The organism is Paracoccus sp. BR5-17 (assembly GCF_055693925.1).
In genome coordinates this window covers 57,672-112,694 of the sequence record NZ_JBVFUV010000004.1, presented here as the reverse complement: position 1 = coordinate 112,694, position 55,023 = coordinate 57,672, and the positions used below count along the sequence as shown (strand labels likewise).

53 protein-coding genes and 3 pseudogenes (2 of these 56 running past the window's edge) are annotated in these 55,023 nt (G+C 69.2%); 31 read left to right on the top strand and 25 right to left on the bottom strand.

Going from position 1 to position 55,023, the window contains the following annotated elements; translation table 11 throughout:
- The 3 genes in view from ACZ1HC_RS15995 to ACZ1HC_RS15985 are tightly spaced (at most 49 nt apart) and all read right to left on the bottom strand, a layout consistent with a single transcriptional unit that may run on beyond the window.
- On the bottom strand, positions 1–133 hold the start of the coding sequence (locus ACZ1HC_RS15995; protein WP_472700961.1) for an ABC transporter permease. 605 nt of this gene lie to the left of the window's left edge; only the first 133 of its 738 coding nucleotides appear in the window; the start codon lies at positions 131–133; the stop codon falls past the left edge of the window.
- A complete protein-coding gene (locus tag ACZ1HC_RS15990; protein ID WP_472700960.1) occupies positions 130–819 on the bottom strand; it encodes an ABC transporter permease in 690 nt (229 codons plus the stop codon). The genes ACZ1HC_RS15995 and ACZ1HC_RS15990 overlap by 4 nt, the downstream gene beginning before the upstream one ends.
- Before the next feature lie 49 nt (positions 820–868).
- The gene (locus ACZ1HC_RS15985; protein ID WP_472700959.1) at positions 869–1,642 is read right to left on the bottom strand and encodes a transporter substrate-binding domain-containing protein; all 774 of its coding nucleotides are present in this window, start codon (positions 1,640–1,642) and stop codon (positions 869–871) included.
- A gap of 59 nt (positions 1,643–1,701) precedes the next feature.
- On the opposite strand from ACZ1HC_RS15985, the gene ACZ1HC_RS15980 reads away from it, so the two are divergent.
- The 3 genes from ACZ1HC_RS15980 to ACZ1HC_RS15970 all read left to right on the top strand — a co-directional run bounded on the left by ACZ1HC_RS15980 (position 1,702) and on the right by ACZ1HC_RS15970 (position 7,505).
- Positions 1,702–2,619, top strand: a complete 918-nt coding sequence (locus tag ACZ1HC_RS15980) for a MurR/RpiR family transcriptional regulator (protein WP_472700958.1) — start codon at positions 1,702–1,704, stop codon at positions 2,617–2,619.
- Positions 2,620–2,871: 252 nt separating this feature from the next.
- The gene (locus ACZ1HC_RS15975; RefSeq protein WP_472700957.1) at positions 2,872–4,275 is read left to right on the top strand and encodes a DUF2254 domain-containing protein; all 1,404 of its coding nucleotides are present in this window, start codon (positions 2,872–2,874) and stop codon (positions 4,273–4,275) included.
- Positions 4,276–4,325: 50 nt separating this feature from the next.
- A complete protein-coding gene (locus ACZ1HC_RS15970; RefSeq protein WP_472700956.1) occupies positions 4,326–7,505 on the top strand; it encodes a DEAD/DEAH box helicase in 3,180 nt (1,059 codons plus the stop codon).
- A gap of 25 nt (positions 7,506–7,530) precedes the next feature.
- On the opposite strand, the gene ACZ1HC_RS15965 is transcribed toward ACZ1HC_RS15970, so the two are convergent.
- Together ACZ1HC_RS15965 and ACZ1HC_RS15960 are read right to left on the bottom strand one after the other, a co-directional pair.
- Positions 7,531–7,938 carry a type II toxin-antitoxin system VapC family toxin gene (locus ACZ1HC_RS15965; protein ID WP_472700955.1) on the bottom strand — a complete coding sequence of 136 codons (408 nt, stop codon included), beginning with the start codon at positions 7,936–7,938 and terminating at the stop codon, positions 7,531–7,533.
- The gene (locus ACZ1HC_RS15960) at positions 7,935–8,174 is read right to left on the bottom strand and encodes an AbrB/MazE/SpoVT family DNA-binding domain-containing protein (protein ID WP_472700954.1); all 240 of its coding nucleotides are present in this window, start codon (positions 8,172–8,174) and stop codon (positions 7,935–7,937) included. Before ACZ1HC_RS15960 ends, ACZ1HC_RS15965 begins: the two co-directional genes overlap by 4 nt.
- Positions 8,175–8,369: 195 nt before the next feature.
- Here ACZ1HC_RS15960 and repA point away from each other — a divergent pair.
- The 3 genes and pseudogenes from repA to repC form a co-directional block, all read left to right on the top strand.
- Positions 8,370–9,542: pseudogene (gene repA, locus ACZ1HC_RS15955) on the top strand (plasmid partitioning protein RepA); the annotation flags it as partial.
- 108 nt (positions 9,543–9,650) lie between these two features.
- Positions 9,651–10,457 (top strand): plasmid partitioning protein RepB, encoded by an 807-nt coding sequence (gene repB, locus ACZ1HC_RS15950; protein WP_472700985.1) that lies wholly within the window; start codon positions 9,651–9,653, stop codon positions 10,455–10,457.
- A 177-nt stretch (positions 10,458–10,634) separates the two neighbouring features.
- Entirely contained in the window at positions 10,635–11,738 is a 1,104-nt protein-coding gene (gene repC, locus ACZ1HC_RS15945; protein ID WP_472700953.1) for a plasmid replication protein RepC, read from the top strand.
- A 41-nt stretch (positions 11,739–11,779) separates the two neighbouring features.
- Here repC and ACZ1HC_RS15940 read toward each other — a convergent pair whose 3' ends face one another.
- Together ACZ1HC_RS15940 and gfa are read right to left on the bottom strand one after the other, a co-directional pair.
- Positions 11,780–12,028: a hypothetical protein gene (locus ACZ1HC_RS15940; protein ID WP_472700952.1), complete on the bottom strand. Its 249-nt coding sequence runs from the start codon at positions 12,026–12,028 to the stop codon at positions 11,780–11,782.
- Between the two features lie 282 nt (positions 12,029–12,310).
- A pseudogene (gene gfa, locus ACZ1HC_RS15935) lies at positions 12,311–12,892 on the bottom strand (S-(hydroxymethyl)glutathione synthase); the annotation flags it as partial.
- A gap of 297 nt (positions 12,893–13,189) precedes the next feature.
- Here gfa and ACZ1HC_RS15930 point away from each other — a divergent pair.
- From ACZ1HC_RS15930 to ACZ1HC_RS15910, 5 genes are read left to right on the top strand one after another with little or no spacing between them, the layout of a single operon-like run.
- Positions 13,190–14,332 (top strand): TRAP transporter substrate-binding protein, encoded by a 1,143-nt coding sequence (locus tag ACZ1HC_RS15930; RefSeq protein ID WP_472700951.1) that lies wholly within the window; start codon positions 13,190–13,192, stop codon positions 14,330–14,332.
- 50 nt (positions 14,333–14,382) lie between these two features.
- The gene (locus tag ACZ1HC_RS15925) at positions 14,383–15,000 is read left to right on the top strand and encodes a TRAP transporter small permease subunit (protein WP_472700950.1); all 618 of its coding nucleotides are present in this window, start codon (positions 14,383–14,385) and stop codon (positions 14,998–15,000) included.
- Positions 15,001–15,015: 15 nt separating this feature from the next.
- Positions 15,016–16,434: a TRAP transporter large permease gene (locus ACZ1HC_RS15920; protein ID WP_472700949.1), complete on the top strand. Its 1,419-nt coding sequence runs from the start codon at positions 15,016–15,018 to the stop codon at positions 16,432–16,434.
- A complete protein-coding gene (locus ACZ1HC_RS15915; protein ID WP_472700948.1) occupies positions 16,424–17,797 on the top strand; it encodes an amidase in 1,374 nt (457 codons plus the stop codon). The genes ACZ1HC_RS15920 and ACZ1HC_RS15915 overlap by 11 nt, the downstream gene beginning before the upstream one ends.
- On the top strand, positions 17,790–17,948 hold the full coding sequence (locus ACZ1HC_RS15910) for a hypothetical protein (RefSeq protein WP_472700947.1): 159 nt from the start codon (positions 17,790–17,792) through the stop codon (positions 17,946–17,948). The genes ACZ1HC_RS15915 and ACZ1HC_RS15910 overlap by 8 nt, the downstream gene beginning before the upstream one ends.
- 95 nt (positions 17,949–18,043) lie before the next feature.
- Here ACZ1HC_RS15910 and ACZ1HC_RS15905 read toward each other — a convergent pair whose 3' ends face one another.
- Both ACZ1HC_RS15905 and ACZ1HC_RS15900 read right to left on the bottom strand, forming a co-directional pair.
- Positions 18,044–18,376 (bottom strand): c-type cytochrome, encoded by a 333-nt coding sequence (locus ACZ1HC_RS15905; protein WP_472700946.1) that lies wholly within the window; start codon positions 18,374–18,376, stop codon positions 18,044–18,046.
- Positions 18,377–18,430: 54 nt separating this feature from the next.
- Positions 18,431–19,783: a PQQ-dependent sugar dehydrogenase gene (locus tag ACZ1HC_RS15900; protein ID WP_472700945.1), complete on the bottom strand. Its 1,353-nt coding sequence runs from the start codon at positions 19,781–19,783 to the stop codon at positions 18,431–18,433.
- A gap of 275 nt (positions 19,784–20,058) precedes the next feature.
- On the opposite strand from ACZ1HC_RS15900, the gene gspL (ACZ1HC_RS15895) reads away from it, so the two are divergent.
- From gspL (ACZ1HC_RS15895) to ACZ1HC_RS15885, 3 genes are all read left to right on the top strand, one after another.
- A complete protein-coding gene (gene gspL / locus ACZ1HC_RS15895) occupies positions 20,059–21,231 on the top strand; it encodes a type II secretion system protein GspL (RefSeq protein WP_472700944.1) in 1,173 nt (390 codons plus the stop codon).
- On the top strand, positions 21,143–21,697 hold the full coding sequence (gspM, locus tag ACZ1HC_RS15890; protein WP_472700943.1) for a type II secretion system protein GspM: 555 nt from the start codon (positions 21,143–21,145) through the stop codon (positions 21,695–21,697). Before gspL (ACZ1HC_RS15895) ends, gspM (ACZ1HC_RS15890) begins: the two co-directional genes overlap by 89 nt.
- 97 nt (positions 21,698–21,794) lie before the next feature.
- Complete coding sequence (locus tag ACZ1HC_RS15885; protein WP_472700942.1) at positions 21,795–22,610, top strand: GspE/PulE family protein; 816 nt, start codon at positions 21,795–21,797, stop codon at positions 22,608–22,610.
- Positions 22,611–22,653: 43 nt separating this feature from the next.
- Here the strand turns inward: ACZ1HC_RS15885 and ACZ1HC_RS15880 are convergent, their stop codons facing one another.
- The 3 genes from ACZ1HC_RS15880 to ACZ1HC_RS15870 form a co-directional block, all read right to left on the bottom strand.
- Entirely contained in the window at positions 22,654–23,028 is a 375-nt protein-coding gene (locus tag ACZ1HC_RS15880) for a c-type cytochrome (RefSeq protein ID WP_472700984.1), read from the bottom strand.
- Positions 22,986–23,693: an SCO family protein gene (locus ACZ1HC_RS15875; RefSeq protein WP_472700941.1), complete on the bottom strand. Its 708-nt coding sequence runs from the start codon at positions 23,691–23,693 to the stop codon at positions 22,986–22,988. Before ACZ1HC_RS15875 ends, ACZ1HC_RS15880 begins: the two co-directional genes overlap by 43 nt.
- Before the next feature lie 182 nt (positions 23,694–23,875).
- Entirely contained in the window at positions 23,876–26,089 is a 2,214-nt protein-coding gene (locus ACZ1HC_RS15870; protein WP_472700940.1) for a multicopper oxidase family protein, read from the bottom strand.
- A 926-nt stretch (positions 26,090–27,015) separates the two neighbouring features.
- Between ACZ1HC_RS15870 and ACZ1HC_RS15865 the strand changes: the two genes are divergently transcribed.
- The gene (locus ACZ1HC_RS15865; protein WP_472700939.1) at positions 27,016–27,606 is read left to right on the top strand and encodes a type II secretion system protein N; all 591 of its coding nucleotides are present in this window, start codon (positions 27,016–27,018) and stop codon (positions 27,604–27,606) included.
- A 68-nt stretch (positions 27,607–27,674) separates the two neighbouring features.
- On the opposite strand, the gene ACZ1HC_RS15860 is transcribed toward ACZ1HC_RS15865, so the two are convergent.
- The 4 genes from ACZ1HC_RS15860 to ACZ1HC_RS15845 form a co-directional block, all read right to left on the bottom strand.
- Positions 27,675–28,013 carry a prepilin peptidase gene (locus tag ACZ1HC_RS15860; RefSeq protein ID WP_472700938.1) on the bottom strand — a complete coding sequence of 113 codons (339 nt, stop codon included), beginning with the start codon at positions 28,011–28,013 and terminating at the stop codon, positions 27,675–27,677.
- Positions 28,014–28,188: 175 nt separating this feature from the next.
- Positions 28,189–29,049 (bottom strand): type II secretion system minor pseudopilin, encoded by an 861-nt coding sequence (locus ACZ1HC_RS15855; protein ID WP_472700937.1) that lies wholly within the window; start codon positions 29,047–29,049, stop codon positions 28,189–28,191.
- Entirely contained in the window at positions 29,049–29,666 is a 618-nt protein-coding gene (locus ACZ1HC_RS15850) for a type II secretion system protein GspJ (RefSeq protein WP_472700936.1), read from the bottom strand. Before ACZ1HC_RS15850 ends, ACZ1HC_RS15855 begins: the two co-directional genes overlap by 1 nt.
- Positions 29,635–30,753: a penicillin-binding protein activator gene (locus ACZ1HC_RS15845; protein WP_472700935.1), complete on the bottom strand. Its 1,119-nt coding sequence runs from the start codon at positions 30,751–30,753 to the stop codon at positions 29,635–29,637. Before ACZ1HC_RS15845 ends, ACZ1HC_RS15850 begins: the two co-directional genes overlap by 32 nt.
- 68 nt (positions 30,754–30,821) lie before the next feature.
- Here ACZ1HC_RS15845 and ACZ1HC_RS15840 point away from each other — a divergent pair, with 68 nt between their 5' ends.
- Both ACZ1HC_RS15840 and ACZ1HC_RS15835 read left to right on the top strand, forming a co-directional pair.
- Entirely contained in the window at positions 30,822–31,214 is a 393-nt protein-coding gene (locus tag ACZ1HC_RS15840; protein WP_472700934.1) for a hypothetical protein, read from the top strand.
- Between the two features lie 14 nt (positions 31,215–31,228).
- Positions 31,229–31,447 (top strand): hypothetical protein, encoded by a 219-nt coding sequence (locus tag ACZ1HC_RS15835; RefSeq protein WP_472700933.1) that lies wholly within the window; start codon positions 31,229–31,231, stop codon positions 31,445–31,447.
- Between the two features lie 7 nt (positions 31,448–31,454).
- Here ACZ1HC_RS15835 and ACZ1HC_RS15830 read toward each other — a convergent pair whose 3' ends face one another.
- From ACZ1HC_RS15830 to gspL (ACZ1HC_RS15815), 4 genes are read right to left on the bottom strand one after another with little or no spacing between them, the layout of a single operon-like run.
- Positions 31,455–32,693, bottom strand: coding sequence for a type II secretion system F family protein (locus tag ACZ1HC_RS15830; RefSeq protein ID WP_472700932.1), 1,239 nt, complete (start codon positions 32,691–32,693; stop codon positions 31,455–31,457).
- Positions 32,694–32,696: 3 nt separating this feature from the next.
- Entirely contained in the window at positions 32,697–34,163 is a 1,467-nt protein-coding gene (locus ACZ1HC_RS15825; protein ID WP_472700931.1) for a GspE/PulE family protein, read from the bottom strand.
- Positions 34,160–34,627, bottom strand: coding sequence for a type II secretion system protein GspM (gene gspM, locus ACZ1HC_RS15820; RefSeq protein WP_472700930.1), 468 nt, complete (start codon positions 34,625–34,627; stop codon positions 34,160–34,162). The genes ACZ1HC_RS15825 and gspM (ACZ1HC_RS15820) overlap by 4 nt, the downstream gene beginning before the upstream one ends.
- Positions 34,624–35,730, bottom strand: coding sequence for a type II secretion system protein GspL (gene gspL / locus ACZ1HC_RS15815; RefSeq protein WP_472700929.1), 1,107 nt, complete (start codon positions 35,728–35,730; stop codon positions 34,624–34,626). The genes gspM (ACZ1HC_RS15820) and gspL (ACZ1HC_RS15815) overlap by 4 nt, the downstream gene beginning before the upstream one ends.
- A 124-nt stretch (positions 35,731–35,854) precedes the next feature.
- Here gspL (ACZ1HC_RS15815) and gspG point away from each other — a divergent pair, with 124 nt between their 5' ends.
- The 13 genes and pseudogenes from gspG to ACZ1HC_RS15750 all read left to right on the top strand — a co-directional run bounded on the left by gspG (position 35,855) and on the right by ACZ1HC_RS15750 (position 48,391).
- Entirely contained in the window at positions 35,855–36,376 is a 522-nt protein-coding gene (gene gspG, locus ACZ1HC_RS15810; RefSeq protein ID WP_472700928.1) for a type II secretion system major pseudopilin GspG, read from the top strand.
- Positions 36,373–36,870, top strand: a complete 498-nt coding sequence (locus ACZ1HC_RS15805) for a prepilin-type N-terminal cleavage/methylation domain-containing protein (protein ID WP_472700926.1) — start codon at positions 36,373–36,375, stop codon at positions 36,868–36,870. Before gspG ends, ACZ1HC_RS15805 begins: the two co-directional genes overlap by 4 nt.
- The gene (gspI, locus tag ACZ1HC_RS15800) at positions 36,867–37,229 is read left to right on the top strand and encodes a type II secretion system minor pseudopilin GspI (RefSeq protein WP_472700925.1); all 363 of its coding nucleotides are present in this window, start codon (positions 36,867–36,869) and stop codon (positions 37,227–37,229) included. The genes ACZ1HC_RS15805 and gspI overlap by 4 nt, the downstream gene beginning before the upstream one ends.
- Complete coding sequence (locus ACZ1HC_RS15795) at positions 37,226–38,104, top strand: type II secretion system protein N (protein ID WP_472700924.1); 879 nt, start codon at positions 37,226–37,228, stop codon at positions 38,102–38,104. The genes gspI and ACZ1HC_RS15795 overlap by 4 nt, the downstream gene beginning before the upstream one ends.
- Before the next feature lie 5 nt (positions 38,105–38,109).
- Positions 38,110–39,543 (top strand): secretin N-terminal domain-containing protein, encoded by a 1,434-nt coding sequence (locus ACZ1HC_RS15790; RefSeq protein ID WP_472700923.1) that lies wholly within the window; start codon positions 38,110–38,112, stop codon positions 39,541–39,543.
- Entirely contained in the window at positions 39,528–40,268 is a 741-nt protein-coding gene (locus ACZ1HC_RS15785) for a type II secretion system protein GspD (protein ID WP_472700983.1), read from the top strand. Before ACZ1HC_RS15790 ends, ACZ1HC_RS15785 begins: the two co-directional genes overlap by 16 nt.
- A 183-nt stretch (positions 40,269–40,451) precedes the next feature.
- Positions 40,452–41,435 (top strand): LacI family DNA-binding transcriptional regulator, encoded by a 984-nt coding sequence (locus ACZ1HC_RS15780; RefSeq protein ID WP_472700922.1) that lies wholly within the window; start codon positions 40,452–40,454, stop codon positions 41,433–41,435.
- 25 nt (positions 41,436–41,460) lie between these two features.
- The gene (xylA, locus tag ACZ1HC_RS15775; RefSeq protein WP_472700982.1) at positions 41,461–42,735 is read left to right on the top strand and encodes a xylose isomerase; all 1,275 of its coding nucleotides are present in this window, start codon (positions 41,461–41,463) and stop codon (positions 42,733–42,735) included.
- A gap of 11 nt (positions 42,736–42,746) precedes the next feature.
- A pseudogene (locus ACZ1HC_RS15770) lies at positions 42,747–43,796 on the top strand (sugar phosphate isomerase/epimerase family protein); the annotation flags it as partial.
- A gap of 6 nt (positions 43,797–43,802) precedes the next feature.
- A complete protein-coding gene (locus tag ACZ1HC_RS15765; protein ID WP_472700981.1) occupies positions 43,803–44,945 on the top strand; it encodes a Gfo/Idh/MocA family protein in 1,143 nt (380 codons plus the stop codon).
- On the top strand, positions 44,942–46,429 hold the full coding sequence (locus tag ACZ1HC_RS15760; RefSeq protein WP_472700921.1) for a sugar ABC transporter ATP-binding protein: 1,488 nt from the start codon (positions 44,942–44,944) through the stop codon (positions 46,427–46,429). The genes ACZ1HC_RS15765 and ACZ1HC_RS15760 overlap by 4 nt, the downstream gene beginning before the upstream one ends.
- Complete coding sequence (locus ACZ1HC_RS15755; protein ID WP_472700920.1) at positions 46,426–47,418, top strand: ABC transporter permease; 993 nt, start codon at positions 46,426–46,428, stop codon at positions 47,416–47,418. The genes ACZ1HC_RS15760 and ACZ1HC_RS15755 overlap by 4 nt, the downstream gene beginning before the upstream one ends.
- A gap of 25 nt (positions 47,419–47,443) precedes the next feature.
- On the top strand, positions 47,444–48,391 hold the full coding sequence (locus ACZ1HC_RS15750; RefSeq protein WP_472700919.1) for an ABC transporter substrate-binding protein: 948 nt from the start codon (positions 47,444–47,446) through the stop codon (positions 48,389–48,391).
- Positions 48,392–48,440: 49 nt separating this feature from the next.
- Here the strand turns inward: ACZ1HC_RS15750 and ACZ1HC_RS15745 are convergent, their stop codons facing one another.
- From ACZ1HC_RS15745 to ACZ1HC_RS15730, 4 genes are all read right to left on the bottom strand, one after another.
- The gene (locus ACZ1HC_RS15745; protein WP_472700918.1) at positions 48,441–50,042 is read right to left on the bottom strand and encodes a glycosyltransferase; all 1,602 of its coding nucleotides are present in this window, start codon (positions 50,040–50,042) and stop codon (positions 48,441–48,443) included.
- Between the two features lie 27 nt (positions 50,043–50,069).
- Positions 50,070–51,224 carry a glycosyltransferase family 2 protein gene (locus ACZ1HC_RS15740; RefSeq protein ID WP_472700917.1) on the bottom strand — a complete coding sequence of 385 codons (1,155 nt, stop codon included), beginning with the start codon at positions 51,222–51,224 and terminating at the stop codon, positions 50,070–50,072.
- 1 nt (position 51,225) lies between these two features.
- Positions 51,226–52,122: a glycosyltransferase gene (locus ACZ1HC_RS15735; RefSeq protein WP_472700916.1), complete on the bottom strand. Its 897-nt coding sequence runs from the start codon at positions 52,120–52,122 to the stop codon at positions 51,226–51,228.
- A 94-nt stretch (positions 52,123–52,216) separates the two neighbouring features.
- The gene (locus ACZ1HC_RS15730) at positions 52,217–52,528 is read right to left on the bottom strand and encodes a hypothetical protein (RefSeq protein WP_472700915.1); all 312 of its coding nucleotides are present in this window, start codon (positions 52,526–52,528) and stop codon (positions 52,217–52,219) included.
- A 413-nt stretch (positions 52,529–52,941) separates the two neighbouring features.
- Between ACZ1HC_RS15730 and ACZ1HC_RS15725 the strand changes: the two genes are divergently transcribed.
- Positions 52,942–53,376, top strand: coding sequence for a hypothetical protein (locus ACZ1HC_RS15725; protein ID WP_472700914.1), 435 nt, complete (start codon positions 52,942–52,944; stop codon positions 53,374–53,376).
- A gap of 33 nt (positions 53,377–53,409) precedes the next feature.
- Here the strand turns inward: ACZ1HC_RS15725 and ACZ1HC_RS15720 are convergent, their stop codons facing one another.
- Positions 53,410–55,023: the 3' portion of a heparinase II/III domain-containing protein gene (locus tag ACZ1HC_RS15720; RefSeq protein WP_472700913.1), read on the bottom strand. 138 nt of this gene lie beyond the right edge of the window; 1,614 of the gene's 1,752 nt are visible here — the last part of the coding sequence; the start codon falls outside the window, past its right edge; its stop codon occupies positions 53,410–53,412.

Genomic DNA, 55,023 nt, shown 5'->3' with positions numbered 1-55,023 from the left:
CCGAGCGGGCCACCGACAGCGGCACCGACAGCAGCAGCCCAGCGACCGCCGATGTCGCCAGCAGCAGCAGCGTCATCTGAAGCCCGTGCCAGAAGGCGGGCAGCATCTCGCGCACGATGGTCCAGTCGATCATGCGGCCGCCTCCGGCCGGATGCCGCGCGACATGCGGCGGTTCAGCGCGCCAAGCGCCAGGACCGAGACCGTCGTGACGGCCAGATAGATCGCCCCGATCAGCGCATAGAAGGTGAAGGGCTCGCGGGTTGCGGCGGATGCCAGGGATGCGCGGTGGACCATGTCGTCCAGCCCGATGATCGACACCAGGGCCGTCGCCTTCAGCATCACCAGCCAGTTGTTGGTGAAGCCGGGAATCGCATGGCGGATCATCTGCGGGATGACGATGTCGCGCATCACCTGGCCGCGCGACAGGCCCATCGCGTGCCCGGCCTCGATCTGGCCGCGGGGGATGGCCAGGATCGCGCCCCGGAACGTCTCGGTCAGGTAGGCGCCATAGACAAAGCCCAGCGTGATCGTGCCCGCCGCGAAGGCGTTGACATCCAGGTAGCCCCAGCCTTGCGCCGCGGCCAGGCGGTTCAGCAGGATCTGCCCGCCGTAGAAGACGATCAGCATCAGCAGCAGGTCCGGCAGGGCGCGGATGATGGTGGTGTAGAGCCCCGCCAGCCCGCGCAGGACGGGCGAATGGGACAGCTTGGCGCTTGCCCCCGCCATGCCGAAGACGCAGGCAACCGCCAGCGACACGACCGCCACCGACAGCGTCACCCGCAACCCGTCCAGGATCATCGGCAGATAGCCGTGAAACATGGTCTTTCCCCTTGGATCGGGCGCCCCCGCGCACCGGGGGCGCGGCAGGTCACTGGCGGGCGTGGGGCGGGGTGATGTCGAAGTCGAAGTACCGCGCGGCCATCGCGGCATAGCTGCCGTCTTCCATGATCGCCGCCAGGGCCTCGTTCACGCGGGTCCGCAGCGCCTCGTCGCCCTTGCGCATGGCGATGCCCACGCCTCCGTCCACGCTGTCGGTCAGGGTCAGCGTCTCGCCCACCTGGACGAACCCCTCGCCCTCGGGCTGCTTGAGGAAGGCCTCGGCCGAGACGACCGAGGAGCCGAAGGCGATGTCGCCGCGCCCGGCCGCCAGCTCCAGACAGACCGCCGGTTCCCGGTCGACCGCCAGGATGCGGCTGTCGGGATAGGTGGCTTCCAGATACTGCGCGCGGGGACTGTTGCGCAGCACGATGATCGTCTTGCCAGCCAGTTCCTCGGGGCTGTAGCCTTCGAAGGCGCCCTCGGCGGCGATGAAGCGCGAGGGAACGTCGTAATAGGGATCGGAAAAATCGACTACCTTCTTCCGTTCGTCGGTGATCGTCATCGAGGCCACGATCATGTCGAACTTGTTAGCCGCCAGGGCCGGGATCATCCCGTCCCATTCCTGCTGCACCAGCGTGCAGTCCGCCTGCATTTGCGCGCAGACGGCATTGGCGATGTCAATGTCGAAGCCGGTCAGGGTGCCGTCGGGGGACACCTGGCTGAAGGGCGGATAATTGCCTTCGACGCCGATGCGGATCTGGTCCTGGGCGACGGCGGGCAGGGCAAGGCCCACAAGGGACAGCGCGGCAAGGATCGTGCGCATGATGGAAGCTCCTGTCGGGACGGATTGTCGTGATTGTTTTTCTTTCATATGATTGAAAAATGAAAATGGATCCGTCAACAGAAATTTCCGGCTGGAGCGCGGGCGCTGCCCGCCGTTTCGCGGAAAGCCAGCTTGGCCAACAGGTTGTGGCCCGTCTTCGCACCGGCTCGAAATCGCAGCGCGCCCTGTCCGACCTGATCCTGCGCGATCCCGTCTTCATCGCGACCCATGGAATCGAGGATGTGTCGCGCCTGTCGGGGATCTCGGCCAGCACCATCAGCCGGTATGTCCGGGACCTGGGAATCGACAGCTACGGGGCGTTCCGCGCCGATCTGGCCGACCGCGTCCACGCGCTGATTGCCCCGGTCACGAAGCTGGAGAACCGTCTGGCCGAGGCTGCGGGCGCCTCCTCGCCGGCGGATGCCTCGCTTTCGGCCGCCTCGGCGCATCTCGAGGCACTGTCGGACCGCGAAACCGCCGCCGCCCTGCGCCAGGCGTCCGAGATGCTGCAGCAGGCGCGGCACGTCTGGATCATGGGGTTCGGCCTGTCCGCGCATCTGGCGGCGATCCTGGCGCTTGGGCTTGAACCGTATCGGGACGGCATCCTGAACGTGGTGCAATACGGTGGCACCGAGGTCGCGGCAGGCCGCGTGATGGCGGCGGAGCAGGACGACGTGGTCGTGGCGATCTCGTTTCCGCGCTATTCCAGCGACGTGGTCCAGCTGGCGCGCATGGCCCGCGCGACGGGCGCCCGGCTTATCGCCCTGACCGATTCCCCCGCTGCGCCCCTGGCCCAGATCTGCGACCAGCTTCTGGTCGCCCCCGCCCAGCATCCGGTCCTGCCGTCGTCCTGCCTGCCGGGCCTGGCCGTCATCGAGGCGCTTGTGTCGCAGTTCCTGATGTCGGATCCGGCCCATGTCGAACGCGCGAAACGGCTGGCCGCCAGCATGGCCGCCTATCTGTCCGACCAGGGATAGGGTCGGTCCCGATCCCGCGACCGGTCTTCGGGTGCTGGTCCCGGGCCCTGCATCCCGCGCAAGCGCCGGCTGAGCCTGGACCTGCGGGGACGGGCCGGTGGGGCGTTGGCCATCGCCACGCGCATCCCCAGGGGAACAGAGGCGGGGTCTGGCGGTTCTTCCCTGGCGGCACGGGCGGGCTGCGGCAGAACCTGCGGGCGGAACGCCGCGGTCCCCTGACCCAAAGCCCCGCCTTGAAGGAGATGGATGCACATGAACGAGGCCAGGGGCCGGCTTTCCAGGGGCAACGCCTTGCGGGCGCTGTGGGATTCGGTTCGCACCAGCCTGTGGTTTCTTTCCGCCCTCATGGGGCTTCTTGCGCTTGGCCTGACGGCGGGGGCCCTGGCCCTGGACGACCGGCTGGGGCAAGGGCCGGACGAAAGTTTCCCCCGGCTGATCTATGTCAGTGGCGCCGACCAGGCCCGAGAGCTGCTGGCGACCGTGCTGACCTCGATGATCACGATGGCAAGCCTTGTCTTCTCGATCACGATGGTGGTGCTGACGCTTGCCGCCGGGCAGTTCGGGCCGCGGCTGATCCGCAACTTCATGGCCAGCCTGCGCACGCAGTTCGTCCTGGGCACCTTCGTGCTGACGATCATCTACTGCCTGCTGCTGCTGGCCTCGGTCGGCCCTGACGACGGGGGCGGGTCCAACGCCTATCTCTCGGTCAGCGTGGCGATCGGGCTGGCGCTGTTCAGCGTCGCGCTGCTGGTGGTCTTCATCCACGACCTGGCGGTCTCGATCATGTCCGAGACGCTGATCGAGGCGGTCGGCAAGGAACTGGACCAAGGGGTGCGGGAATTGCGGCCCCTGTCCCAGGGTCTTGACCCCGAACCGGCGCTGCCCGAGGATTTCGCAGACCGCGCCGCCCTGTCGGGGGTGGAGGCATCCGGCTATGTCCAGGCGATCGAGTTCGGCCGGATCGTCGAGGCCGCGCAGGCGGCCGATGTCGTGGTCGGCCTTTTCCTGCGCGCCGGCGACTTCGCCATCCCGAACGGCCGGGCCTTCGGCATCCATCCCGCCGAACGCGCCGACCCGGACCTGACCAGGGCCATCGCCGGATCGATCAGCCTCGGCGCCCACCGCACGCCCGTCCAGGACATCGAGTTCTCGATCCGCCACCTGGTCGAGATCGCCGTGCGGGCGCTGTCGCCCAGCATCAACGACCCCTACACGGCGGTCTCGGTCATTCACCGGTTGTCGGCGGCATGGCCCGAACTGATGGGCCGGGCGGTCCCGCAGGGAGTGTTCCGCGACGACCGGGGCCAGGTGCGCGTCATCTGCCCCGTTCCCACCTACGGGACGCTGCTCAACGCCTCGTTCAGTCAGATCCGCCAGAACGGGTCCGGCAAGCCGATCATCCTGATGCATCTGCTGAAGGCGCTTGCCGCCCTGGCCTGCTGCTCGCGCACCGAGGAACAGCGGTCGGCCCTGCGCGATCAGGTCCAGGCGGTTCTCGAGGATGCAAGGCGCGACGTTCCAAACACCGCCGATCTGGAGAATGTCGAACAGCAGGGGCGGCTTGCCTTGCAGGAACTGGACTCCGGCCCGTGCGCGACCGGGGATGGCCGCGACGAAGCGCATCCCCCGGAACCGGGACCGGGGCCGCGGAATTGATCCGGCGACGCGGGCAGATCGCCTGACCGAAGCGGCGATCAGAGGTGCAAATGTCCGACCCCCTACCCCCTGCCGTCGAGGCCCTGGCCCTGCTGCGCGAGATCGGGCCGGCCGAGCGGATCCTGCACGTGGCCCGCGACGAACGCACCGCCGAGGCCCTTGCCGCCTTCCTTGCCGGCGCGCTGCCCGGCCGCCGCGTCCTGTTCCTGCCGCCCTGGGACTGCCTGCCCTTCGACGGCGCCTCGCCCACGGCCGATGCGATGGGCCGGCGCATGGCGGTCCTGCTCCGGCTGCAAGAGGCCCGCCCGGGCGACATCCTGGTGGCGCCGCTCTCGGTGCTGCTGCAGCGCCTGCCGCCGCGGGATGCCATGCGCAGCCTGTGCGTGCGGCCGGGCGATCCCTTGGACACCGCCGTGCTGGAGGCCTTTGCCCGCAGCGCCAGCTATGCCGCGGACGACCGCATCGACGAGCCCGGCGAGATCGCCATCCGCGGCGGCACGATCGAGATCTTCGCGGGCGGCGACGCCCTGCCCTGCCGGATCGAACTGTCGGACGGGGTCGTGACGGCGCTGCGCCGTTTCGATCCCGTCACGCAGCGATCCACCGGCGAGATCGACCGGCTGGACATTCCGCCGGTGACCGAACTGCCCCCCTCGGACGAAGCCTGGCCGCGCGGGGCCGAACATCGCCTGCCGAAGGCGTGGCCAAGCCTGACGACCCTGCCCGACCACATGGCGGACGCGCGGATCCTGGCGCTGCCGGCCACCCTGGCCCTGGCCGAAGGGCGGCTGGCCCGCCTGCAAGAGGCGCGGGCCGAGGCCGAGGCCGACGGCGCCCATCCCCTGCCGGCCGAGGCCCTGTATCTGGGGCCCTCGGACTGGGCGGAGCTGGCGCCGCGGATCACGGCGCTGCCGGTCGGGGACTGGAAGCCGGTTCCCGCCTTTGCCGCCGCCGCCCGGCCGCGGGCGCGGCTGGCGCAGTTTCTGGGCAGCGAGGCCGTGGCGGGGCACCGGGTGGTCTTTGTCGCGGGCTCCGAGCGGGAAGGCAGCCGTGTCGCGCGCATGGTGGCGCAGGCGGATGGCCGGCCGCCCGCCCGCGTCGAGGGCTGGCCCGAGGCGCAAGGCGAGGATCGCGCCCTGTTGCTGGCCGATCTTGCGGAAGGCGCCCTTGCCGACGGCGTGGCCGTCATTACCGCCCAGGATCTGCTGGGAAGCCGCGCCCTGTCGGGCAGCCGGCAGGCGGCGCTGCAGGCGCTGCCCTCGACGGGGCTGGAACTGGGCGATCTTGTCATCCACGAGGATCACGGTCTGGCCCGGCTGGAGGGGCTGGAGCCTCTGGACCCCGCCGATCCCGGCCGCGAGGCCATCCGCCTGAGCTTCGCGCGCGACGAACGCCTGATGGTGCCGACCCATGATGCGGGCCGGATCTGGCGCTATGGCACGGCCGAGGCGGGGGTTGCCCTGGATCGGCTGCGCGGGACCGCCTGGCCCAGGCGACGCGAGGCCACGGCCGAAGCCCTGGCGAGGCTGGCCGATCGTCTGGTGGCGCTTGCCCGGGCGCGCGCTTCGGCGCAGGCGCCCGAACTGGTGCCGCCGTCGCGCGACTATGAACGCTTCGTCGGCCGCTTTCCGTTCCAGCCCACCCCGGACCAGGCGGCGGCGGTGCGCGCGGTGCTGGCCGACATGGCCTCGGGCCGGCCGATGGACCGGCTGGTGATCGGCGACGTGGGCTTCGGCAAGACCGAGATCGCCCTGCGCGCGGCCGCCGCGGCGGCGCTGAGCGGACGGCAGGTGGCGGTCTGCGCCCCCACCACCGTCCTGGCGCGGCAGCATTTCGAGACCTTCCGCCGCCGCTTCGAGCCCTTCGGGATCAGCGTCGGCCACCTGTCCCGGCTGGTCACCGGCAAGCCCGCCGCCGCCGTCCGTGCCGGGCTGGCCGACGGATCCATCCGGATTGCCGTCGGAACCCATGCGCTGCTGGGCAAGGGCGTCGGCTTTGCCGACCTTGGCCTTCTGGTGATCGACGAGGAACAGCGTTTCGGCGCCGCCCACAAGGAAAGCCTGCGCGCCCTGGGCCGCGGCCTGCACGTCCTGTCGATGAGCGCGACCCCCATCCCGCGCACCCTGCAGGCCGCCCTGGTGGGGCTGCAGGATCTGAGCGTCCTGCACACGCCCCCGGCCCGCCGCCGCCCGGTCCGCACGCTGCTGGCCGACGATGGCGACGCCACGTTGCGCCAGGCCCTGCTGCGCGAACACCGTCGCGGCGGCCAAAGCTTCGTCGTCGTCCCCCGCGTCGAGGACATCGCCCCCGTGGCCGAACGCCTGGAACGCCTGCTTCCGGGCCTGCGGCTGCACATGGCGCATGGCGGCCTGTCGGCGCGCGAGATCGACGAGGCGATGGTCGCCTTCGCGGCGGGCGACGGGGATGTCCTGCTGGCGACCGCCATCATCGAAAGCGGTCTGGACGTGGCGCGGGCCAACACCATGGTGATCCTGCGCCCGGCGCTGTTCGGGCTGGCGCAGCTGCACCAGTTGCGCGGACGGGTCGGGCGCGGCCCGGTGCAGGCCTACTGCCATCTTCTGACCCCGGAAGGTGAGGATCTGTCCGAGGATGCGCGAAAGCGGCTGGGGACGCTGCAGGCCATGGACCGGCTGGGCGCGGGCATGGCCGTGAGCGCCGCCGACCTGGACCGGCGCGGCGCGGGCGACCTGCTGGGGGACCGGCAGGCCGGGCATGTGCAGCGGGTGGGTCTGGGCCTTTACCAGCACATGCTGGCGCAGGCCCTGCGCCGGGCGCGCGGCGAGGCCGAGCTTCCCCCGCCGCCGCAGATTCCGGGCGAACCGGGCTACATTCCCGCCGACTACGTCCCCGAACCCGAAAACCGCATCGACCTGTATCACCGGATCGCGCGCGCCTCGGACGCCGAGGAAGTGGCGCGCCTGGCCGAGGAGATCGCCGACCGCTTCGGCCCCGTGCCCGAGCCGGTGGAAACGCTGCTGCGCGCGGCCGGGCTGCGCGCGCTTGGCGCCCGGCTGGGGATCGAGACCCTGAGCCTGGGCCCCGAAGGCGTGGCCCTGCGGTTCCGCAGCGAGGTGGACATGGCCGACCGCCTGCCCCCCACCGCCCGACCGGACGGGCTGGCGGTCGAGGACGGGCAGTTGACGCTGCGCCACCAGGGCCCCGAGGATCGGCTGGACGTGGCCGCCGACCTTCTCGAACGGCTGGCCTGACGCGCCGGGCGGGCGGCGGCCAGGGTCAGGCGGGCGCGATCACCTCGAGCGACGGGAAATAGGTGGTATAGCGGCCGCGGTCGCGGGTCAGCAACCGATAGCCGCGAATGGCCGCATGGGCGCCGATGTAGAAATCCGGCAGCGGAGAGCGGCGCGCACCGCCGCGACGGCGATAGGCCAGGAAGGCCTTTCCCGCCAGGAAGGCCGCGGGCCATGGCAGGGCCTCGCGGTGAAAGACGTCCTGGGGAAGCAGCGTCTCGAGCGTTTCGATCCGGCCATGCGCCACGGACAGTTCGGCATAGATCAGCGGGTTGATGACCAGCCGGGCATCCTGGCCTGCGCGCATCAGCGCATCGGCCGACCATTTCCCCCAGTCGCCGTCCTCGGTCGAGATGTCGATCAGGACATTGGCATCGACCAGGACCGGCGTCATTCGCGGGTCAGCGCCATGATCTCGTCCGTGGACAGGCCGGTGTCGGCGCTGCCGCGCAGGCCGTCGATGACCGATTGAAGACGGCTGGCCTTCTGGCGGACCCCCTGCCCCGCCGGCAGGACGCGGACCACGCCATCGTCGCCGATCACGAAGTCCACCTCGTCCCCCGGCCGCAGCCCGGCGAAGTCCCGCACGCTTTGGGGAATGGTGACCTGGCCCTTGGTGGTGATGCGCATGGTTCATCCTTTGCGGCAGGTAATACCCGCAGTATTACCATGTCGCCGGCGACAGTGCAATGGGCGACCACAATGAAGAATCGCCTTGTCCGAATCGAAAACAACTGGATAAATTACGCAACAAACTGAATAAGACGGCTTTAAGCGTAACAGAAGCCCGCCGTCAGGACCAGGAAGGACGGCAGCATGGGCATGATGCAGCCCAAGACGCGGATCGACAAGCTGGTGGGCGCCCATGCGGCAGCCTTGTCCGAACGGCTTCATGCCCATCGCGAGCAGCTTTTTCCGCCCGATGCCAAGCGGGAGCTGCGCAAGTTCACCTCGGGTGAGGTGGCGGATCTGCTGGGGGTCAAGGACGCCTATCTGCGCAAGCTGGACCTTGAAGGCAAGGGCCCCTCGCCCGAAACCCGCGCGGGCGGGCGCCGGTACTATACCCCGGCTGACATCCAGGCGCTGCGCGAACTGCTTGAAAAGGGGGCAAAGTCGCCCGGAACCTATCTTCCCGGCCGACGGGCTGGGGACCACCTTCAGGTCATCACCGTCATCAACTTCAAGGGCGGCTCGGGCAAGACGACGACCGCCGCGCATCTGGCGCAGAAGCTGGCTCTGGACGGCTATCGGGTGCTGGCCATCGACCTTGATCCGCAGGCCAGCCTGTCGGCGCTGCACGGCGTGCAGCCGGAACTCGACCTGCCGGACGGCGGCACGATCTACGATTCGATCCGCTACGACGATCCGGTGCCGCTGCGCGAGGTGATCCAGAAGACCTACTTCACGAACCTGGACCTGATCCCGGGCAACCTGGACCTGATGGAGTTCGAACACGCGACGCCGATGGCGCTGCGCGAACGGTCGGGAAACTATTTCTTCACCCGCATCGGCGACGTTCTGGCCGATGTCGAGGCCGATTACGACATCGTCGTGATCGACTGCCCGCCGCAACTGGGCTTCCTGACGATGTCGGCGCTGTCGGCGGCCACAGCCATCCTTGTCACCGTCCACCCGCAGATGCTGGACGTCATGTCGATGTGCCAGTTTCTGCTGATGACGTCGAACCTGCTGGGGGTGGTGGCCGACGCGGGCGGCAACATGGACTACGACTGGATGCGCTATGTCGTCACCCGCTACGAGCCCGGCGACGGCCCGCAGAACCAGATGGTCAGCTTCATGCGCTCGATGTTCGGCGATCACGTTCTGAACCATCCGGTTTTGAAATCGACCGCGATCTCGGATGCGGGGATCACCAAGCAGACGCTCTACGAGGTCGAGAAATCGCAGTTCACCCGCGCCACCTACGAGCGCGCGATCGAAAGCCTCAATGCCGTCAACGGAGAGATCGAGGGGCTGATTCAGGCGGCCTGGGGCCGCAGGGGGGATGATGGCACGCAAGGACCTGCTGAAGAACCTGATGACGCCCCCTGCCCCCGACGAGGGCCGGCCCCCCTGCCCCGGTCGGACCGCGGGGCGATCGGGGCGGTGTCGAAATCCATCAGCGAATTGAAGAACCGCGCCATCATCGAGGTGCCCCCCGAGATGATCGACGACGCGGGCATCGAGGACCGGCTGGACGACGATCCCGCCGGGATCGAGGCGCTGATGGTCTCGATCAGGGAATACGGCCAGCAGGTGCCCGTGCTTCTGCGCCATTCCCCGCAGGCCGAAGGCCGCTACGACATCGTCTTCGGGCGCCGCCGCGTTGCGGCGCTGCGGCAGCTGAAGATGCCGGTCAAGGCCATGGTCCGCAGCCTGAACGACCGGGAGCTGGTGGTGGCCCAGGGGCAGGAGAACTCGGCCCGCAAGGATCTGAGCTTCATCGAAAAAGCCAACTTCGCGCGGCAGATGGTCGCCGCCGGCTATGACCGCAAGCTGGTCTGCGATGCGCTGTCGATCGACAAGACCGTGATTTCCCGGATGCTGACGGTGATCGAGGCGCTGCCCGACCAGCTGATCCGGGCGATCGGCGCCGCGCCCTCGGCCGGGCGGGACCGTTGGCTGTCCCTGGCGCAGAAGGCCAAGGATCGCCCGGTCGAGGATCTCGTGTCGATGGCCCAAGGTGCCGATTCGGACACGCGTTTCGCGGCCGTTCTGGCGGGACTTGCCGCACCGTCCCCTCGCCCCGACGGCCGGACGCTGGTCGCTGCGGACGGCCTTTCGCTGGGCCGCGCCCGTCGCGGCCCGCAGCGCACGGTGATCGAACTGGATCGCGAGGGCCAGGATTTCGCCGACTGGCTGATCGACCATATCGCCGAGGTTCACCAGGACTGGCTGCAGCGCCGGTCCTGACGACAACCGCAACCCACCAGCAAGGAGGCACAAGCCGGTAAAAGAAAAGCCCCCAGGACATGACATCCCAAAGGGCCGTTCTCTCGATCTAGCACCTCGAAGATAGCGGCATTGGTTGACAGCTGTCAACACCGTCGGTTCCCGGCGCGGGCATTTCCTTTGCCTTGTGACATCACGATGATGCAAGTCTTCTCGACCCCCAAGGGGCCGGGGGCTGATGCCGCGCGCCGCGCGGCGCCTCACGGAACCCCGCACGACGCACCCGGCAGGCCGGACATCGACAAATGGGCCTTGCTGAAGGCCCTGAGCGAGGGTCGCGAGGCCTTCGGCCTGACGGACCGCAACCTGGCGGTCCTGTCGGCCCTTCTGTCCTTCCACCCCTACCGCAGCCTGAGCGACGGCGCGCTGACGGTCTTTCCGTCCAACGCCTCTCTTGCTGCGCGGCTGCACGGGATGCCCGAAAGCACCTTGCGGCGCCACATCGCCTCGCTGGTGAAGGCGGGAATGATCGCGCGCTGCGACAGCCCCAACGGCAAGCGCTATGCCACGCGGGACGGCACCGGCAGGATCGATCAGGTGTTCGGCTTTGATCTGTCCCCCCTGCTGCATCAGGCCGAGGAGATCGCCGGCGCCGCCCAGGCCGCGCGCGAGACAGCACGGCTGACACGACGGCTCCGCCAGACCATTTCCCTGCTGCTGCGGGACCTGCTGGCCCGTCTTCAGACGGCCGACCTTGGGCCGGAGGCGGCCCTGTGCTGCACCGAGGCGCAGCGCCTGATGCGGCGGAAGCTGGATCTGGCCACGCTGTCGCAGCTTGAGACGAAACTGCGCCTGCTGATCGGCCCATCCGCCCCCGATCATCGGCAGACAGTGCGAATGAGCGCCAATGACAGCCAAAATGAGCGGCACCTACAGAATGCAGATTCTGATGATCCTGATTCTGAACCGGGCCATGAAGGCGAAGACCACCTGGTGCTGGAGACGGTGATGGCGGCCGTGCCAGAGATAGGAAGCTATGCGACCACGCCAGTCAGCAGTTGGCGGGATCTGCACCGGCTGGCGGAGTTTGTCAGGCCGATGCTGGGGATAACGTCCGAGACCTGGGCCTTTGCAAAGCAACGCTTGGGGGGAACCGTGGCTGCCGTCACGCTCAGCTGCATCCTGCAGAAGTTCGACCGTATCCGAAGACCCGGGGCCTATCTGCGCCGTCTGGCGCAGACAGACAACTTCCGCGTCGGGCCCATGCTGGCCGCGTTGCAGCCGGGCAGGGCGCAAAGTTGACGGCTGTCAACTTCCCCCTGGCGCGGCAGGTGCAGGTTGTCTCAGGCACCCGGATTGATCCGCCGCAAGGTGATCTCGCAGCCGCCGCCATCATCGGAAGGCAGAAGCCGGCAGTTTTCCATGACCACGCGTTCGGGCTTGCCGTCGATCAGCAGCTGGCCGTCGCGTGGCCCGTCGCCGCTGTCCACCGGCGGCGTGGCCTGCGTCCGAAAGCGGGCGTAGTCGCCGCCGGTTTCGACACTCCCGTTCATCGGGGGAAAGCCGTCGAGGCTGAGGGTCGCTTGGGTCATCTGCGTCGTCTCCTGGGGGTGGTGGCGAAAGGACAACGCGGACGGAGGCCCATCGGACCCGTTGGGACGAACACGGGGCGGACGGAGATTGCAGGAACGGTCCCGCAATCCCGGAAAGGAATCGCCTTACTGTCTGGCACCAAGAAGCCGGTTCAGCAGGCGACCCAAGACCGACTGGCCTTTGGTCACGGGCTGAGGCGAGGGGGCAGGGCGAGAGGAAGCAGCGGCATCGGTCCGGTCGGTCTGCGCCGGGGCAGCCGTTGCTTGCGCGCCGACATCTTCGGAGGCCAGCTTGCCCGAGCGCTTGGCGACATGGGTGGCGATGGCGTCCATCAGCGGCGGGGACAGCGCGTCGTAGGGTTCCAGACCCAGTTCGCGCAGCCGCGCCCGGATGCCGTCCATCCGCGCCGGAACGACGCCCGATTCGATGACGCTGCTGACGAAGGCCGCGAATTCCGGCGCCGCCCAGCCTTCCTCGTCCGACAGTTCGGTATGCACGAAGTCCAGGCCGTAGAACGGATGGTCCTTGTTCTCGATCCGGCCATACATGTGCACGCCGCAGTCCCGGCAGGCGTAACGCTGGATCGGCGCGTCCCTGTTGACGACCTCAAGCTTGTCGCCGTTCTCCAGGACCTCGACCGCGTCGCGCGACACCACCGCCACCATGCTGAAGATCGCCCCGTCGGGCTTCCAGCACTTGGTGCAGCCGCAGACGTGGTTGTGGGCCGTCTGCGCCCCGACCCGGACCCGAACCGGATCGGTCGCGCAGTGGCAGGTCAGAACCCCGCCCGAAAAACCGGCGGTGGCCGGGGCAATGCCCCGATCGACGGCAGGGTGGATCTTCACCGCCTGTGAACTTTCCATGAGCGCCTCCTCTGCTGAAGTGATCATCCCGGTCCGTTCTGGCGGGATGAAACCATGGTACCAGAAAAATCCGCTTCCCGCCCCGGGACTTAGGGACTGCCGGACAGGTCCGCCCGACCGGAGAAAGCCGAAGCCATCCGGGTGGGCGACAGGCGCATCGAAAACCGCGGGAGCGTGGCCAAGATGCAGAAAGGCCACGGCGGCTGATACCAAAGGTGCAGACGAAAAATGATTGTCATCAAGCCCCTCAATGCAGTTACACTGCCGGCGGAAATGATAGACAACAGGGAGGAAAGAATGACAGCCAGCGAAAAGAAGGCGACGGTCAACCGCCGTTCGTTCCTGAAGACCGGCGTGATCGGCGGAAGCGCGGCGGCCACCGGATCACTGCTTGCGGCGCCCGCGGTTCTGGCGCAGTCGCCGATCGTGATGAAGATGCAGACCTCCTGGCCCGCCTCGGATATCTGGCAGACCATGGCCCAGCACTATGTCGAGCGGGTCGAGGCGATGTCGGGCGGCCGGCTGAAGATCGACCTGCTGCCCGCGGGCGCGGTGGTGGGGGCCTTCCAGGTCATCGACGCGGTGAACGACGGGGTGCTGGATGCCAGCCATTCCGTGTCGGCCTATTGGTACGGCAAGAACAAGGCCGCCTCGCTGTTCGGGACCGGCCCGGTGTTCGGGGGATCGCCCACCACCATGCTGTCCTGGTTCTATGCCGGCGGAGGAGAGGAGTTCTACCGCGAGCTTGTGCAGGACGTGATGGGCATGAACGTGGTCGGCCTGATGGCCTTCCCGATGCCAGCCCAGCCCTTCGGCTGGTTCAAGAACGAGGTCACGGGCCTCGCCGACATCCAGGGCATGAAATACCGCACCGTCGGCCTTGCCGCAGACGTCATGCAGTCGATGGGCATGTCCGTGGCGCAGTTGCCCGGCGGCGAGATTGTCCCGGCGATGGAGCGCGGCGTCATCGACGCCTTCGAGTTCAACAACCCCTCGTCGGACATGCGCTTCGGCGCGCAGGACGTGGCCAAGAACTATTACCTGGCCTCGTATCACCAGGCGCAGGAGGCCTTCGAGTTCCTGTTCAACCGCGACTTCCTCGAGGACCTGGAACCCGATCTGCAGGCGATCCTGCGCCACGGCGTCGAGGCGGTCTCGACCGCCAACACCGCCTTCGCCCTGGATAACTATTCGGCGGACCTGCAGAAGTTGACCTCCGAAAGCGGCGTGGTGGTTCACCGGACCCCTGCCGATGTCCAGCAGGCGCAGATCGACGCTTGGGACAAGCTGATCCCGGAACTGGAAGCCGACGAACTGATGAAGCGGATCCTGGACAGCCAACGGGCCTGGGTCGAACGCGTCACCTATTACGAGCTGATGAACGCGCCGGACTATACCCGCGCCTATCAGCATTATTTCCCGAACAAGATCAGCCTCTGACACATCCGGCGGGGCAGACCTTGCCCCGCCCACAGACCGGGACAGTCCAGATGCTACGCTATATCGACTTTGCCGACCGCCTGTCGGGCTGGTTTGGCAAATCCTTCGGCTGGCTCGTCGTGCTGATGACAATCGGCATGAGCTACGAGGTCATCGTCCGATACCTGTTCAACAACCCGACGCCCTGGGCCTACGAGCTGTCCTACATGATGTATGGGACGCTGTTCATGGTGGGCGGCGCCTATACCCTGTCGCGGGGCGGCCATGTGCGGGGCGACTTCATCTATCGGCTGTGGCCGGTGCGCGTGCAGGGCGCCCTGGACCTGCTGCTCTATATCCTGTTCTTCTTTCCCGGCATCACCGCACTGATCTTCGCAGGCTGGAAATATGCATCCCGATCAATTGGTTACGGCGAAGTCAGTTCGTCAAGCCCGGCGGGCATCCCCATCTACCAGTTCAAGACGATCCTTGTCTTGGCAGGGGTGCTGCTGTTTCTGCAGGGCATCGCGCAGGTGTTCCGCTGCATCATCGCGATCCGCACGGGCGTCTGGCAGGAACCCGTCCCCGACGTCCAGGAAACCGAGATCCTGCTGGCGCAGGAGCATGGCCAGGACATCCTGCACCACCCCGACCACATCGACCCGCCCCAGGGCGGAACGGCTCGCTGACAGGAGACATCGCACGTGACCGATCCGCAAATCGCCCTGACGATGCTGGGCGTCTTCATCTTGTTCGTCTTCCTGGGGTTTCCGATCGCCTTCACCCTGATGGCGCTTGGCATCGGCTTCGGGTATTACGCCTATTTCGACGCCGACCGCATGTGGCGAAGCTTCAACCGGCTGGGCGAGGACGCCGACGGCTGGACCAGCACCACCACCTGGCTGGAGGGCTTCTTCAACAACCGCATCTTCGATCTGTTCGTCAACCAGACCTACACGGTGATGGCGAACGAGGTGCTGACGGCGATCCCGCTGTTCCTGTTCATGGGCTACATCGTCGAACGGGCCAACATCGTGGACAAGCTGTTCGGCTCTCTGGCCATCGCCGCGCGCAACGTGCCGGGTTCGATGGGGGTGGCGGCGCTGATCACCTGCGCGCTGTTCGCCACCGCCACGGGCATCGTCGGCGCCGTCGTGACGCTGATGGGCCTGCTGGCGCTGCCGGCCATGCTGAAGGCGCGCTACGAGCCCAGCTTCGCGGCGGGCATCATCTGCGCGGGCGGCACGCTGGGCATCCTGATCCCGCCCTCGATCATGCTGATCGTCTATGCGGCGTCCTCGGGCGTGTCGATCGTGCGGCTTTACGCCGCCGCATTGCTGCCGGGCCTGCTGCTGGTGGGGCTGTACCTCATCTATGTCGTCGGCCGTTCGATCCTGCAGCCCTCGATCGCCCCGAAGCTGAGCAAGGAGGACGTGCCCGACATGCCGCGCGGCGCGGTCGTGCTGATGCTGCTCAAGTCCTTCTTCCCGCTGTCGGTCCTGATCCTGGCGGTGCTGGGCTCGATCCTGTTCGGCCTTGCGACGCCCACCGAGGCCGCTTCCATCGGCGCGTTGGGCGGGCTGCTGCTGGCGGCGGGCTATCGCGCGCTCAGCTTCGACCGGCTGCGCGAATCCGTCTATCTGACGGTGCGGACCACGGCGATGGTCTGCTGGCTGTTCGTGGGCAGCTATACCTTCTCGGCGGTGTTCTCCTATCTGGGCGGGGAACAGGTGATCTCGGAATTCGTGGGCGGTCTGGATCTGTCGCCGATCGCCTTCCTGCTGCTGGCGCAGCTCATCATCTTCCTGCTGGGCTGGCCGCTGGAATGGTCCGAGATCATCATCATCTTCGTGCCGATCTTCCTGCCGCTGCTGCCGCAGTTCGGGATCGACCCGCTGTTCTTCGGCATCCTCGTGGCGCTGAACCTTCAGACATCGTTCCTGACGCCGCCGATGGCGATGTCGGCCTATTACCTGAAGGGGATCGCGCCCGCCGAGGTCAAGCTGACCCAGATCTTCAGCGGCGTGCTGCCGTTTCTGGTCATGGTCATCTTCTCGATGCTGATGGTCTATGTGTTTCCCGGCATTGTTTTCACCCTGCCCGAGGCGGTCTATGGCAACTGATCCGCAGACCATCCTGGCCCTGCCGGTCGTCACCCTGCGCGACTGGCTGGCTTCGGGCGCGCTGCGGGCAAGCGAACTGGCCGAGGCCCTGATCGCGCGGATCGAGGCGGTCGAGCCGCAGGTCGGCGCCTTCGCCTGGTTCGACCCCGGCTTCCTGCGGGCCCAGGCCGAACAGGCGGATCGCCACCGGCAGGCCGGCCGGCCCATCGGCCCGCTGCACGGCCTGCCGGTGGGGCTTAAGGACGTGATCGACACCAAGGGCATCCCGACGGAAAACGGGACGGTGCTGGATCAGGGCAGGGTGCCGCAGGCGGATGCCGCCATCGTCGCCCGGCTGCGCGCCGCCGGCGCCCTGATCCTGGGCAAGACCGTCACGACCGAACTGCAGTTCCTGCACCCCTCGGCGACGCGCAATCCCGCCGATCCGGCCCACACGCCGGGCGGCTCGTCGGCAGGATCGGCGGCGGCGGTCGCGGCCGGCATGGCGCCCCTTGCGGTCGGGACGCAGACCGGCGGATCGGTCATCCGGCCCGCGTCGTTCTGCGGCTGCGTGGGGTTCAAGCCCAGCTTCGGCGCGATCGCGCGCCGGGGCATCCTGACCCAGTCGCCCAGCCTCGACACCGTGGGCGTCTTTGCCCGGGACGTGGAGGCCGCCGCCCTTCTAGCCGAGGTGCTGGCAGGCCCAGATCCCGCCGATGCCGATGCTCCGCCCTTGCCCCCGCCGGCGCTGCTGGCGACGGCCACTTCCAGGGTGCCGGTGACGCCCACCTTCGCCTTCGTCGAATTGCCGGGTTTTTCCTCGGCCAGTCCCGACCTGCGGCAGGCGATGGCCGCCCTTGTGTCGCGGCTGGGCGAACAGGCCTGGTCAACGACCCTGCCGCGGCTGTTCAACGACGCCGCGGCAGTCCGGGCCCGGATCAACGACGTCGAGATGGCCCACCATTACCGCGGCTATGCCGCCAGGGGCTGGGAGCGGCTTTCCCCGCCGACACGGGCCGCGATCGAGCGGGGCAGGGCCGTCAGCGCCCCGGACTATCTGTCCGCGCTTGAACTGCGGGGCGTGCTGGCCGCCGCCCTGGACGAGATCCTGGCCCGCTGCGACGCGATCCTGGTTCCCGCGGCCCTGGGCGCGGCGCCGCGCGGGCTGGAAAGCACCGGGGATTCGATCTTCAACGGCCTTTTCACCTTCACCGGCCACCCGGCCCTGACGCTGCCGCTATTCCGCGACGGCGCAGGGATACCCATGGGCGCGCAGCTTGTCGGCCGCAGGGGCGAGGACGGGCGCCTGTTGCGCACGGCCCGCTGGCTGCACCGCAGGGCCGCATCAGCAGGCCCACATGACCAAGGAGAAGACGATGTCTGACCTTATCCCCAAGCTGCTGTCCTTCGTGGCGCTTGCGATCTTCCTGGGCATCCTGGTCTGGCACGTTCCCCGCATCGACCTGGGCGGGGTGATCCTGGTGACGGTTGCCCTGGTGGCATGGGATTTCTTCGCCCCGTCGCGGGGCCGGTGACGCGCGGATTGCGGGTCCGCCTTGTGGTCAGGGTCATCTTGCGCCGCCGGAATGCAGAAAGATGCCCCGCGATCCTCGCCGCGGGGCAGGGGCGATCACTGCGGCATCTGGTAGGTGGCGATGATCGAGCCATACCAGTCGGCAAGGATGCCGATGTCCTCGTCCGTCAGGTCGCGCGCGATGATGGTCATCTGCGGATCCTCGCGCCGTCCGGCGCGAAAGTCCTGCAGCTGCTTGGCCAGGTACTCCGGGCTTTGCCCGCCGATGTTCGGGATCATCGGGTTCGTGCCGACGCCGTCGATGCCGTGACAGACACGGCAGGTTTGCGCCTGATCCGGCGCGGCGGCGGGTTGGGCCGTCTGTGCCAGAACGGCAACGCCATTCCAGGCGAACAGGCCGACAAGAATGACGCCGAGAAGTGATTTCATGATGGTCCGCTTTCCAGGTGAGGGCAGGGGCGGCGACGGCCGCCCCCGCTGGGATCAGTTGGCAGGCGCTTCGGAGGCCGGCTGCCCGCCCTCGGCCCCGGCCGGGGCTGCGGCGGGCGCTTTCCCTTGGCTGCCCTGGGCCGTCCCCGCCGCCGAACCGTCACCGACATAGGCGATCCGCCAGATCGCCCCGGCATAGTCGTCCGACACCAGCATGGATCCGTCGCGCAGGAAGGCCACGTCCATCGGGCGGCCCCGGTATTCGCCGGTCCCGCTGTCCAGCCAGCCATCGGCGAAGACGGTGGTTTCGGCGGCGTTGCCGTCCGCGTCCAGGCGCGTGAACATCACCCGCGCCCCGACCGGGGTGGTCCGGTTCCAGCTGCCGTGCTGGGCGAAGAAGATGCCGCCGTGGTATTCCTCGGGGAACGAGGTTCCCGTATAGAACCTCATCCCCAGGTCGGCCGCATGGGCATCGGTCTTGACCTGCGGCTCGACGAACTCGACCCCCTCGGGCCGGGGCACGTCCTTGTACTCGGGGACCTCGATGCCGGCATTGACCCAGGGGAAGCCGAAATGCTGGCCCGGTTCGGTCTGGCGGTTCAGCTCGCCCGGCGGGATGTCGTCGCCCATCCCGTCCACCTGGTTGTCGGTGAACCACAGGTCGCCGTTGGCCGGGTTGAAATCGTGCCCGACCGAGTTGCGGATCCCGCGCGTGAACACCTCGCGCTCGCTGCCGTCGATGTTCATGCGGATGATGCCGCCGATGCCGATCTCGTCGTATTTCTCCAGCTTGTCGCGGGGCTGCACGTTGTAGGGTTGCCCCAGCGAGATATAAAGCTTGCCGTCCGGGCCGATCCGGCAGACCCGGGCGGTGTGGTTGAAGCTTTCCTCCTCGGGCGGGATCAGTTCGCCCTGGGCCACCACCGTGCCCACCGCAGGATCGGGCCCCTCGAAGAAGAACTCGGCAGCCGCGAACTGCAGCACGCGGTTGCGCTCGACGATGTACAGGAACCCGTCGGGCGAGAAGCAGGGCCCGTTCGGGATGTCGAAGGTCAGCGAGGGGGCGAAGTCCATCACCTCGTCCGCCACCCGGTTGCGGTCGCGGTCGGCGACCGACCAGACCTTGTCCTTGCGCGTGCCGACGAAGACCACGGTCCCCTGCGGGGCCACCGCCATCGACCGCGCGTCGGGCACGACGGCGTAAAGGCTGACCTCGAAGCCGTCGGGCACGTTGATATGGGGCAGGATCTCCCGCAGCGCGTCCGCGGTGGGACCGGTCTGTTCGACGCGCGTGAAGGTGGCGTCGGTGCGCTGCATCCCCTGCAGCGTTTCCAGGTTGTCCTGGGCAAGGATCGGCGTCGCAAGGGCCGTCGTCAGAAACAGCCCGCAAAGTCCCGCGTATCTCATCATGTCTCCTCCCTGGTGCAGTTCATGTCAGGCGAAAGGCGGCGCCTCCTCCTCTGGCCGCCCGCCGCAGCGGTCAGGACCGGCCTCGCGCGGCAAACCCGACAGGTTTTCCGAGGGTCCGCGCGTGCCGGTTCCCGAGGGCGGATGATCTATGATTGCATGGGCTTTTCAACAGCTTTGTTGCCGATGCGGCGGCAATCATCCGCCGCCCCGGCTACGCATGGCGGCGGCACGGGCGCCAAGGGAAACGCGCTTCGTGGACGCCCGCGACGCCGATGATGAAATGCCCGGATTTTGCCGGTATCATGGCAGCGTCGGAATCTGGAGGATCGACCGCTTCCCCGCTGCGCCGGAAGCGCCCCTCCGTGGAGTGGCAGGCAATGTCCTTGGCGCCCGCATCGTCCCAGGCTGCCCTTCCGCGGGGGGATCGCCCGTCGGCGGGGCAAGGCGTGGCCACCGGCGGCCTGGGCCGGGACGCCATCGCGCTGCCCGGAGAGGAGGTGTTGCTGCTGCGGATCCGGGCCCCATTCGCCGCGACGCGCCAATGGCAGGCGGATGTCCGGGCGGCGGTGGCGGATCATGTCGCGGATCCGCCCGACCGGGTCCATGTGGTCGCGGGGCCCAGGCTTGGCCAGGGCGATCTTCTGGTGGCCGTTCTGGCCCACGACGTGATGACGGAATGGGCAGCCCGGGCCGATGCCAGCCGCTCGCGCCTTGTGCCCGATGTTCTGGCCCTGCCGGTTCCGCCGGGGGGCCGCCTGTCCGTGCGCGAGGCAGAGGGGCGGGTTCTGGTCCGGCTGGCGGATGGCACCGGCCTCGCGACGCGGGCCGAGACCTTTCCCGCCTTTTGGCGCGCGGCGGGCAGGCCGGGGATCGTGCTGTTCGGCGGCCGGTTGCCGGCGGATCTTCCCGTTGCCGGCAGGCAGGAGATGCCTGAAGACCCGCCCCCCGAGGCGTTGGCCTTCGACCTGATGACCGGCCCCTATGCGCGACGGGGCGACCGCCGCCGACGGCTGCAGGCGCTTGCCGCCATCGCCCTCCTGGGGCTGACCGGGCACCTCGCCATCCTGGGCGCCGAAACCGCTGCGCTTGTCGGCATCGCCCAGCGGCACGAGGCGCTGTCGCGCGATGGCGCTGCCGGGGCGGGGGCCGAGGAAGCGCCCCAGGAAGGCCCCGCGACGGGAAGGCTGTCAGGGGGCGCCTTCCTGCCGCTTCTGACTGAGGTCGGCAGGGCCTTGCCCACCTTCGGCCAGGGCATGACCCTGCGCGCCATGACCTTCGACGCCCAAACGGGCGAACTTGGCCTGCGCATCGAAGGAGAGGAACTGGGGGCGCTGCAGGATCTGGAGGCGCGGCTTGATGCCGCGGGGCTGCAGGTATCTTCGGGCGAGGGGGCAAGCAGCAACGGCGCGGCCGAACTGCGCCTGGTCATCGGGGGCAATTCATGATCGGCAGGCCGCCACCCGCCCCCTGCCGGCCACACGCCGGCTGACGCAGCCCAAGATCGGGCGCAGCACCTGGGCCGTCCTGATCCTGGCCGTCGCCGCCTGCCTGGCCCTTGCGATGGCCCTGCGCCCCTTGCTGGCCGCAAGGACCAGGGCACTGGACTCCATGGCGGCCTGGGACGGGATGCGGTCGGGACCGGATCAGCCTGCGCGGCATGACAGGGTGGCGGCGGAAGCGCCGGTTTCGGCCATCGTGACCAGGACCGCGACCGCCCGCGGCCTGACGATCCGGCGGATCGAGGCGGCGGAAACGGGAACCACGCTCTCGCTCGAGAAGGCAGACTTCAACCGCATCGTCCAGTGGCTGGCCGAACTGGAACGCTCGCATGGCCTGCATGTCGCGGCCCTGGACATGGAACGGACCACCGATCCGGGTATGGTGGATGCCATCCTGACGGTGCGCCCGTGACGCCGGCGTCCGGACCTTCCACGCCGCACCGGCTGCCCTACACCTCTGTCCGCCAGCACGGTGTTCTGCTGGAGCAAGGGCCGGGGGGCCGGTCTGCTTGGCCCGCCCCGCGGCCACCTTGGCGACCCTGGCCGAGGTTCAGCGTGTCGCCGGGGGTCTGGCGGGGTTCGAGGAAGTGGACGAGGCGCTGGCGCGGCCGACCGGATCGGGCAAGACCACTACGCTCTCTGCCGCGCTCGAGCGGCTCAACGACCGGACGCGCAACATCATGACCGTCGAGGACCCGATCGAGTATTCGCTGGACGGCATCGGCCAGGTGCAGGTCAACCCGCGCGCCGAGCTGAGCTTCGCGCGCGGGCTGCGGGCGATCCTGCGCCAGGACCCCGACGTCATCATGGTAGGCGAGATCCGCGACCGCGACACCGCCCAGATCGCCGCCGAGGCAGCCATGACCGGCCATCTGGTGCTGTCCACGCTGCACACCACCACCGCCATCGGCGCGGTCTCGCGGCTGGTCGACCTGGGGGTGGAACGCTTCCTGCTGGCGCCGATGCTGGCCGGGCTGGTGGCCCAGCGGCTGGTGCGCCGGCTGTGCCCGCTGTGCCGGCGCCCCGAACCCGCCAGCCCCGCCGAGGCCGCCCTGGTCGAGGGCCTGGTCCCCGGCGAGCAGGTGTTCCGCGCCACCGGCTGCCCGGCCTGCCAGGGCCAGGGCTACCAGGGCCGCGCCGGCCTCTACGAGGTGATCGCCCTCAACCGCGACCTCGAGGCGCTGATCCACCAGGGCGCCGCCGAGGCCGACCTCGTCCGCGCCGCCCGCCGCAACGGCCCGGGACTGTCCGCCGACGGCCTGCGAAACATCCGAAACGCCACCACAACCGTCCAGGACGTCGCCAAAGTCCTCCAGGAGGAATGAACGGTGCGATCACGCGGCGCCGCCGCGGGCCGGCGGCCGCCCGTCAGGGACGGTGGCGGTGCTGATCCTGCCCCTCGGCATCCGCATGGCCGGAATGGTCGTGGCCCGAGTGATCGTGCGCGGCATGGTCGTGGCCCCCGTGGCCGGCATGATCGTGGTCCGCCTCGGCGACCTCCTGCGGCTGGCCCAGCAGGTCCGTCTGGGCCGCGAGGTAGTGGATCAGATCCTCGGCATCGGTGTCGTTGAGTTGCAGGTTGGGCATCCGGACCGCCGGAAAGGCGCTGTCGAGCGCCACCGCCACGGCATCCTCCCGGGCCAGCATCCGGTCGGGCGCCAGCAGGTAATCCTTCAGCCAGTCCCGGTCCCTGCGCAGCGTCACGCCCGAGAGGTCCGGTCCCACGCGGACGCCTTCGCCGATGGTGTGGCACGCCGCGCAGGCGGCAAGGAACAGCGCCTCTCCAGGGGTGTCCCTGATGACCAGTCGTTCGGGCGCGATGGCCGTTCCGCCCGAGTGGGCGGGGGGCGCGACCAGGCGGGATCCAGGGACAGGATCTCCTCGGTCAGGACGACGAGGCTGCCCATCAGCGAGGCGCGGCGCCATTCCCCCGTCGCCGCGTTGCCGATCACCATGTCCGAACGGTGCTGGCTCAGGCTTTCGCTGCGCTCTCCCAGCTTGAAGCGGACGATGTCCACGTCCTCTGGCCGGCCGGTCAGGAACATCCAGCCGTCACGGACCCCGAAGGCCTCGGCAAAGTCGCGCAGCCGCTGCGGCGTGTCGGTCTTGGGGTCCAGCGAGATGGAATACACGAAGATGTCCTTGCCCATTCTTTCGCCGAGCCAGTCCACCACCTGGGCCATCCGCGCCGTGGACAGGCCGCAGATGTCGGGGCAGTCGGTATAGACGAAGTTCAGCACCACGATCTTGTCGCGCAGGAGGTCGTCCCAGAACCGCAGCCGCTCGCCATCCTGATTCACCAGTTCGACGTTCGGGAAATAGCTTTCGTCCCATTCGGCCCTGGCAGGACCGGCCGGGGCGCCCAGGAATGCCGCGGCGGCGGCCAGGGCCAGCAGAAAGCGGCGCATCCGTCCCTTGCGATGTCCGGGGGGTTGGGCTGTGTCTGACATGACCTGTTCTTTCCTCCCTGCCAGCGGCGGGAAACCCTGCTGGCTGTTGTCCTGTTCGGGGAAGGGTCGCGGACCGCCGCCGGGAAGGGCTGGCGGTCCGGCCGTCTTGCGGCTGCTGGCCGGGGCCGGCGCAGCCGGACCTAGATCCGGCCCTTGGGGAAGGGCCGGAAGGACCGCGCGAAGGGATTTCCCTCGGGCAGGATTTCCGGCGTCACATAGGTGACCCCGTTGGGCGAGGGGTTGGGCGTCGGGATGACCGAACGGTGCGTCTGCGAGACCTTGTCGTTCGTCTGGTCGGTCAGCACGTCGTAGCGCATCACCATCGCCCAGTCCTCGTGGACGGTGTTGTGGCAGTGCGTCACATAGGCGCCGCCGAATTCGCCGAAGCGGACCTGAATCTTCAGCTTGCCGTTCACGCCCAGCCGCCAGACATCCTTGCGCGAGTTCCGTTCCAGGGCCGTCAGGGCCTTGCTGCCCCGGCTGATGGTCCGGCCTTCCTCGAAATGCAGGTGCATCGGGTGGTCCCAGCCGCCGCCGCCATTGATGATGGTCCAGTGTTCCACCTCGCCGGGGCGGGGGATCAGCATCGAGATCCGGTTGGCGTTCAGGAAATGGTTCGATTCCCCGTTGATCCGCAGCGTGTAGCCGAACCGCTCCTTGTCGCCGCAGTCGGGGAAGCACTCTCCCGTCAACTCGTCGGCGACCCCGTCCGCGCCCTTGAACTCGATGACGCGTTCGCGCACGGGCTGCTGGATCGGGATGACGTCGGTCAGTTTCGCGGGCACCACGCTGCGGTCGATGTCCGAGGCGCGGAGCGTCTTGCCGGGGGCGTCCACGCTTTCCACCTGCCCCACGACCCGGAACTGCATGACGTCGCCGATCGCCGGATCGCTGGACTTGCGCGCAAGCGTGTCCGCAAGGCTGAGCTGACCTTTGGCGCGGTTGCCGTCCTCGTGTTCCAGCATGTTCACCAGGCGCAGCCTGCTGGACACCGGGAAGGCCGAGAAATCCACGATGACGTCGAACCGCTCGCCCACGCTCTGCCAGTCGAGCGATGTCACCGTGACCGGGGCGGGAAGGAAGTTTCCGTCCGTCGCGATCACCGTCATCGGCACCAGCTTGTTCGAGCCATTGACCAGGGCGAACTTCCAGAACCGCGACATGCTGGCCGCCAGGATCCGGAAGCGGTACTTCCGGGGCAGGACCTCGAAGAACGGTTTGTAGGTGAAGTTCACCAGAACCAGGTCGCCGATGAAGCCGACGGTGTTGAAGATGTCGAACTGGTACTGGCCCTCCTGGTCAAGCGCCCCGTCCGAGACGATCAGGTTCACGTCGAAGTCGATGTTGCCCCAGTCCAGTTCGGTGCCGCTGGGCAGCCGCAGGTTGACGCCATCCTCGATCGCCTCGTTGCCGCGGTCCGGGCCGCTGTAGTAGTTCAGCGCCCCGACATGACCCTTGTAGACGTTTTCGGCGGTGTAGAAGAAGCGGTGGTCGTGGAACCACATCGACCCCTGCAGTTCGCGATAGTCGCCGGCCACGTTCTGAAGCCCGCCGTGGCCGTCCGGTCCCGAAGCCTTCCGGTCCGAGGCCGAGGTGTTGGTCATGTCGGCGCGCGCCAGGCAGGTGGTCCAGTGATAGTCGTAGAACTGGCCGGGGTAATGATGGGCGTTGGACGCGCCGTCGCTGCCGGAGGCATTGTGTCCGTTATGATTATGCGTCGCCTGGCTGTTCGATCCGAAGCCGCCATTATCCTTTCTGTCGATCGGCAGCATGTTATAGGTCCGCACGATCGCGGGTTCGCCGTAGCGCATCTTGATCAGCGGCGGCGGCAGGACCGATTGCCCGGTCCTTCCCTCGCCAAAGGACCAGACCTTGTTTTCCTCCTGCTCGGGGAAATTGTCGTGGAACGAGATATTGCTCCGGGCAGGCGCCAGCGACATGATATATGCAACCTGCGGAAGAAACTCGGTCCACCGCTGATGCGCGAAATATTCTCCGGGCGGGCGGCCTTCCATCGGACCGAACCTGTTCCACGGGTTGGTGTACATTTCGCCGCCGCTTTCGGTGAATTCGGTATGATAGGACAACCGCCGGGCCGGATCTTCGCCGCCCGAGGGGAAATCCAGGACCGTTTCGCCATATTCCAGCCGCGGCGTCAGGGGCAGGGGCGTCTGCAGGTTCAGCCGCCTCAGGCGCTGCGTGAAGGGCTTGGCCCCGAACAGCGGACTTCTGGGAATGCCCGTGGGCGAGGTGGCCGCATAGGCGCTTGGGGCATAGGGGCTGAGGCCGTTGACATAAGCCAGGGCACCCCCCGCCGTGAATATGCCCCACTTGAACAATTCCCGCCGCGTCACCTGCCCGCTTGAAAGGGCTTGGACGATTTCGGCGCGATTCCGTCTCGCTGCTTCAGCCTCGCGTATTCTTGCCTTAGACGCATCCTCTGGTAGAAAAAACATGACGACCCCTAACCTAAGTCAACACCAAGCGCCACTTCCGGGAATTACAGGTCAATTCGGATGATTTTGACAGCCTTTTGTCAGGCGGACCTGGTCGGGGTGCCGCAGCATCGTATATCGCGGCGGTTGTAGAAACGTCCGTGTCCGGGAATAGTGCAGAAACGGCAAGTCTGCGGTGTTCCCCTGCAAGGGGCAGACAAGGCTGCGGAAAAAATGGCGGCTTAAAACATTTGCTAAATCAGCGAGGGCCGATCTCACTTCGCGGTTGTAGTTGATGTTGATGTAACCCAGGCCAGCGGCCCGGGCGCGATTTTCGGAAAGTTCGGACTTTGGTCCGGTGCGCGGTGCCGGCCATCCCGGCGATGCTCATTCTTTAGGCAGGCAAAGACCTGCCGAGGCGTTGGTATGCGGCGTGCGAGCCCCCGAGGCGCATTTTGTGCAATCAATTCAGCGAATCACTCGCGCCCTGCCGACGCCACTGGCCGCGGATTTGCTCCCGCGAAAGTCGACGAGATCAGCAACTGCTAGGGATCCACGGTGAAGATGGCCCCAGCGGCGAACGTTCATTGATTGTGGCTTGGCCTCACCAGTCAGGTTCAAGGGGAAACCAGCAAGAATTTGCAACGGGTGAATCCCGGCGGTTCTTGCTGTCTGCGCAAGGCTTCGCCTGGATTTGGCGGATTTCTGCCAAAGGGACCGAAGCCCTTTCCGTTGGTCCTGCCTCAGGACAAGGAAGCCGACGCTGCGCGGTTCAGGTCTGACCGTCACCGGCGCGTTCTGCTATGGTATGGGCTTGGGAAGCGGGGCTTGTGGGAAAGGCCGGGATGGCGTCGAAGCTGCGGCATGATTGGGCTGTCTGGGCCGCTGCCGCCGCCGTGGTGGCGTCGCTGGGCGTTCATGGCGACCGGACGCTTCGGCTGCTGTCGGGCCTGGATGCCGCGCCGGTGGTCCGGCCCGCCCCGGCCGAGGTGGCGGAACCGCCGACCGACCTGGACGGCATCCTGGCCCTGCTGCCCTTCGGCCAACCGCTCGAGGCGCGGCAGCCCGGTGCGCAGACGGCCGCGGATCTTCGTCTTGCGCTGCACGGCGTGGTGCGGGCCGATCCGGTCGTGCGGTCCCGCGCCATCCTGTCCGTCGGAGAGGGCCCGCCGCGCAGCTTCTTCATCGGAGACGAGATCGCGGGCGGGCGGCGGCTGGTCGGGATCAACCGGGACCATGTGCTGCTGGCGGTGGGCGACCGGACCGAGATCCTGTCGCTTGCCGACGGCATGGCGCCGGATCTGGCGGGATCGGACGGCGCGTCGCGCGCGGCCGGCGCAACCGGCGATCTGGACGCGCTGCGCCAGATGATCTTCGACCAGGTCAATGACCGAGGGGGCACCTCGCCGGCTCCGTCCGATGGCGTCGCGGACTGACACCGGCCCGGCAGCCCCCGCCGGGTCGGCGGGATCCCCAGCCCCCTGCGCAGGCGGCCGTCGCGGGATCATCCCGCCGACAGCGTCCAGAGGCTGAAGAACGCCACCGCCAACCAGGGTCCGAAGGCCAGCGGCCGGTCGCCCGCCGGGTCCGGCCGAAGCCGCCCCGTCACCGCCGCCTGGGCCAGCCCGCCAAGCGCGGCGATCAGGACCACCGCGGGCAGCATCTGCCAGCCCAGCCAGGCACCCGCCGCCCCCAGCAGCTTGGCATCGCCGAGGCCCAGCCCGTCCTGCCCGCGCATCCGGAAGAAGGCCGCGCCGATCGCGGCGAAAACCAGATAGCCCGCGGCGGCGCCGATGATGCAGTCGGTCAGCAGGCCGGGCTCGGCACCCTCTGCACCGCCCATCCGGCGCGGATCAGCCCCGCGGCGATCAGCGGCAGCGACAGAAGATCCGGGATCCTCCGGGTCCGAAGATCGACTACGGAAATGGCGACCAGTGCCGCAAGAAGGCCGATGTCCGTGATCGTCAAGCCTCGCCACCCCCGCTGCATATCCGGCGCCAACCGCAGCCTAGCAGCAGTCAGGGGCGCCCGACACTGCCCTGGAAGGGGGTTTCGCGGGCCACGACCGCCACGCGGCCCTGCCCATCCGCGCCTTCGCTGCGCTGGATCAGGAACGTCGCCCGCTGGGTCGTGGTGCCGACGCGCACCGTGGCGGTGGCCCGGAACCAGGACGAGGTGAAGCCGATCCCCGGCGGAGGAATCATCTGCGCCCGTTCGACATCCTGCGGGGCAAGCCGGCCGTCGCGGTCGCGGATCGCCAGCAGAGAGGCCGTCTGCGCCAGGCTGCCCGTCAGGACGCCGATGACCGCCTCGGACGCGGTGTTCAGGTTCACGTCGGTGGATTCCGGCAGCACCGTCAGGAAGGGCTGCAGCGCCGCCAGTTCGGCGGGGCTCAGCCCGGCCTCGGCCGCCAGGTCCGCCAGACGTTCCAGCGGCCGGCGCTGCGCCAGGCGCGCCCGGATGCGGTCCGTCACTTGGGCAGGCAGGTCAAGCGCCTCGCCGATGCGCCGCAGCGTCTGGGCGCCCGGCGCGCCCCGCATCGACTCGGCGTTCAGGTTGATGCGCGACTGGGCATCCTCGACCGCCAGGGCAAAGCTGCCTGCGGCGATGCTGACCGGTTGCTGCGCGATCCGCGCCCATTCCTCGGTCAGGTCGTCCGATCCGGGCGCCTCGGCCATGTCGCGGGCAAGGGCGCTGACGAGGCTGGCTTCGGCCGCCGCGATCAGCGCCTGGGCCTGGGCCGCCTCGCTGTAACGCAGGCTTCGCGCGATCGAAAGTTCCGACAGGCTGATCATCGCGTAAAGCACCGCCGAGGCCAGGGCCAGCGTGACAAGCACGTTGATCAGCACCACGCCCGATTCCGGGGCGCGCCGCCGCATCAGCGCGGCTCGGACGGCAGGGCGGCCACGCGGCGCACCTGCCGCCCGTCCTCGAGCACGATGAGGGCGGCCACCGCCACCGGGTTGAAGGGCCGGCCCGCCGCGCCGGCGTCCTGCCCGGGTGGTGGCCACTGATCCAGCCAGCCCAGTTCCTCGTCGTAGAACTGCCAGGCGATGCCCGCCACGCCCTCCAGCAGCGGCTGACGGGCCACCGCCCTGCCGGCCGCATCGCTGACCTCGCGCAGCAGGAAGCCGTCCCGAAGCCGATAGGCAAGCGCAATCCGGCCCGCCGCCATATCGGCGGCGCTGCGTTCCAGCAGGACGACCGGACCCTGCGCGCCCGGCTGGTGGGCCAGGGTGCCGGGGCGGGCCTGCAGGAAATCCGTGGTCAGCAGATACAGGCCACGCTGGATCCCGGCCAGCCGTTCCAGCCGCCCCTCAGTCGCGCGCTGCGTGCGCAGGATCTGGTCCAGCACTCCGAAGCCCGCCGCGCCAATCAGCGCGAACAGGACCAGGGCCACCAGCATCTCAACCAGCGTCACCCCCGCCGTGGCCAGGCGCGCGGGCGCCGCCGGGCGGCGGGGGTCACGCCCCGGCGATTTCGGCCAAGGGCTCAATGCCGCCGCCCGCGATGCCCAGCACCGTCAGATCACGCTGGCACCGGCCATCCTCGAGAAACCGGAAATTGCCCAGAACCCCGGTGAAGCCGGCCTTCCGCAGCAGGCCCTGGCGGTTCAGCTCGCCCGCATTGCCCATGCCGACCGCGATCAGCGCCGCGTCATGGCCAAGGGCCGCGATGATTCCCGGCGCTTCGCCGAAGGATGCCTGGAACTGGTCCGAGAAGGGCTGGAACAGGTCCGGCGGGGCCGCCGCAAACCAGGCGCCGGCAAGGTTGGGATCGGCGGCGGCATCGGCGACGCCCCATTGCACCGAGCCCAGCACCTGCATCCCGCTGCCCCGGAGGCTGCGGGCAAAGGCCGCCAGCGTGGCGCCGCCATCGGGCAGATACACCGCCTGCGGCAGGTTGCCGCCACTGGCGCTTCGGATCGCCTCGACCAGCCCGCCCGCGGCCGGATCGCGCAGCAGCGTGGCCGTCAGGGTGATCCCGCCCGCCCGCGCGATCTCCCGGGCCGCGGCGATCGAGGCCGCCGCCGACGGGGAATCCCGCGCTACCACCGCGATCCAGGTCAGGCCCTGCGCGCGGGCATAGCTGAACATCGTGGCGACCGACTGGGCGGGCGTCACCCCCATCACGAAGGCGCCCTGCGCGCCAAGCCTGTCGTCGTTCGAAAACGTCACCACCGGCACCCTGCCGGCGACCTCCAGCACGGCGGGCGTCTGGTCGGCGCGCAACGGGCCCATCAGCATCCGCGCGCCGCCGGCCATGGCCTGGCGCGCGGCGGCGGCGGCACCTTCGACCGTACCGGCCGTGTCCAGGACGGCGGGGGCGGCGGCCGGGTCAAGCCCCCGCGTGACAAGCGAGGCCGCGCGGGCCATATTCTTGCCGATGCCCGCCTGCGGACCCGACAGCGGCAGCAGCAGCGCCGCGTCGCGCCCGCCGGCCCCCGATCCGGCACGCGGCAGCAGCGCCCCGCCGCCGCAGGCTGCCAAGGGTACCACCAGGGGAAGCGACCAGGATGCCAGAAGCGACCGACACAATGTCCTTCTGGTCATCGCGCCTGCGGAAATTCGCTTTGTCGTCATTGGTGGCCCTCCTCGGAATAGCTGCGCTTGCGACAGGCCTTTTCTGGTATATGTCAGCAAGGGCCCTGTTGCATCAGGCAAATCGGCCTTCGGCCGCGGCGATGGTGTCGGGGCGCGTCGTGCTGGGCGCGGCGCATTTGCCGCAGGGCTATCGGCTGGAGTGGCGGTTCAAGGGCTGGCGCAGCCTGCTGGCACTGTCGCCGACCTTCGACGTGACCGCCGCCGGCCCGGGCCTGGATCTGTCGGGGCGGGTTTCGGCCCTGCCGGGCCGCTACGCGCTGCATGACGGGACGGGAACGCTGTCCTGGGCCGCCGTGCCCCTGCTGATCCCCGATCCGGCGATCACCTGCGATCTGACGGCCAGCGTCGAGGGCCTTGCGTTCAGCCAGAAAGGTCAGGCGCGACGCGCGGGGGCACCCTGCGCAGCAGCCCGGGAACCTGCGCCCGCAGCGACGGGCTGATCGCCGGGGCGCCGGTGCCCGCCCTGATCGCCCGGCTGGCCACCACCGCGGGCGGGATCGAGGCCGTTCTGGCGGCGCAGGACGACCCCGGCACCGCTTTGGCAACCGCCAGGCTGACCAGCCGGGACCGGCTGATCCTGCGACTGGAACCGGCAGGCGCGCGGCTGGTGCCGGGCCTGCCGGCCAGCGACACCCACCAGATCGACCTGCCGCTGTCCGCGCTGATCCGCTGAGGGCCCGTCAGATCCCGGTGAGGTTGTTCATGGACACGATCGGCAACAGGATCGCCAGCACCATGACCATCACGAACCCGCCCATGACCAGAAGGATCGCCGGTTCGACCAGGGCCACGAGCGCGCGCACCCAGGCGTCCAGGTCGCGCTGCTGATCGGTCGCTGCCCGGTCAAGCGCATCGCCCAGCCGGCCGCCCGCCTCTCCGCTGGCGACCATGGCCGTCAGCATGGCCGGAAACACCCCGGCCTCCTCCATCGCGCGGCCGAGGCTGCTGCCCCGGCGCACCTTCTCGGTGGCTTCGGCGACGCGCGCGCGCACGAACCGGTTCGGCGTCACCTCCGAGGCCGCCTGCAGCGCCTCGATCAGCGGGACGCGGCTCTGGACCAGGGTGGCCAGCGTGCCGGCGAATTGCGACGCGTTCATGCGCTGCACGACCTTCGCGGTCGGACGCCACGTCGCCAGCATCCGGTGCCACCGCAGCCGGTTCTGCCCCGTGGCCAGCCAGCGGCGGAACCCCAGGATGCCCAGCACCGTGGCCCCCAGGGCGATGGCCCCGTAATCGCGGACCAGGTCGGACGCGGCGATCAGCGCCCGCGTCAGGAACGGCAGATCGGCGCCGCGCGTGGTGAACACCCGCATGATGTCGGGAATCACGAAGACCATCAGCAGCACGATGATCGCCAGGCTGACCAGGGCCAGCAACATCGGGTAGAGCAGCGCCAGCTGCACGGTCTGGCGGTTGCGGGCGCGGTTTTCGACGAAGCTGGCCAGATGGGACATCACCTGGTCCAGCCGGCCCGACTGTTCGCCGGCCCGGACTGAGGCGCGGTAGAAGTCGGAAAAGATCTGCGGGTAATCCGCCAGAGCCGCCCCGAGGGACCGCCCCTCCAGTACCGTGCCGCGCACGGTCAGCAGGATGCCGGCGACCTTGGGCGGCTGGCCTAGGGCGATGGCCGACAGCGCGTCCTCGACCCGCAGGCCGGCGGCCAGAAGCGTGGCCATCTGCCGGGTGATCAGCGTCAGGGCCGTCAGGGGGATGCGCGCCCCCCGGGTGCCGCGCAGGGCGGGGAAGGTCCGGTCGGCCGGCTGGCGCGGGGCCTTGGCGGGCGCCGCGTCCGCCACCTCCAGCGGCAGCAGGCCCTGGCTGCGCAGGGTCTGGCGGGCGGCGGTGGGACTGATCGCCTCCAGCACGCCGCTGGTGACCTTGCCGCCGGTGTTGATGGCCTTGAAGTGGAAGGCGGGCACCGTTCATTCCTCCTGGAGGACCTTGGCGACGTCCTGGACGGTTGTGGTGGCGTTTCGGATGTTTCGCAGGCCGTCGGCGGACAGTCCCGGGCCGTTGCGGCGGGCGGCGCGGACGAGGTCGGCCTCGGCGGCGCCCTGGTGGATCAGCGCCTCGAGGTCGCGGTTGAGGGCGATCACCTCGTAGAGGCCGGCGCGGCCCTGGTAGCCCTGGCCCTGGCAGGCCGGGCAGCCGGTGGCGCGGAACACCTGCTCGCCGGGGACCAGGCCCTCGACCAAGGCGGCCTCGGCGGGGCTGGCGGGTTCGGGGCGCCGGCACAGCGGGCACAGCCGGCGCACCAGCCGCTGGGCCACCAGCCCGGCCAGCATCGGCGCCAGCAGGAAGCGTTCCACCCCCAGGTCGACCAGCCGCGAGACCGCGCCGATGGCGGTGGTGGTGTGCAGCGTGGACAGCACCAGATGGCCGGTCATGGCTGCCTCGGCGGCGATCTGGGCGGTGTCGCGGTCGCGGATCTCGCCTACCATGATGACGTCGGGGTCCTGGCGCAGGATCGCCCGCAGCCCGCGCGCGAAGCTCAGCTCGGCGCGCGGGTTGACCTGCACCTGGCCGATGCCGTCCAGCGAATACTCGATCGGGTCCTCGACGGTCATGATGTTGCGCGTCCGGTCGTTGAGCCGCTCGAGCGCGGCATAGAGCGTGGTGGTCTTGCCCGATCCGGTCGGCCCCGTCACCAGCACCATGCCGCTGGGCCGCGCCAGCAGGCGGGCGAAGACCTCGGCGTCGCGCGCGCTCATGCCCAGCCGGTCCAGCCCCAGCCGGGCCTGCTCGCGGTCCAGCAGCCGCAGCACCACCCGTTCGCCGAACTGCGAGGGGATCGTGGAGACCCGCACGTCGATCTCGTGGGGGCCCACCCGCAGGGACACCCGGCCGTCCTGGGGCTGGCGCTTTTCGGCGATGTCCAGCCGAGCCATCACCTTGATGCGGCTGACCAAGAGCGGCGCCAGGGCGCGCCGGGGCTCCAGCACCGGGCGCAGGATGCCGTCGATGCGCAGCCGCACCACCAGGCGCTTCTCCTGGGTCTCGATGTGGATGTCCGAGGCGCGCGCCCGGATCGCCTCGAGCAGGAGCGCGTTGATGAGCCGCACCACCGGCGCATCGCCCGAGCCGTCCAGAAGATCGTCCACCACCGCCGCCCGGTCCGCCAGCGACCCCAGGCCCTCGGCATCGCCTGCCGCATCCGACGCCAGAACCGCATCGTCGCGGTAAGCCGCCGAGACCCGCGCCTCGAACTGCGCCTCGTCCACCTCCTCGAGCCCCGCCAGACCCCCGGCGACACGCTGAACCTCGGCCAGGGCCGCCAGGGTGGCCGCGGGGCGGGCCAGGCAGACCGGCCCCCCCGGCCCCTGCTCCAGCAGAACGCCGTGCTGGCGGACAAAGGTGTAGGGCAGCCGGTTGTCGGGCGACATGGTCATCTCTCCAGCATCAGGGTGGCGTTGACCTGACCGGGCGCAGGACGGCGGGTCATCTCGACGTCGCTGGCGCGCAGGCCGGACTCCTCGTGCATCGCCCGCAGCCAGAGGATGACCGAGGGGAAGGCCGCGTCCTCGACGGTCACCCGGATGCGGTTGCCCTCGGGCTCAAGGCGGCGGATCGACAGCCCGAAGCGGCCCGCCGACCCGGTGACGATCGCGTTCAGCGACCGAGGATCGGAGGGGGCGGCGGCGGCCGGGGCGGGTGCCGCCTGCAGCGCCAGGATGGCGCGCTCGTAAAGCGCGATCTGGCGGCCGAGCGCGTCGCGGCGGTCCTGGAGCGGCTGCCAGGCGAAGGTGAAGGCTGCCCAGATCAAGACCGCCCCGCCCCCTGCCATCAGCAGCCACCGTTCCCGCGGCGTGGACTGGTCCAGCCACCGCCGGACCTGCTGGCGCACCGCCATCATGGCGCGGTCCTGCCCACGGTCATCTGCACCTGGGCCGTGTCCTCGGCGGTGGTGGCGGCGCCGGTCTGCACGGACAGGCCCGCAGAGCGCAGCGTGTTCTCGATGTCCTGAAGCGCCTCGAGGCTGGCGGCCTCGACGGTCATGGCGATGCTGTCCTGGGCGGCGGTATAGCGCAGTTCGGTCAGGCTGGCCCGGCCGGCATGGTCCGCCAAGGCGGCGAAGATCCGCGCCGAAAGATCAAGAAAGGTCCCCTGCGCCGGCGGTTCCCGCGCCGCCAGGGCGCGGGATACCGCCTGCGCCAGATCGCCATCGCCCGCTGGCACGCCCGATGCCTCCAGCAGCGCGCGCAACTGGCCCGCGCGGTCGGCCTCGATGCGGTTCAGGGCGACCACGTCCGCCGCGGCGATCAGCAGGTGCCCCGCCACGAAAGCGGACAGGATCCCCATCGCCAGGGCCCATCCGCGCGGCAGGCGCAGCCCGTCGGCCCTGCGCAGCCCGGCCCGCAGGTCGAACTGGGCCAGCACCGCGTCCGGCGCCTGGGGCAGCCGGGCGGTTTCGGCCACCGCCATGCCCGGGGGCAGCGGCCCGCCATAGGACAGGATCCGCGGCATTCCCGCCCTGTGCCAAAGCTGCGCGACCCATTGGGGATCGCCTGCAAAGCCGGTGCCGTCTGGCAGACGCACCAGAACGCGCCTGTCCTGTCCCAGCACCGCCCAGCCCGATTCCGGGGCCGGCACCCCAAGCGTATCCGGCACCAGCCGATGGTCCTGCGGGGCGGCGGTCCCGTCCAGCAGGTCGCGCCGCACCACCCCCACCAGCCACGCCCCCGACGCCATCTGCGGCCCCAGCACCACATGGACCTGATCCAGCGGCTGGGCCAGGCTGTCCTCGACGGCAAAGCCGATGGCCGCGCGGCGCTGCGCCGCCGACATGGCGGGCAGATCGACCGCCAGCAGCAGCACGTCCTCGCCCGGAACAGCGGTCGCGTCCGCGGCCGCGGCCAGGGCCGCGCCACCCGTTCCCGCGGCGGCCCGCTGCCCCGCCCCGGGCCTGGCGAGGGCGGTCCCCGGGGGCAGCGCCGCGGTGAGGACGGGATCGCTCATGACGTGCCAGCAGCCTTGCTAAAACGAGCGGTTTTCTCCATTCTGGAAGTAGAACGGGAAACCCCGTCAGGTTTCAAGGAATATGACCCCGGGGGCCTGCCAGAACCGCGTGAAAGTCGGGTCGATGCTGTCGATGAAAACGCCGCGCAAGTCCGTCATTTCCGACCGGGCGGGCTTGTCCGGCCGCAGGCGCGGCGGGCGGCATCCCGAAAGCGGCGTCACCCTGATCGAGATGATGGTCGTGCTGGTCATCATCGGCATCGTGGCGTCGCTGGTGGTGCCGCAGGTGATGGGGCGCCCCGACCAGGCCCGGGTCGCGGTGGCGGGCGCGGACATGCGCACGATCGCCTCCAGCCTCGAGATGTATCGCCTGGACAACCGCACCTATCCGACGACGGCGCAGGGTCTGTCCGCGCTTGCGGCGCCGCCCAGCCAGGCGCCGCTGCCGGTCAACTGGGCGCCGGGGGGCTATCTGCCCAATGTTCCGGCCGACCCCTGGGGCAATCCCTATGTGTATCGGTCGCCCGGCCAGGACGGCGCCTACGAACTGATGTCGCTGGGCGCGGACCGCGCGCCGGGCGGCGAGGGGGTGGATGCCGACATCCGCTATGGCCCCGGCGTGGCCTCGGCGGGCGCGGGCCAATGATCCCGCCGCGGCCCCTTGCCGGGACGGGGCGCCGTGATCCCCAGGCGGGTCTGACCCTGATCGAGACGCTGATCGTCCTGGTGGTGATCGGCGTGGCCACCGGCGCTGCCCTGATGGGGCTGGACGGCGCGGACCGCAACGACCGCGCCCAGGCCGAGGCCCTGCGCCTTGCCCGGCATCTGTCGCTGGCGGTCGACGAGGCGCTTGTGTCGGGGCTGCCGCTGCAACTGCTGTGGGATGAAGGCGGCTACGCCTTCGTGCAATGGCAGGGCGAGGACGCGGAATGGCAGCCCGCCGCCGTGCCCCTGCTGGCGGCGCGCCACGACCTGCACGCCCCGCTGCGCATGTCCGTCTCGGGTGCCGGGGACGCCGTGATGATCGCGCCCAGCGGCAGCGGGCCAGCCCGACAGGTGGATTTCCAGGGCATCGGCTCGCCCTGGCGGGTGGACTTCGACGGCTTCAGCGCCCGCGCCGTCCCGCGGGGGCCGACATGAGCCGGGGCGGCGAGGCAGGCTTCACCCTGGTCGAGACGCTGGTCGCCCTGGCGATCCTTGCCTTGGCGGCGATGGCGCTTCTGGGCGCGACCGAAGCCCATATCCGCACCATCGCGGGGCTCGAGGCGCGGGCGGCCGCGCAATGGGCGTCCGAGAACCATCTGGCCGAACTGGCCATCGGCGCGCGGCCCCAAGCGGGTCCGCTGTCCATGCTGGGCCATTCGCTGCGCGTGACGGAAACGCGCGTCCCGACCGGGGATCCGGGCCTGGACCGGGTGGACCTGGCAGCCACGGACACGGCCGACGGGCAGGTTCATGCCCGCCTGACGGGCTTCGTCCTGCGCCGGGCGGGGCCATGATCGGCCTGGGGTCGTCGGGGGGATCCGCGCCCGCCGTGCTGGGGCGGGCGGCGCTGTGGGGCGGGGCCGCCTTCTGCGCCGTCAGCCTGGGCTGGGCCGCCGCGCCGGTGATCTGGCGCCTGGCCGGCGAAAGCGGGCAGATCGTCCCGGCCCCTTCGTCGGCCCCGGACGAGCCGGCCCCGCAGACCGATCTGGAGCCTGTCCTGGCCTTTGCCCCCTTCGGGAGGGACGACCTGCCCGTTGCCCAGCCGCAGGCGGCCGACGACAGCGGGCTGGGGCTGGTCCTGCTGGGCGTGACGATCGGCAATCCCGTCTCGAAGTCGCGGGCGATCATCTCGGGCGGCGAGACGCCGGTGGGCAGCTATCCGATCGGGGCGCGCATCACCGCCGATGCGGATCTGGTCGAGGTGAACGCGGATCACGTCGTGCTGCGCGTCAAGGGGCGGCGCGAAACCCTGTCCTTCGCCAGACGGGCCGCGGCGGCGGCGCCCGCTGCCCGGGACGATCCTGCCGGCACGGCCGCGGGCACCGCCCGGTCCCCCCGCGACGAAGGGGCGTCGCCCGAGCCCGGCGATCCTCTTGAGGCGGCCATCGACGGGTTCAGGCAGGCGCTCGACACCGATCCGGCAGGGCTTCTGGACCGGCTTGGGCTGACCCCGGTCGAAGGCGGCTACCAAATCGAAGGCGACCCGGCCCCCGAACTTGCGCGGGCCGGGTTCCTGCCGGGCGACGTGATCGGGCTGGTGAACGGGCGGCGGGTCGGCGACATTGATGCGGACCGGCAACAATTCGACGATGTCGTGGCCTCGGGCCAGCTTCGGGTCGAATTGCAGCGTGACGGGCAGCCGATCGCCATGTCATTTCTTCTGCGATGACCGCCATGACCGCGACAGCCCGTTTCAGCCTGCTTTCAGCCGTTGTCCTGATGGCCCTGTCCGGCCATCCTGCACCGGCGCAAGAGGAGGCGGCACCCGGTTCGCAGGAAACCGCGCCCGCCGTGCCGCCGCTTGAGGAGCAGGCCGCCCCCGACGGCTCGATCGTCCCGCCCATCGTCTCGGTGCCGCCGGCGGCCTCGGTTCCCGGGCCGGCCGGCGCCTTGCCCGATGCCGAGGCGACCTATGTCATCAACCTGCGCGACGCCGACATCCGGGCGCTGTCCGAACAGGTCTCCGAGATCACCGGCCGCACGCTGGTTCTGGATCCCAACGTGTCGGGGTTGGTGACGGTCATCTCGGCGAACCCGCTGACGGCCTCGGGGGTCTGGGAACTGTTCCAGTCGGTCCTTGCGGTCCAAGGATATGTGGCGCTGCCGTCGGGAAACCTGTGGCGGATCGTGCCGCAGGACACCATCCGCGAGGGCGGCACCACGCCGCAGGAAACGCCCAATCCCGGCCGCCTGGACGTCATCACCGAACTGGTTCCCCTGCAGAACTTCCCCGCCACCACCGCCGTGGCGGCCCTGCGCCCCCTGGTCGCCAGCTACGGCTATATCGAGGCGATCGTGGACACCAACACCCTGGTCATCACCGACACCGCCGAAAACGTGCGCCGGATCGAGGACATCGTGCGCAGCCTGGACGTGGACAGCGGTCAGCAGGTCTATTCGATCCGCCTGCGCAACGCCGACGCCACCCAGGTGGGCGAGGCCCTGAGAGGCGCCCTGGGAACCCCGGTCGAAGGCGCGCCGGGCAACGCCCTGCTTCCCCGGATCACCGTCGATCCGCGGTCGAACACGATCCTTGTGAACGCCGATCCCCAGACCTTCGCCATCGCCCGCGACATCGCCGCCAACCTGGACATCCCGGGCCCGCCGGTGCCCACCAACCTGCCGGTGACGCGGGTCTACAGCCTGCGCTTCGCCGACGCAGCCTCGCTGGCAGAGGTTCTTCAGGGCCTCGTGGGTGGCGGCAGCATCGGCATCGCCACGAACCCCGTGGCCGAGGCGCTGCCCGATCCCGACTTCTTCAGCGGCGAGGTCGTGGACGCCACCCTGGGGCAGCTTGAGGTCGAGACGGTGGTGCCCGTCACGCCGCTGGCCACGCCGCTGGACGAGACCATCTCGATCCAGCCGGTGGTGGCCTCCAACTCCATCATCGTGCGCGCCCGGGCCGAGGTGCAGGCCGATCTGGCCGACCTGATCGGCCAGCTGGACCAGCGTCGCCCGCAGGTGCTGATCGAGGCGGCCATCGTCGAGGTGTCGGGCGACATCGCGGAAGCCCTGGGGGTCCAGCTGGGCTTCGGCTCTGCGGCCCCGCCTGCGGGGTTCGCGGCCACCTCGTTCTCGCCGGGGGGCCGACGCTGCGCAACATCCTGAACCTGCTGGGCGCGCGGGTCACGCCGGGCGTATCGCCGCAGGGCCTGTCCATCGGGCTGTCGCGCGAGGATGAGTTCGGCCTGCTGCTGCAGGCCCTGGGATCGTCCAGCAAGGCCAACCTGCTGTCCAATCCCTCGATCACGACGCTGGACAACCAGCCCGCCGAGATCGTCGTCGGCCAGAACGTGCCCTTCCGGACCGGCTCGTTCACCAGCGAAGGCAGCACCCAAAGTACCATCGAACGCCGCGATGTCGGCATCACCATGCGGGTCGTCCCGCGCGTCAACCAAGGCGACGTGGTGCAGCTGGACATCACCCAGGAGGTGTCGTCGCTGGCCCAGGCCACGGTCCAAGGCGCCGCCGACATCATCACGAACACCCGCGTCATCAGGACGACGGTGCTGGCCGACAACGGCGGCACCATCGTGCTGGGGGGACTGATCTCGGACGACCGCCAGAGCAACCGCACCGACGTGCCGGGCCTCAGCCGTCTGCCGGTGGTTGGCGGCCTGTTCAGGTCCACCCAGGAATCGGCGCGGCGGCAGACCCTGTTCGTCTTCCTGCGCCCGACGATCCTGCGCACGCGGGGCGATGTCTCCGCCGTCTCGGGCAACCGCTTCCAGAGGCTGCGCGCCATCGAGGCCGACCCCATCGACCAGCGGAGCCTGCTGACCGAGCCCAAACCCGTCCGCCGCCTTCCGGTCGAGATCGACGGGCTGTACTAGGCCGGCGCCCGCCGGTCCCGCGCGGGCCCCCCTTGCGACGACGTCCCGGGTTCCAGGCACGGGGCACCACGGTGCGCGGCTGCGTGCGGGGCATGAAAATCGGGTTCGCGTGAAGGCATCCGACAAAATGATTGACGTCTCTCATTTTCTGCCCGATGCTGGTCCCAGGGAGGATGATCGTTCATGCGCAATCCCACGCTGCACGATGTGGCGCGGGCTGCGGGGGTCAGCTATTCGACGGCCGACCGCGTTCTGAACGAGCGCGGCGGGGTTGCCGCGAAGTCGATCATCCGGGTCCGGCAGGCCATCGAGGATCTGGGCTACAGCCGCGACATCACGGCGGCCAACCTGTCCCGCCGTCGAAGCTATCGCTTCGCCGCCTGGGTGCCGCAGGGCGATCACGGCTTCTTCTCGGCCATCCGCCAGGCCTTCCTGGCCGAGGCCGAGGCGCGGGCCGGGCAGCGGGTCACCATCGACCTGTGCGACGGGCCGGACGCGGCCATTCCGGCCGATTGCGACTGCGTCGTGGTGGTCGGGGCAGGGCTGCACCGCCTCGAACCGGTCCTCGAGACGCTGGCCCGCCGGAACATCCCGGTCGTCACGCTGGTGTCGGACATCGCCGGGCCGCGCCGGGCCTATATCGGCATCGACAACCTCGTGGCCGGGCGCACCGCGGGGCGGCTGCACCGGATCGCGCATCGCGGGCGGCCGGCACGGGTGCTGCCGGTGCTTGGATGGCGGGCGCTGCGGGACCATCGCGACCGGCTTGCCGGCGTGACCGAGGTTCTGGGGGCATCGAACCTTCTGCCCCCCATCGAGGTCGAGGACAGCCCCGAGCGGATGCGCGACCTGCTGGGCCGGGCGCTGCGCGAGGACGCAGGCATCACCGGCATCTATTCCATCGGCGCGGGAAACCGCGGCCTGATCCCGCTGCTGCGCGAGCGGGGCCCGAACCGGCCGTTCGTCGTCCTGCACGAGCTGACGCCCCACGCCCGGCAGGCGCTGCAGGACGACCTGATCGACGTGGTGATCGACCAGAAGCCCGCCGACGAGGTCGCGGCCGCCCTGGACGCGATGCGCGCCATTGCCGACGGCCAGCCCGCGCCGGGCCTTGTCGTCACGCCGGCGATCTTCTTCAAGGACAACCTTCCCGAGGCTGCGGCATGACCGGCTATTTCGACGACATCCCCCCCTGGCCTTCGATCCCGGCGCCGACGGCCCGGCCTTCCGCCACTACGATCCAGACGCGCCGGTGATGGGCAGGCGGCTTGAGGATCATCTGCGCTTCGCTGTCGCCTGGTGGCACAGTTTCGGCTGGGAAGGGGGCGATCCCTTCGGCGGGCAGACCTTCGAGCGGCCGTGGTTTCCCGCCGACAGCATGGACCTGGCCGAGGCCCGGGTCGATGCCGCCTTCGATTTCTTCCGCATCCTGGGCGCGCCGTTCTTCTGCTTTCACGACCACGACGTGCGCCCCGAAGGCGACAGCCTGTCGCAAAGCCGCGACCGGCTGAACCGCATCGCCGACCTGATGCAGGCGCGGATGGCCGATGGCGGCCCGCGCCTGCTGTGGGGCACGGCCAACCTGTTCACCAACCGCCGCTACATGGCCGGGGCGGCGACCAATCCCGATCCCGATGTCTTTGCCTATGCCGCCGCCACCGTGCGAGACTGCCTGGACGTGACCCACCGGCTGGGCGGCGCGAACTATGTGCTGTGGGGCGGACGCGAGGGGTATGAGACCCTGCTGAACACCGATCTTGGCCGCGAACTGGACCAGATGGGCCGGTTCCTGTCGATGGTGGTCGATTACAAGCACAAGATCGGCTTCCAGGGCACCATCCTGATCGAACCGAAGCCCCAGGAGCCCACCAAGCACCAGTACGACTTCGACGTGGCGACGGTCTATGGCTTCCTGTCGCGGCACGGCCTCGAGAAGGAGGTGAAGGTCAACATCGAACAGGGCCATGCGATCCTGGCCGGCCATTCGTTTGAACACGAGATCGCCCTGGCCAACGCCCTGGGCATCTTCGGGTCGATCGACATGAACCGCAACGACCCGCAATCGGGATGGGACACCGACCAGTTCCCCAACAACGTCCCCGACGTGACGCTGGCCTATTACGAGATCCTGCGGGGCGGCGGCTTCACCACCGGCGGCACCAATTTCGACGCCAAGATCCGCCGCCAGTCGCTGGACCCCCTGGATCTGGTCATGGCCCATGCAGGCGCGATGGATGTCTGCGCGCGCGGGCTGAAGGCAGCGGCAAGGATGCTCGAGGACGACCGGCTGGAGGCCGCGCGGCGCGACCGCTACGCCGGCTGGCAGCGCCCCGACGCGCAGGCGATGCTGGCGAAGGGCGCGACGCTGGACGGGATCGCCGACCGGGCGACGGCAGCGCGGCTGGACCCGCAGCCGGTGTCGGGGCGGCAGGAGATTCTGGAAAACCTGGTCAACCGGTATGTCTGAGGGGGAAAGCCATGAGGACCATCAAGGGGCCGGCGCTGTTTCTGGCGCAGTTCGCGGGCGATCAGGCGCCCTTCGACACCTGGGACGGCATCACCCGATGGGCGGCCGAATGCGGCTATGTGGGCGTGCAGGTGCCAAGCTGGGACGGCCGGCTGTTCGACCTTGGCCGCGCGGCCGAAAGCCGCGACTACTGCGACGAGATCGCGGGGGTGGCTGCCGCCAACGGCGTGCAGATCACCGAACTGTCCACCCACCTGCAGGGCCAGCTTGTCGCCGTCCACCCGGCCTATGACGAGGCTTTCGACGGCTTCACCATCCCCGAGATGCGCGGCAACCCCAGGGCGCGGCAGGAATGGGCGGTGGAACAGGTGAAGCTGGCGCTGACGGCCAGCCGCAACCTGGGCCTGAACGCGATGGCCAGCTTTTCGGGCGCGCTCGCCTGGCCCTTCGTCTATCCCTGGCCGCAGCGTCCGGCGGGGCTGGTGGAAACCGCCTTCGACGAACTGGCCCGCCGCTGGCGCCCGATCCTGGACCATGCCGAGGCCTGCGGCATCGACATCTGCTACGAGATCCACCCGGGCGAGGATCTGCACGACGGCGACAGCTTCGAGATGTTCCTGGACCGCGTGGAGGGCCACGCGCGGGCCAACATGCTTTACGATCCGTCGCATTACGTCCTGCAATGCCTGGACTACCTAGACAACATCGACATCTACCGGGACCGCATCCGCATGTTCCACGTCAAGGATGCCGAGTTCAACCCGACCGGGCGCAAGGGCGTCTATGGCGGCTTCCAGCCCTGGGTGGACCGGGCCGGGCGGTTCCGGTCCCCGGGCGACGGGCAGGTGGATTTCGGGGCGATCTTTTCCAAGATGGCGGCCAACGACTTCGACGGCTGGGCCGTGGTCGAATGGGAATGCTGCCTCAAGCACCCCGAGGACGGCGCCCGCGAAGGGGCCGAGTTCGTCCGCAGCCACATCATCCGCGTGACCGACAAGGCCTTCGACGACTTCGCGGGCGGCGGCGCGGATCAGGCCGCGAACCGCCGGATGCTGGGGATCCTCATGATGGCGCGCATCAGGCTGGGCATGGTCGGCGGCGGCAAGGACGCCTTCATCGGCGCGGTCCACCGCATCGCCGCGCGGATCGACGGGGAATACGATCTGGTGGCCGGCGCGCTGTCCTCGACCCCCGAACGGGCGCGCGACAGCGGCGCGGCCCTGGGGCTGGACCCGGACCGCTGCTATGGCAGCTTCGAGGAAATGGCATCGGCCGAGGCCGCGCGCCCGGATGGCATTGAGGCGGTCGCCATCGTCACCCCGAACCACGTCCACGGGCCTGCCGCCGCGGCCTTCCTGCGGCGCGGCATCCACGTGATCTGCGACAAGCCGCTGACGGCGACCCTGGATCAGGCGGCCGAGCTTGAGGCGGCGATCCGGGCCTCGGACGCGCTGTTCATCCTGACCCACAACTACACCGGCTATCCGATGATCCGGCAGGCCCGCGCGATGATCGCGGCGGGCGATCTGGGCGCCCTCCGCGTGGTGCAGGTCGAATACGCGCAGGACTGGCTGACCGAAGCCGCGGAACAGACGGGGGCGAACAAGCAGGCCGAATGGCGCACCGACCCGCTTCGCAGCGGCGCGGGCGGGTCCATCGGCGACATCGGCACCCACGCCTACAACCTTGCCTGCTTCGTGACCGGCCTGACGGTGGAACGCCTGTCGGCCGACCTGCAACGCTTCGTTCCGGGACGGCGGGTCGATGACAACGCCCATGTCATGCTGCGCTTTTCCGGCGGCGCGCGGGGGATGCTGTGGTGTTCCCAGGTCGCGCCGGGCAACGAAAACGCCCTGCGCCTGCGCGTCTATGGCGAAAAAGGCGGGCTGGAATGGGGGCAGGAGGATCCGAACTATCTGTGGTTCACGCCCTTCGGCGAACCCAAGCGCCTGCTGACCCGGCGCGGCGCGGGGGCGGATGACGCAGCAAACGCCGTCAGCCGCACGCCCGGCGGCCACCCGGAAGGCTATCTGGAGGGGTTTGCCAACATCTACACGGGTGCCGCGCGGGCGATCCGGGCGGCGCAGCGGGGGGAACGCGCCCCCGACCTGGACCTGCTGCCGGGGCTGGCCGAAGGGCTGGCCGGGATGCGCTTCATCGACGCCTGCATCCGCTCCTCGGGCGATGATGCGGCCTGGGTGACGCCATGACCGTTCTGGCGCTGCGCAATGTCAGCCGCAGCTTCGGCCCCATCGAGGTGCTGCACGGGGTGGACATCTCCCTGCGCCCAGGCCGCGTCCATGCGCTGATCGGCGAAAACGGCGCCGGCAAGTCCACCACCATGAAGATCATGGCGGGATACCAGCCCCCCAGTTCCGGCGAGGTGCTGCTGGACGGCCAGCCCGTCCGCTTCGCCAGCATGGGCGAGGCCGAGGCCCGGGGCATCTCGATGATCCACCAGGAATTCAACCTGGCCGAACAGCTGACGGTGGAACAGAACGTCTTCCTGGGCCGCGAGCTGAAGCGCGGCCCGTTCCTGGACAAGCCCGCGATGCGATCCCGCACGCGCGCCTTGCTGGACCGGCTGGAATGCCGAGTCTCGCCCGACCGGGTGGTGTCCTCGCTGTCCAACAGCGACAAGCAGATGGTCGAGATCGCCAAGGCCCTGCTGCGCGAGACGCGCGTGCTGGTGATGGACGAACCCACTGCGGTGCTGACGCGCGCGGAAACCGCGATCCTGCTGCGCCAGGTGCGCGCCCTGCGCGACGCGGGCACGGCGGTGCTGTTCACCTCGCACAAGCTGGACGAGGTGGAAGACATTGCCGACGACCTGACCATCATGCGCGACGGCCGCGTGGTCTGGACCGGCGAGGCCGCGGCGATGGACCAGCACACGATGGCCACCGCCATGGTCGGGCGCGAGATGTCGGACCTGTTCCCCGCCAAGACCGCCGCGCCGGGCGAGGTCGCGCTTGAGGTGAAGGGCCTCACCGTGCCGGGCTTTTCGCGCGACATCGGCTTCACCCTGCGCCGGGGCGAGGTGCTGGGCGTCGCGGGCCTGATCGGATCGGGCCGGACCGAGACCTTCGAGGGGCTGTGCGGGCTGCGCCCCGCCTCGGGCGAGGTGCGCGTCTTCGGCCGGCCCGCCCGCATCGCCCACCCCTGGCAGGCGCAGGCGCTTGGCCTGTGCTACCTGACCGAAGACCGCAAGACCCGCGGCCTGCTGCTGGGCAAGGGGCTGCGCGAGAACCTGACGCTTCAGGCGCTGTCGCGGTTCGACCGCGGCCTTGTGGACACCGGGGCCGAGGAACGCGCCCTGGACCGGGCCATCGCCGATTTCGACATCCGCGGCGACCGCGGCGCCCTGGTCGGCAACCTGTCGGGCGGCAACCAGCAGAAGCTTCTGTTCGCCAAGACCATGCTGGCCGACCCGCAGATCATCGTCATCGACGAACCGACGCGCGGCATCGACATCGGCACCAAGCAGCAGATGTATGTTCTGATCCGCCGCCTGGCCGCCGAGGGCCGGGCCATCGTCGTCATCTCGTCCGAGATGCAGGAGGTGATCGGCCTTTCCGACCGCGTCCTGGTCATGCGCCACGGCCGCATCACCGGCGAGCTGGGCGCGGACGCGACCGAGGATGCCATCGTCCGTCTGGCCATGGGCGTGGCCCCGGAAAGGGAAACCGCATGACCGACACCGCCGCAGCAACCACGCCCCGCCGCCTCCGCATGACCGTGATCGGGCCGATCCTGGCCCTGGTCCTGCTGGTCGTCGCGGGGGCGCTGATGAACCCGAACTTCCTGGGCTGGGACAACGTCACCAACGTGCTGGCGCGGTCGGCCTTCATCGGCATCATCGCCGTGGGCATGACCTTCGTCATCACGGCGGGCGGTCTGGATCTGTCGGTGGGATCCATGGCCGCCTTCATCGCCGGGCTGATGATCCTGGTGATGAACAGCCTGGTGCCGACGATGGGCGTGGGCATCCCGGTGATCCTGGTCGGCATGGCGGTGGCGCTGCTGGCGGGCCTTGCGGCGGGGCTGCTGAACGGCATCCTCATCACCCGCCTGGGGATCGAGGCCTTCATCGTCACGCTGGGGTCCATGGGCATCTATCGCAGCCTGGTCACCTGGCTGGCCGACGGCGGCACGCTGTCGCTGGATTTCGGCCTGCGCAGCCTGTACCAGCCCGTCTATTACGGCGGCGTCTTCGGCATCACCTGGCCGATCATCGTCTTTGCGGCGGTCGTGGTGATCGGAGAGATCGTCATGCGATCCACCGCCTTCGGCCGCTACTGCGCGGCCATCGGATCGAACGAACAGGTCGCCAAGTATTCGTCCGTGCGCGTGGACCGGGTGCGGCTGATGACCTATGCGGCGCTTGGCCTGCTGGTGGGGATCGCCACCATCATGTACGTGCCGCGCCTCGGCTCGGCCTCGTCGGCCACCGGGCTGCTGTGGGAACTGGAAGCGATCGCCGCCGTCATCATCGGCGGCACCGTCCTGAAGGGCGGCTTCGGCCGGGTCTGGGGCACGGTGATCGGCGTGCTGATCCTGACGCTGATCGGCAACCTGCTGAACCTGACGGATTTTGTATCGCCCTATCTGAATGGCGCCATCCAGGGGGCAATCATCGTTCTCGCTGTCGTGTTGCAGCGCGAAGGCAAGGCCCGCGCGTAAGCCGGGCCCATAGGGGAGGGAAGACATGAAGCACTTCGTATCGGGACTGGCCATCGCCGCGGCACTGGCCGCGCCGGCCCTGGCGCAGGACGCGGAAACCAAGGTGATCGGGGTGTCGATCCCGGCTGCCACGCATGGCTGGGCGGGCGGCATGAACTACTTCGCGCAGGCCGCCGTGGACCGGCTGGAGGAAACCTATCCGCAGCTTGACTTCGTCCTGGCGACGGCCTCGGATCCGGGCAAGCAGGTCAACGACATCGAGGACATGGTGGCCACGCGCAACATCGACGCGCTTGTGGTGCTGCCCTTCGAATCCGAGCCGCTGACCGGCCCCGTCCAGAACGTCAAGGCATCGGGCGCCTGGATCACGGTCGTGGACCGGGGCCTGTCGCAGGAGGGCATCGAGGATCTGTATGTCGCGGGCGACAACCCCGGCTTCGGCCGCGTCGCGGGCGAATACATGGCCCAGGCCCTGCCCGAGGGCGGCAAGATCGTCGTGCTGCGCGGCATCCCGACCACCATCGACAACGAGCGCGTCGAAGGCTTCCAGGCCGCCATCGAAGGCAAGAACATCGAGATCCTGGGCATGGAGCATGGCGACTGGAACCGCGACAAGGCCTTCACGGTGATGCAGGACTTCCTGTCCAGGCATCCGCAGATCGACGCGGTCTGGGCATCCGACGACGACATGGCGGTGGGCGTCCTGGGCGCCATCGAGGCCGCGGGCCGCGACGACATCAAGTTCGTCTTGGGCGGGGCGGGCATGAAGGAGATGGTCAAGCGCACCATGGACGGCGACCCGATGATCCCCGCCAACGTCACCTATCCCCCGGCGATGATCGCCACCGCCATCGAGATCACCGCCGTGGGGCTGGTGTCGCAGGCGCCGGTGTCGGGCGACTTCATCATCGGCTCGGTGCTGGTCACCCCCGAGAACGCCGAGACCTATTACTATCCCGACAGCCCGTTCTGATCGCAGACGCGGCTCTTCCAGGGGGCCGCGGCCCGGCAGCCCGCCCGGATCATGTCAGGTCCCGGATCCGTTCGGCGGCGGCCCTTGAGGCGCGGTCCCAGGTCCGCTCGGCCAGGATCCACCGGCGGGCCTGGGCGCCCAGCCTCTGGCGCAGGGCCGGGTCGCGGATCAGGCTCTCCAGGGTTGCAGCCAGATCCGCGGTATCGCCCTGCCGGTAGACCATGCCGGTATGGCCGTGCCGGACCATGTCCAGGAAGGGCGGCAGATCGGGGACGACCACGCATTTCGCCATTGCCATGGCTTCCAGCGGCTTCAGCGGCGAAACCGTCTGCGTCACCTTCAGCGGCTTGCGGGGCAGGGGCGCGATGTCCACCAGCGAATACCACTCGGCCACGGCCTCGGCGGGGACGCGGCCGGGCAGGATGACCCTGTCGGCGATGCCGGCCGCTTCCGCCTGGCTGCGCAGGCCGTCGAGGATGGCGGTCCGTGGCGCCTCCTCGCCGCCGACGATGACCATGCGGAAATCCTGTCCCCTCCGGGCCAAGCTGGCCCCTGCCGCCACCAGGTCGTCCAGGCCCTCGTAGGCATTGAAGGAGCCGACGTAACCGATCACCGGGGTTCCGGCGGCGATGCCCAACTGGCTTGCCAGGGCGGCAGAGCGTTCGCGGGGCAGGAAGCGGTCAGGGTCTGCCGCATTGGGCAGCAGGCATATCCGTTCGGGGTGCACGCCGCGCAGGATCAGTTCGTCCCGCATCGCCGGGTTCAGGGTCAGGACCAGATCCGCGCGCGTGGCGGCCAGGGCTTCCAGTTCGCAGGCGATCCGGTAGCCCTCGCCCGCGCCCCAGGCCGGATCCTTGGCGGCGCGGGAATATTCCCAGAACCCCCTGACGTCGTAGATGAAGGGCAGGCGCAGCCGGCGGGCCGCCAGCATGGCGGGAATGGCGGTCTGGTGGTTCGATCCCGCCATCACCGCCTTGGGGCCTGTCTCGGCCAGCCGGTCGAGCAGTTCGGCCTCGGCGGCGCGGAAGCTGGCGAAGTCGCCGGGGATGCGGTGGGCCTCGCTGCCGCAGCGGTGGTAGGTCACCGGGCCGATCCCGGCCGGTTCAGCAGGCCCCGCAAGCCCGCGATGCCACGGAAAGCCGGGGCGCGTCAGGCAGTGGATCGTCAGGCCGTGATCCTGAAGCGCGGCCACCACGGACTGGGTGCGCATCGAATATCCCGTCGTGTCCTGCGGCAGGCTGACCGACAGGACATAGCACAGATCCGGCCCCGCCTGAACGCGGCCCGCGGGCCTGCCGCCGCCGCCTTCGGGATGGTCCAGGCGGGCCTTCAGCAGGGCGGGCTCCATCAGCCTGCCGGCCGTCCCGGCCTCGATCGCCGCCCAGCAGCGGTCGAGGCACGCCGGATCCCTGAGGGCCAGCATCCGCAGGCACATCAGCGCGAAGGGCAGATGCTGCCGGGCCAGGCCGGCAAGACCTTGTTCGACAAGGGCAGCCCCCGGGCCGTCCAGAAGGCCCTCGACAAGGCCGAAGGCCGACTTTTCACGCCCGGAAAGGTGAAGGCAGCAGGCGGCCTCCAGAAGGGCGCGGGTCTTCAGGGCCCGGGCCGTCCCGGCAGCGTCGTCTTGGTCGTCGAAGGGACAGGATGCCATGCAGAAAGCCCCGGAATGGCGGAAAGGTCAGGTGGCCTGCGGGCCGTCCGCCTGCATGGCGGCAGCCCGGATTGCCGCGAAGCCGTCGGCGGCATCCTGGCCGCGCAGCCGGGCCAGGGCATCCCTGGAGGTTCCGGCGATCTCGTCCAGCCGGCTTTCGATGCCCGCCAGCCGGCGATGCAGCCTTGCCTGTTCCCAGCTGCCGACCTGACCGGCCACATCGCCGCGGCGCAGCCGGTCGGCCGCGAACCAGACCGGGTGCAGGTGACCGTTCTGCGCCAGCGAGTCGGCCCAGAGCCATCCGGGAATCCCGGCCAGGGTCGAGGCCGCCCGCAGCGCGTAGGGATAGAGCGCCTCGGCGGACAGCCGGTCGCAATGCCAGGCCATGTTCTCGATCAGCCAGGCCACCGCCAGCCGGTGATGGCGGGTGTCCTTGCCGGGCAGCATCCGCCCGATGGTCTCGAAATGGGTGAAGAAGGCGGCAAGCGCCATTCCGTCCTCGGCCATCGTCTGCCCCGGCCGGTTGACGCGGTGCTGGCAGAGCGCGACATCCACGAACCGGATGCTGCCTGCGGCAAGGCAGACGGCCCAGTGGAAGGGGTTGTCCTCGTAGAAGAAGTCGCCTTCGGGAAAGCGCAGGCCGGCCGCGTCCAGGAAGCCCCGGCGATAGAGCTTCCTCCACGGCACGCCGATCAGCGACAGGGCCTGCAGCCGCAGCGTTTCAAGATCGGCCCCGCCGTCCAGACGGTGCCAGCGGTCGCTGTCGGCGGGACGGCGCGATGCGCCGGTCTGGTCGTCGAAGACCCGGTAGTTGGCCACAAGGATATCCGCGGGCGTCAGCCGCATCTGCGCCCGGGCGCGGTTGAAGCCCTGCGGGATGATCCAGTCGTCGCCGTCCACGAAGAAGACCGTCTCGCGGCTGGCCATCGACAGCCCGATATTGGCCGGGATGCCCACGCCGCCCATGGTGTTGGTCCCCAGGCAGACGGGGTGCAGCGCGACGTCCGGGGCAAAGCCGAAGGCGCCAAGCCCGGTGGCGATCAGGTCGGCCGAGCCGTCGTCCGACCCGTCATCGACCAGGATCACCTCGTCGCCGGGCCGGGCCACGGCGGCCAGGGATTGCAGGCATCGGGGAAGGAAGGGGCCGACATTGTAGCTGGTCAGGATGAAGCTGACGGACATCTCAGGTCCCTTCGCGCATCAGGAAGGCCACGATTTCCTCGGCCTGGTCGGGCCGCCAGGCGGCGAAGATCCGAAAGTCCTCGGGACGAAGCTGCATGTAAAGCCGTCTCATCAGCCGCTTGAAGTCGGGCACGATGCCGGCATCGACGTGATCGAGGTTCCAGCGGCACAGGTCGTCGGCGAACTGGATGAACTGGCGCATGAGGATCGGCCGGTCCGGCGCCGCCTGCAGGTCGCGGATCAGCCCGCTCAGGATGCCTTCCAGGCACAGCCGCTCGGCGCCGCGCCGGGTGGTCAGGTGGTGGTCGCGGTCCTGGATGACATGGACCGCGCCGATCCGGCAATCGGCCTGGATCCGCGCCGCCTCGAGGAAGCTGAGCCAGTGCAGCCGGATGTCGTTGTGGACCGGCGTTTCCGAACAGCGGATCCCCGACTGCCGCAGGAAATCCGTCCGGTAGATCTTGTTCCAGGGATAGTTGCTGATCGAACACAGTTCTGCCGCCTCGGACGGGTCCAGCAGGCCGAAGGACCGCGCGCCCAGGGCCCGGCGCCACCGCGCCTCCTCGGACGGGAAGGTTCCCTCGCGGCCCTCGCCGTCAAGGATGCGGGTGTCGCTGTGGCGGAAGATCGTGAAGTCGGGGCAGTCCGCGTCCAGATGCTGCTGGAGGATGGCGGGAAGATCCGGCGCAAGCCGGTCGTCCGCGTCGAAGAACAGAAGGTTCTGCGCGGTGACCGCGCCAAGTGCGGCGTTGCGCGCATGGCCCGCGCCCCGCCGCGTGGCGGACTTCAGATAGACCAGGCTGCCGCCCAGCACATCTTCGGAAAAACCCAAGGCCGCGGGGTCGCAGGACAGGTCCGACCCGTCGTCCGAGACCACGATCTGGGAAAAGACCCCCATCCGCGAGACCTGCCCCAGAAGATCTCGCCAGATCCTCGGGCAGGTTCCAGACCGGAACGATGATCGCCAGCGAAGCCCTGTCCGTCATCGGGCCTCACACCGCAAAGACGCGGAGATCCAGGATCTCGATCTCGAGCGGGCCGGGGCGGAAGAACAGGATCAGGTCGCGCCATTGCGCCTGAAGCGGCAGGTTCGGGACGCGCGCGATCTCGAGAACGTCGAGATGCGTGGAGGGCGCCGCAAAGGACGCCAGGGCCTTGCCGAAGGGCTGGTCCACGAAATCGCCGTCCCGGCCCGACCGCAGGGTGAACCGCGACAGCGTGGACTGGGGGCCGAGGTGCGGGCGATGACGCCCACCGCCCCCGTCCCCGCCAGATCCATCGCCCCCAGCGAGATCGTCAGGCATTGCCATTGGGGCAGCGACCGCGACCGGCAGGACAGGCTCAGCGACAGCATGTTGTCCCGGCCGCTGCGGTACTGGCCCTTCATCTGCGCCCCGGCGCTATGCGAGAAGGTGATTCCGTTCAGGATGAGGGTCTTTTCGGCGCTGATCGTGCCGCTGGCATCGAGGGCTCTCAGGGCGCTCAGCGAAAAGCGGACATCGGCATCGGGGCCAAGAAAAAGGTTGTCCTGCATTCAAATCCTCATCGTCCCGAGACGAAACCCGAACATCGGCGCTGGATAGGGGAAAGGCGTGTCGCGCACAAGCTTGGGCCTGACCGCGGCCTGCAAGCGGGCGGGCCGCATTGCCGCTTTCACATCACGCCCGACTGCTGTACCGACAGGCCACTTTCCGACCGCCGCAGGAGGAGCCTGGTCATGGACCCTGATAACGCCGCAGCGTTCCACCCCGACATCGCCCCGCGTCCCGGGATGGCGGCTAGGGACGCCCCCGCATCCCCGCCGGCGCCGCCCGTTGCGCAGCCGGAAGACGGCGGCCTGCCGGAACGGCTGGCCCGGCTTCAGGCGGACCTGTCCCATCATCGGCAACTGCTGGCCGAGGCGCAGGCAGAGCATCGCGAGCGGATCGACGACATCGTGGCCCTGACCGCCCATTACCGGACCCGGCTCGAGGAAGCCGCGGAGCGCGCAGGGGCGCAGGCGGGCGAAATCTCGGCCCTGAAGCAGCAGGTCCAGGATCTGGCCCGGCGGCTGGACGAGGTGAGCCGGCACCGCGACAGCCTGCTGAACAGCACCTCGTGGAAGATCACCGCCCCGATCCGGGCCGTGATGCGGACCCTCCGCGGATACTGACCGGCGCTTCTGCATTGCGGGATGCAGGCCCCTTCAGGAGGCTGCGTCGATCGCCAGTCCCTCGTCGCGCCGGATGGCGACGCGATGCTGCCCCTCGGCATCGCCCCAGGCCAGGCGGAAGCGCCGGCCCGTGACATTGCAGCGGCTGGCCTGCGGGGCCGCCTTGGGATGTTCCGCGAAGGTGAACAGGGTGGCGAAGCTGCCCGTCACGGACTGCGACCGACGGAACCCGAAGGCGGGCGCGGGCAGGGCCTCGCGTTCCTTGCCCGACCACCAGCCCTGAAGGCGGGGCCCGGTGACGCCGGTCTCGACCGGCACGGGTTCGGCCCCGGGCAGAAGGGCAAGCGCGTGCAGGGTCTGGCCACCGGCGGTCTGCAGCGTAAAACCGCCGTCCCGCGATGTCGCGCGGCTTCCGGGGGCGGCGTGGAACCACTGCACGACGTCGTGAGGCTGCTTGCGGTTGTCGGTGAAGACGTCGAAGACGATCAGCCACTGTGCGGGCCTAAACACCAGCACGCGCTCGTGCCGGATCGAGCCGAACTGCTTGCAGGCGGTTTCGATCGCGTGGACGCCTTTGGCCTCGACCGCGGCGACGATCGCGCTGCCATAGGGCTTCACGCCGCGGCGGGGGTTGTTGAGGCCGTCGAATTCCAGGGTGTTGTGGGCGCGCGTCGATTCGACGAACAGCCGCATCGGGTCGGTGTACCAGCTGCCGTCCAGCCAGGGTTCCGAGCCCATCTCGGCCTTGCCGATATAGCCGAATCGCCCCGCATCGACCAGCAGCGGCTTGCCCCGGTCGAACCACACGAAGCTGAGGTCGTCGGCGTGCTTGTGGGTGCGCGAATGAAAGCAGGCCGTTTGCGCCAGATAGCTGTCGGCACCGGGATCCTGCCAGCGATCCGAGGGGGCGCGGACGACGGCATAGCCGCTTTCGGGAAAGACCTTCAGCCCCTGCGGTCGGGGCAGCTCGTGCGGCGGGCAGGTCGCGGCCCCGCGCATCAGGGGCGTATCCCAGCGTTCCTGCGCCACCTCGGCCGGACAGCGGACGCTGCGGCTGTCGCTGTCGCCGAAATTGACCAAATGCCCCGACGGCAGGATGAACCAGGCCAGGGCCTCCTCGATCTCCAGGGCCCGCCGGCGCAGGCCTTCATCCGCGATCAGGCCGCTGCGGACGATGCCCTGCAGGGTGTTGAGGACCATGCGGTGGTAATCGGGCGAATGTTCGCGGTGGACGTTTTCGGCGCTGAACTGCATGTCCAGGATCCTGGCGAAGCGTCCGAGGCCCTGTTCGTACAGCGCCCGCATCGCGTCGGACTGGTCCGCAAAGCGCCGGCCCAGGGCCAGCTGGCCAGCGATCTGGTAATAGCCGTGGTTGTTGTGAAAGACGATGGTGGCGTCGTCCGCAAGTTCCGCCCGGTGGTCCTCCAGTGTCCTGTCGAGGATCTGGCGGCTGCCAGTGGTCAGCATTCCTGCCGCGTCCGCAGCCTGGCGAAGATAGCCGAGGCGGTAGGCCCGCATCCCCACCGCCATGTCGTACCAGGCCATGATGGGCGCATCGTCCCGGCCCCGGGGATGACGCGCTGCCCAGTCGAGCCCGATCTTCAGGGCGGGCTCCAGAAACCGCTGCTCGCGGGTGCGATGATGGGC

Excerpts from the sequence above, each read along its gene's own strand:
- ACZ1HC_RS15990 (WP_472700960.1), bottom strand. The coding sequence starts at position 819 with ATGTTTCACGGCTATCTGCCGATGATCCTGGACGGGTTGCGGGTGACG.
- ACZ1HC_RS15985 (WP_472700959.1), bottom strand. The coding sequence starts at position 1,642 with ATGCGCACGATCCTTGCCGCGCTGTCCCTTGTGGGCCTTGCCCTGCCC.
- ACZ1HC_RS15980 (WP_472700958.1), top strand. The coding sequence starts at position 1,702 with ATGAAAATGGATCCGTCAACAGAAATTTCCGGCTGGAGCGCGGGCGCT.
- ACZ1HC_RS15975 (WP_472700957.1), top strand. The coding sequence starts at position 2,872 with ATGAACGAGGCCAGGGGCCGGCTTTCCAGGGGCAACGCCTTGCGGGCG.
- ACZ1HC_RS15970 (WP_472700956.1), top strand. The coding sequence starts at position 4,326 with ATGTCCGACCCCCTACCCCCTGCCGTCGAGGCCCTGGCCCTGCTGCGC.
- ACZ1HC_RS15965 (WP_472700955.1), bottom strand. The coding sequence starts at position 7,938 with ATGACGCCGGTCCTGGTCGATGCCAATGTCCTGATCGACATCTCGACC.
- ACZ1HC_RS15960 (WP_472700954.1), bottom strand. The coding sequence starts at position 8,174 with ATGCGCATCACCACCAAGGGCCAGGTCACCATTCCCCAAAGCGTGCGG.
- repC (WP_472700953.1), top strand. The coding sequence starts at position 10,635 with ATGATGCAAGTCTTCTCGACCCCCAAGGGGCCGGGGGCTGATGCCGCG.
- ACZ1HC_RS15940 (WP_472700952.1), bottom strand. The coding sequence starts at position 12,028 with ATGACCCAAGCGACCCTCAGCCTCGACGGCTTTCCCCCGATGAACGGG.
- ACZ1HC_RS15930 (WP_472700951.1), top strand. The coding sequence starts at position 13,190 with ATGACAGCCAGCGAAAAGAAGGCGACGGTCAACCGCCGTTCGTTCCTG.
- ACZ1HC_RS15925 (WP_472700950.1), top strand. The coding sequence starts at position 14,383 with ATGCTACGCTATATCGACTTTGCCGACCGCCTGTCGGGCTGGTTTGGC.
- ACZ1HC_RS15915 (WP_472700948.1), top strand. The coding sequence starts at position 16,424 with ATGGCAACTGATCCGCAGACCATCCTGGCCCTGCCGGTCGTCACCCTG.
- ACZ1HC_RS15910 (WP_472700947.1), top strand. The coding sequence starts at position 17,790 with ATGTCTGACCTTATCCCCAAGCTGCTGTCCTTCGTGGCGCTTGCGATC.
- ACZ1HC_RS15905 (WP_472700946.1), bottom strand. The coding sequence starts at position 18,376 with ATGAAATCACTTCTCGGCGTCATTCTTGTCGGCCTGTTCGCCTGGAAT.
- ACZ1HC_RS15900 (WP_472700945.1), bottom strand. The coding sequence starts at position 19,783 with ATGAGATACGCGGGACTTTGCGGGCTGTTTCTGACGACGGCCCTTGCG.
- gspL (WP_472700944.1), top strand. The coding sequence starts at position 20,059 with ATGATGAAATGCCCGGATTTTGCCGGTATCATGGCAGCGTCGGAATCT.
- gspM (WP_472700943.1), top strand. The coding sequence starts at position 21,143 with ATGCCGCGGGGCTGCAGGTATCTTCGGGCGAGGGGGCAAGCAGCAACG.
- ACZ1HC_RS15875 (WP_472700941.1), bottom strand. The coding sequence starts at position 23,693 with ATGCGCCGCTTTCTGCTGGCCCTGGCCGCCGCCGCGGCATTCCTGGGC.
- ACZ1HC_RS15865 (WP_472700939.1), top strand. The coding sequence starts at position 27,016 with ATGGCGTCGAAGCTGCGGCATGATTGGGCTGTCTGGGCCGCTGCCGCC.
- ACZ1HC_RS15860 (WP_472700938.1), bottom strand. The coding sequence starts at position 28,013 with ATGGGCGGTGCAGAGGGTGCCGAGCCCGGCCTGCTGACCGACTGCATC.
- ACZ1HC_RS15855 (WP_472700937.1), bottom strand. The coding sequence starts at position 29,049 with ATGCGGCGGCGCGCCCCGGAATCGGGCGTGGTGCTGATCAACGTGCTT.
- ACZ1HC_RS15845 (WP_472700935.1), bottom strand. The coding sequence starts at position 30,753 with ATGACGACAAAGCGAATTTCCGCAGGCGCGATGACCAGAAGGACATTG.
- ACZ1HC_RS15825 (WP_472700931.1), bottom strand. The coding sequence starts at position 34,163 with ATGACCATGTCGCCCGACAACCGGCTGCCCTACACCTTTGTCCGCCAG.
- gspM (WP_472700930.1), bottom strand. The coding sequence starts at position 34,627 with ATGATGGCGGTGCGCCAGCAGGTCCGGCGGTGGCTGGACCAGTCCACG.
- gspL (WP_472700929.1), bottom strand. The coding sequence starts at position 35,730 with ATGAGCGATCCCGTCCTCACCGCGGCGCTGCCCCCGGGGACCGCCCTC.
- gspG (WP_472700928.1), top strand. The coding sequence starts at position 35,855 with ATGCTGTCGATGAAAACGCCGCGCAAGTCCGTCATTTCCGACCGGGCG.
- ACZ1HC_RS15805 (WP_472700926.1), top strand. The coding sequence starts at position 36,373 with ATGATCCCGCCGCGGCCCCTTGCCGGGACGGGGCGCCGTGATCCCCAG.
- gspI (WP_472700925.1), top strand. The coding sequence starts at position 36,867 with ATGAGCCGGGGCGGCGAGGCAGGCTTCACCCTGGTCGAGACGCTGGTC.
- ACZ1HC_RS15795 (WP_472700924.1), top strand. The coding sequence starts at position 37,226 with ATGATCGGCCTGGGGTCGTCGGGGGGATCCGCGCCCGCCGTGCTGGGG.
- ACZ1HC_RS15790 (WP_472700923.1), top strand. The coding sequence starts at position 38,110 with ATGACCGCGACAGCCCGTTTCAGCCTGCTTTCAGCCGTTGTCCTGATG.
- ACZ1HC_RS15780 (WP_472700922.1), top strand. The coding sequence starts at position 40,452 with ATGCGCAATCCCACGCTGCACGATGTGGCGCGGGCTGCGGGGGTCAGC.
- ACZ1HC_RS15765 (WP_472700981.1), top strand. The coding sequence starts at position 43,803 with ATGGCGCGCATCAGGCTGGGCATGGTCGGCGGCGGCAAGGACGCCTTC.
- ACZ1HC_RS15760 (WP_472700921.1), top strand. The coding sequence starts at position 44,942 with ATGACCGTTCTGGCGCTGCGCAATGTCAGCCGCAGCTTCGGCCCCATC.
- ACZ1HC_RS15755 (WP_472700920.1), top strand. The coding sequence starts at position 46,426 with ATGACCGACACCGCCGCAGCAACCACGCCCCGCCGCCTCCGCATGACC.
- ACZ1HC_RS15750 (WP_472700919.1), top strand. The coding sequence starts at position 47,444 with ATGAAGCACTTCGTATCGGGACTGGCCATCGCCGCGGCACTGGCCGCG.
- ACZ1HC_RS15745 (WP_472700918.1), bottom strand. The coding sequence starts at position 50,042 with ATGGCATCCTGTCCCTTCGACGACCAAGACGACGCTGCCGGGACGGCC.
- ACZ1HC_RS15740 (WP_472700917.1), bottom strand. The coding sequence starts at position 51,224 with ATGTCCGTCAGCTTCATCCTGACCAGCTACAATGTCGGCCCCTTCCTT.
- ACZ1HC_RS15735 (WP_472700916.1), bottom strand. The coding sequence starts at position 52,122 with ATGGGGGTCTTTTCCCAGATCGTGGTCTCGGACGACGGGTCGGACCTG.
- ACZ1HC_RS15730 (WP_472700915.1), bottom strand. The coding sequence starts at position 52,528 with ATGCCTGACGATCTCGCTGGGGGCGATGGATCTGGCGGGGACGGGGGC.
- ACZ1HC_RS15725 (WP_472700914.1), top strand. The coding sequence starts at position 52,942 with ATGGACCCTGATAACGCCGCAGCGTTCCACCCCGACATCGCCCCGCGT.